This window comes from Pseudomonas sp. SWRI68, assembly GCF_014269165.1.
Taxonomy (GTDB): domain Bacteria; phylum Pseudomonadota; class Gammaproteobacteria; order Pseudomonadales; family Pseudomonadaceae; genus Aquipseudomonas; species Aquipseudomonas capeferrum.
This window is the reverse complement of the sequence record NZ_JABWRU010000011.1, coordinates 1-56895: the sequence shown is the minus strand read 5'-3', so window position 1 is coordinate 56895 and position 56895 is coordinate 1. Positions and strand designations below refer to the sequence as shown.

The window sequence follows — 56895 nt, the reverse complement described above, 5'->3', positions numbered from 1 at the left end:
TCTGGCTGCACGGCGAAGAAGGGGCGTTTGAGGAGCTGGAGTCTCGAGCGCTCGAACACGCCTCGGTGATTGCGGCGTTGCACCTTGCCTACCAGCGTCAGTTGTCCGACCAGGAAACCCGCTTAGGTTATGCATTCGTCGCGGGGTTGCTGGAGGGCAAGTTCTCTGCCACACCAAGTGCCATAGAGCGGGCGCAAGTGTCGGGATGGGGCGAAAACAGGGACTACCGGGTTTGTCTGGTGTTGTTGAATGAACCGATCCCGTTGTCGGTGGAAGGCTTCAACCGACGCTCGCGAATTGCCGAGCGTATTGCCCAGTCGATGCAGGGCATGGGCATCGCGCCGCTCATGTCCGTCTCGCTGAACCAGGTCAGCTTCTTGCTCCCGGCAGAAAACGCCCCAGACGCCATCTGGAGGTCGGTACGCACAGAAGGTAGTGCGATGGCCGTCAGCCGCGTGCACAAGGGGGTGACGGGCATGGCTCAAGGGGCAGAGGACGTGCTGGCGCTGCTGCCTCTGCTCAAGCCCGGAAAGCTGCATGACTTCGACGAGGTGCTATTCCCTCGCGCCTTGATGGGGGACTCGGACGCCCGTCGCTTGCTGATGGAAAAGCTGATCGAGCCGCTCGGCAACCCCAAGCGCGGCAATGCCCTGATAGACACCGTACTGACCTTGGCCAGAGAAGGCTTTCAACTACTCAATACGGCCAAGGCACTGGATATTCATATCAGTACGCTGCGGTACCGGGTCGAGCGGATCGAGTCGATGCTGAATATCTCGCTCGACAATCCAGACGATAAGTTCAAATTGCAGGTAGCGGCTCAGATGTACGTGTTGGCAACGGATGATAAGTAAAAGCGTTGAATTGGCTTTTCCTGCTTTAAGCAGGATTAGTTTGCGCGCGCTTCCTACTTCCTGGTTGTAGTTGGAGGGAAGGGCAGTGGTTAGCATTAAAACACTGACACATAAAGGTGAATGCTATGTCCTCTCAACAAAAATTGTCTGTATCGGCGCGTGCCCAGCATGTTTCCAACGGTGTTGCAGTTGCTCACCCCATTACGGTGAGCCGCGCTGCGGGTGCCTACCTATGGGATGATCAAGGTAAGAAATACCTGGATTTCGTGGGTGGCATAGGCGTGTTGAACGTGGGGCACAATCACCCGCGTGTGGTCGAAGCGGTACGCAAGCAGTTGGACACCTTCTCGCATATCTGCTTCCAGGTTGCGGCTTACGACCAATACACCGATCTGGCTGCCAAGCTGAATAACCTGGTTGGCGGCCCAGAGCACTACAAGTCGGTGTTCCTGACCACCGGTGCCGAAGCGGTCGAGAACGCCATCAAGATCGCGCGGGGCTACACCAACCGCCCAGGTGTGATCGCATTCCGCGGCGGTTTCCACGGCCGTACCTTGATGGGCATGACCCTGACCGGCATGAGCCAGCCGTACCGCCAGAACTTCGGCCCTTACGCGCCGGACATCTACCACACCCCGTACCCGAACGAATACCGAGGCATCACCACCGAGAAAGCGCTGGTGGCCCTGCAGGAGGTGTTCGACACGCAGATCGCTGCTGATCGTGTTGCGGCAATCATCATCGAGCCAGTACAGGGTGACGGTGGCTTTATCGCAGCGCCCGTCGAGTTCATGCGTGCACTGCGCAAGAAAACCGAAGAACTGGGCATCGTGCTGATCTGCGATGAAATCCAGACCGGCTTTGGCCGTACCGGCAAAATGTTCGGCTTCGAGCACGCCGGCATCCAGCCTGACCTGGTAACCGTTGCCAAGAGCCTGGCCGGCGGCTTGCCGATCTCGGGCGTTGTCGGCCGTGCCCGAATCATGGATGCCCCGCAGCCAGGCGGCCTGGGCGGCACCTACGGTGGCAACCCACTGGGCTGCGCCGCTGCACTGGAAGTGATCAAGATCTTCGAGTCCGAGAACCTGACCGAGCGTAGCCGCGCTATTGGTGCGCAACTGCTGGAAGGCTTCAAGCAACTTGAGGGCCGTTTCAACAGCATCGGCCACGTACGCGCCATTGGTGCCATGGCAGCGGTCGAGTTCGTTTCCAATCGCGACAGCAAAGAGCCGGATGCGGCGATGGCGCAGCGCGTGATTGACGCTGCCCGTGAAGAGGGCCTGCTGCTCATCAAATGTGGTGTGTACCGCAACGTGGTTCGCTTTATCTGCCCGTTGGTGATCACTGAGCAGGACGTTGCCAAGGCACTTGGCATGTTCGAGCGTGCATTGGTTGCCGCACAAGCCTGAGTCCGACTGCTTGCCGGTGCAGGGATTGAACGGATCATTCTGATCACGTTCACCGACTTGAACTTGCCCCCTCCCTGCAGGGGGCTATCACACCGCAAGTTAATCAAACAGCGTGCCGGGAAGGGGGTTGGCGGTTTCTCGCGCGTCAATGTTTCCCGTCAATTAATAGAGGTGCCTCGATGATGAATACAAGTATAAGTATCGATAAACCGAACACCCATGACAGCCAACTCAAGGCGGGCTTGAAGTCTCGGCATCTGACAATGATGTCGATCGCAGGGGTCATTGGTGGCTCCTTGTTCGTAGGGTCGGGGAGTATCATTCACAGCGCGGGGCCAGCCGCCGTTCTGGCCTTTCTGGTTGGCGGCATTCTGATGATGCTGATCATGCGAATGCTGGGGGAAATGGCAACGTCATCGCCAGACACTGGGTCATTCTCGACCTACGCCGACCGCGCCATTGGTCGCTGGGCCGGTTTTACCATTGGGTGGCTGTACTGGGGTTACTGGGTCAGCCTGATGGCGTGGGAAGCATACGTTGCCGGAAAAATCCTCAACGGCTGGTTTCCATCGATCAGCATCAATGTCTTTGTGCTGGCAACGACCCTGGTTTTGCTCAGTATCAACTTCTTCAATGTGAAGAACTACGGTGAATTCGAGTTCTGGTTCGCCTTGATCAAAGTGGTGGCGATCTTCTGCTTCCTGATTGTGTGCGGCCTGGCCGTGACCAACCTCTGGACGCTGGGGGAGGTGAGCGGCATCAGTAATCTGACCGCGCATGGCTTTATGCCAAACGGCATAGACCCCGTCGTCGGCGCAATGCTCGGGGTGATGTTTGCATTCCTGGGGGCCGAGATTGCGACGATTGCAGCGTCAGAGTCTGCAAACCCCTCGCAGCAGATCATCAAGACGACGAAGTCGGTTGTCTGGCGCGTAGGGCTGTTTTACGTGGGGTCGATTTTCCTGATTGTGTGCCTGGTGCCGTGGAATGACCCCATGCTGGGCGTGTCAGGCTATGGCTCGTACCGCCGGACACTGGAGCTGCTTGGGGTGCCTGGCGCAGAAGTGCTGATGAACTTCGTGGTGCTGACCTCGGTGAGCAGTTGCCTGATTTCTGCGCACTACACCGCCTCGCGCATGCTCTTCTCCTTGGCCACCCGCGGTGACGCACCTGCGTTCTTCAAGTTCACCAAGGCCGGAACGGGCATCCCGGTCTACGCGATTATTGGCTCGTGCCTGGTGGCTGTGATTCTGGCACTGATCAACTTTAGTGAGGCGCTGCGGCCCAAGGATGTACTGGATACGCTGATGAACATGACCGGCACTATTGCACTGCTGGTTTACCTGGTCATCGCCTGCTCTCAACTGAAGATGCGACGCAAACTGGAACTCAAAGGCAGTGACATCCCGTTGAAGATGTGGCTGTTCCCTTGGCTGACCTGGGCGGTGATCGTGTTCATCGTGGTTTGCCTGGGGGTGATGTCGTTCATGCCTGACTACCAGGTGCTGGTGGTGTCTACGGGCAGTGCAGGACTCGCGTTGGTGCTAATCGGAATCGTGCATCAGATTCGATGCAATCGCTTAAAGCGATAGTTACAGGGCACGCGCGGTGTCGCGGCCTGTCGGCTTAGTTGCCAAGACTGCTACTCAAATTGGGGGTTTTATGAGCTTTAAACTGCAGCGCGACGCGTTGATGGTTACCAAGAATTACATTGCGGGTGAGTGGCAGGATGCAGTATCGGGCGCCACCCTGCCGGTCAATAACCCGGCGACTGGGGAGCCTGTTGCCTGGGTTGCAAATAGCGATGAAAAAGATGCGGAAGCTGCCATTGACGCGGCAGCCGCCGCTTTTGAAGCTTGGCGCGCCACGCCCGCCAAACAACGCGCTGTCATTTTGAAACGCTGGAATGACCTGATCATGGCGAACGCCGAGGATCTGGGCAAAATCATTTCCTCTGAGCAAGGCAAACCCCTTGCTGAAGCCATTGGTGAAATCGCTTACGCCGCCAGTTATGTCGAGTGGTTTGCAGAAGAGGCGACCCGCGCGAACGGCGACATCATCCCTCAGGCGGTGCGGGGCCGTAAAATGACAGCCTACTGGGAGCCTGTGGGTATCGTTGCTGCCATCACGCCCTGGAACTTCCCCGCCGCGATGATTGCCCGGAAAATCGCGCCTGCACTGGCTGCCGGTTGTACCGTTGTGTGCAAGCCCGCAGCAGAAACCCCACTCACTGCGTTGGCCTTGGTCAAGCTTGCGCAAGAGGCGGGCGTGCCGGCAGGTGTTCTGAATATCGTCAACACCCTCTCGTCAAAGACAGTTGCCGATGTGTGGCTGGACGATGCCCGTGTTCGTAAAATCACCTTCACCGGCTCGACCCCCGTGGGTAAGCACCTTGCCCACGAATCCTCCCGTACCCTGAAAAAGCTGGCGTTGGAGTTGGGTGGTAACGCTCCGTTCATCGTGTTCGAAGATGCCGATGTCGATGCTGCGGTAGAAGGCTTGATGGTTGCCAAGTTCCGTAACGGCGGCCAAACCTGCGTGTGCCCCAACCGTGTCTACGTTCAGTCGAAGATCTACGGCAGGTTCCTGGAAAAACTGGCAGCCCGCGTAGCAGCCTTGGTCGTCGGCCCGGCGAGCGATCCGGCGTCCCAGATCGGCCCAATGATCAACGCCAAAGCCATCGCCAAAATCGAAGAGCATGTTAACGATGCCGTTGCCCGGGGCGCCCGAGTGCTGACCGGCGGCAAGCGCCTGCTCACCGAACAGCGCGCCGAGTCCACATACTACGCGCCAACCGTTCTGGCCGACGTAGACCGCGCTGCCAAGTGCTTCCATGAGGAAACCTTCGGGCCCGTCGCGCCGATCACTCAATTCGACACCGAGGAGGAAGTCATCAAGATGGCCAACGACTCGCCATTCGGGCTGGCAGCCTACTTCTATACCAACGACATGCGCCGTGTGCACCGCGTTACCGATGCGCTGGAGTGCGGCATTGTCGGAGTGAACGAAGGTGCGCTGGCTGCCGAAGCTGCGCCATTCGGCGGGGTGAAGGATTCGGGTTATGGCCGCGAAGGCTCCGTCCACGGCCTGGCGGAATACATGCACATCAAGTATGTGTGCCAGGGTGGCCTGGATTAATACCTCAAACGTGGCGCGTTAGTGTGTTCTGCATTGGGCCTTCATTGCGAAGGCCTTAACCAGCTTGGTAAGTTGCAGAACTTTCGGTTTAGTGCTTTCGTCAAGTAATTGACCCATGCCGGTTTTCATAACGATCAAATTGAAACCGGCAGGCCTTGCCCCAGCGCACGGGGTTTTCGCCAAGAGATCCACTCCATGGACGCACAAGCAGCGGTCGACGGCATTCGTTCCCTCGGCGAGAAGCGAGTGGTGACCTTTCTGGGTTTTTCCGACGCGGGCTATGAGGATGAAGCTCGAGCCCGGGAGGTATTGCTGGCAGAGCTCGCGACCTTCGACCCTCGGGATACCATCGTGTGCTCGGGTGCCACTGCGCAAGGCATTGGCATAGTCTATCCACTGGCACTGCGTAAAGGGTTTCGCACCGTAGTCTGGGTGACTATTAACGGTAAAGCCGAGCAGCCGATTGGCGATGGAAGTGACGCGATCTTGCGTTGGTGAAGGGTGGGTTCTGCGGAGCCTTACCTTTGTCATCGAACGCCCCTTCAAGCCCTTCTTCGGCGAACAAGGCATCGCCCTGTGACCCTCTGCGGTCCCTTTAGGAGCGGCCTTGCCGGGGCGCCGGACCGGTCGGAAAGGGGCGCGCAGCGGCCCCAGATTGGTGCGTCACCGCTGATAGTGCCGGGGCTGCTTTGCAGCCCTTTCGCGACGCAAGGCCGCTCCTACAACGGGCGTCGTTCGCCAAGGTGCAGAAGGCGCCCAGCTCGCCGGCTTCGAAACAGGACCTCCTGATTACAAGGAATCACTTGCTAGGTGGCTTGTGCCGGGCGTACATCGCGGTACCCCCAGCAGATGCACCACGAGCCTGCAGTTCGAACGTTTGCGGGTATGCCTTGATCAGGTCGCTCAGCTTCTTGAAACCATGGGTACGCGGGTCAAACTCCGGGCGAAGCTTCGAGATGTTCGTACCCAGCACACTTAAATGTGCCCAGCCATCCTCATCAGCAATGTCGTCCAGAATTTTGGTAATGAACCCGATGGGCGCCTTGGGCTTCTTGGGCTTTTCTGCCGCCACCGGTTTTGCATCAGGTGTCACGGAGGATTCGACAGACGCCTCGGCATTGGGCGACTGAGCGGCTTCGTCACGCAGCAATTCGATGTAGATGAACTTGTCGCAAGCGGCCACAAAGGGCTTGGGCGTTTTTTCCTCACCAAACCCGTAAACCGTCAAGCCTTCCTCCCGCAGCCGTGACGCGAGGCGTGTGAAGTCGCTGTCGCTGGACACCAGGCAAAAGCCATTGAAGCGCCGGGTGTAGAGCAAATCCATGGCGTCGATGATGAGCGAGCTGTCGGTGGCGTTCTTGCCCTTGGTATAGGCAAATTGCTGGATGGGTTGGATCGAATGGTCGAGCAGCACTTTTTTCCAGCCACCGAGTTGCGGGCCAGTCCAGTCACCGTAGATCCGCTTGACGCTGGCGACACCGTACTTGGCGATCTCTTCGAAAAGCCCCTCGACGATCGCGGCTGGCGCATTGTCGGCGTCAATCAGTACTGCGAGGTGTTTTTGCGTGGTGGTAGAACTGTGTGTGGCCATGGTCATCCTTGGGGCATGAAAAGAAGCTGTTCTCAGTCATTCTTGCTGCATTTGTCTGTCCCAACCGAAGGCCATGAGGCTGTGCAGGCAAGGCCACTGGATGAGCTTGCGGTAGCGCAATTGCTGGGACTCGACGCGCAGGTCGTCGTTCGGGCGCCATTGCATATTGAAAAGCTTGTCATGGCGCGACAGGTCAACGCACCAACTGCCGCAGCTTAATCGCTTTTCGCGACTCGGTCATACAAAGGCGCGCCGGGCCGTACAGGATGGTTTTTCGGCATTGAGTACCAGCTCCAGTCCCCAGCCATTTTGAATGTGGTTCGCGATCTCAAATTCGCGCCAGTGAGTCATTGCCTGGCCATCGATCATGCGTGGTTCACACTCGATTAGCCAAACCACGGTATTGAGGAACTGACCATGGGAAAACACCAGAATGTCTTCTGCTGGGTGCAAGGCCAGGCGATCCAAGAACGACCGCGCGCGCTCAATAAATGCGAGGAACGACTCTGCGCCTTCTCCGTCGACGTGGGACGGATCAGCTTTAGCCCAATACCGGTCGACCCAAGCTTTTCGTTGAGCAACCGTAGTGTTCACGCAATTCGCAGGCGCGAGGTAGGTGAATTCTTCGATGGGCCAAGTCTCGCAGGTAACGTTGGGGAACATTGAGCTCGTCGCGTCCGCGGTTGCTTGTGCGCGTAAGAAGGGTGACGCAACGATCAATCCAGGCGCCTTGCTGATTGACCTGGCTACGCGCGCTGCTTGATCGCGGCCCTTATCAGTCAGTGGGATGGTCGCGTGATCCAGGGTGGCCGCGCCGGCATTCGCCGCGCTTTCTCCATGACGTATGAGGCGGACGATCTTCATTTTACCAGTGGAGTACAAATGTTCTCCTCCTTGTAGGTGAGTGCTCAAGGTTCAGGGCAGGCTGGGTGTGGTGGCGCCTGATCGTTCCGCACCTAGGCGCAACCCTGCGATGTCGCGCTTTGGCGGCGTGCCGAACTGCCGCCCATACTCGCGGCTGAACTGCGAGGGGCTTTCGTAGCCGACTTTGAAGGCAGCGGTGGCGGCATCCAGATGCTCGTTGAGCATCAACCGTTTCGCCTCGTTCAACCTCAACCATTTCTGGTACTGCAGCGGGCTCATCGCGGTGAGCTGGCGGAAGTGATGATGGAAGGTCGAGAGCCCCATCTGCACCTGGGAGGCCAGCTCGTCTACCCGCAGCGGGGCGGCGTAGTTCAGCTTCATCCAGTCGATGGCCTTGGCGATTCGGTGCCCCTTGCTGCCCACGGAGGCGATGTAGCGCAGGAGAGGGGCCTGGTCGCTGAGTAATAGCCGGTAGTGGATTTCTCGCTGAATGAGCGGCCAGAGCGTAGGGATCGCATCGGGCTCTTCCAGCAACTCGATCAGGCGGGTGAAGCTCTGCAGCAGCTTCGGGCTGAGTTCACCCACTCCCGCGCTGGTATGAAAGGCCTGACCGCTCAAGGGAAGACGACCGTCTTGCGCGATTAATTCCGCCAGCGTGCGCAGGTCGAGCCTGAACACCAGGCCCAGACAGGGGGCTGCCTCGCTGGCCATCGTCACCGCCGAGTTGGCGGGGATATTCAGTGAGGTGACGAGGAAGCGGCTCGTGTCGTAGGGGAACACGTCGCTGCCAATGACCATTTCTTTGGCGCCCTGGGCGACCAGCACGATGCTCGGCTCAACGATGCACGTGATCGGCGGGGCCGGTGCATGACGTCGGTAGACGCCGAGCGCTGCAATGCGCGTCGCGAAATCGCCAGCGGTAGGCGCATGGGCGCCGATGACCCTGCACAGCGTGGCCATTGGGTTAGAGGGAGAGGGCGGTTGTGTGCTGGCGTGCATGGGAAGCATCCGATGATCTCGTGGGAAAACACTACGCGTGCGCTACCCGAGATGTCCATGCCCGGTCAGCACGGGTTGGAGATTTAGGCAAGAAAACTAGCCATTTGCTCTACTGGTAGGCCGGTTTACGCGAGGAAGATGGCAGTTCATTCACTGCGGGAGCCACGGACATGCCCCATGGAGCGAACAATTTGTACAAGCGTGAGCCGGTTTCGCTCGAACGGGACTCACTACCCCTTCAGCATTCAAGCCGCCAGGTCTGGGGTGCTGTGCTGGCGATGTCACTCTGTGCCTTCGCCCTGGTAGCGTCTGAGTTTCTGCCAGTGAGCTTGCTCACCCCCATTGCATCCGATTTGTCGCTGACTGAAGGCCAGGCCGGGCAGGCCATTTCGATCTCGGGCTTCTTTGCCGTGATCACTAGCCTGTTGCTGGCCACCCTGACCCAGGGGATCGATCGCAAGCCTGTGCTACTGGCCACAACCGCGCTGATGCTGATTTCCGGAGGGATGGTGGCATACGCCCCGAACTACCTGACGTTGATGGTGGGGCGAGCAGTGCTCGGGATTGCCATCGGTGGTTACTGGTCGATGTCCACAGCGGTGATGATGCGCATCGCACCCGAAGCGCTCGTTCCCAAGGCCATTGCCGTGATGCAGGGCGGTACCGCATTGGCCACGGCAGTCGCGGCTCCGATCGGGAGTTATTTGGGCGGCATTATTGGCTGGAGAGGGGCATTTTTGTGTGTGGTGCCGTTGGCCGCGTTGGCGTTGATCTGGCAAGCCTTCACGCTGCCGGCAATGCCGAGTGAGCGGAACAAGTTATCGGCCACCGGCTCGCTGCGCTTACTGGGAGACAGCAGGGTCGCGCTCGGCATGGCCGCCGTTGCCTTCCTCTTCATGGGGCAGTTCACACTGTTCACTTATCTGCGGCCCTTCCTGGAAACGGTCACGCAGGTGGATGTGCCTACGCTCTCGCTGCTCCTGCTGATCATTGGCGCCGCAGGATTGGTAGGCACTGTGTTGGTGGGCCCCCTCGTTGCACGTCATCTTAATCGGGTGCTGATGGGGATACCCTTGATCATGACCGCCATTGCATTCGCCGTGATTGCGGTGGGTAGCTGGGTCGTTCCAGTCGCCGTTCTGCTGGGTTTCTGGGGGCTGATCGCTACCTGTGCTCCCGTGGGATGGTTCACCTGGTTGGCCAGGGCACTGCCGCACGATGCAGAAACCGGGGGTGGCCTGATGGTCGCGGTGATTCAGTTGGCTATTACTGCAGGGGCAACGGTAGGCGGCGTGCTGTACGACGGGATGGGCTATCAAGCTACGTTCGTAGCCAGCGGAGTATTTTTGCTTGTTGCAGCTGTGCTGAGCGCTATGACCCGTCGCAAGTAAGCCAGTACTGGCTAAATGCCGGTGAGTTTTTGCGGGCAAAAGAAAGCCCGCTGCTAGGCGGGCAAGGTCTATCACACGTAGGGATAGCTTCAGGTTCTCTCAAACCACGTGAAAATTGAGTGAAAGAAACGTTCTCATGATGTGATGGCCGCATCGTCGAGAGGCCCACTGTGTGGCTGATAGCGGCTCCCCAAGCGTAAAAGCCATCAGGATCCACGTACTCGGTTAAAACGCATAAACCAAAGTAGCCGTGGCGCTGCGCGGGGAGCCATACCAGCCACGTGAGCCAATCGCGGTGTAATAAGTCTTGTCGAACACGTTGTTCAGGTTCAGCGAGACGCTGGTTTGTGGCGTGAACGCGTATTGCGCCATCAGATCGACCACGCTGTAGGGGTCTTGGGTGAACGTTTCGTCGTTTGGACCTGCGCCTTTGTAGTATTCGGTACCTTGCCAACGTACTCCACCGCCGACCTTCAACTGCGGTACGGACTGAAGACGATAGCTGGTGAAGAGTTTCAGGGTGTCTCGCGGCACTTCAGTGTTCAGGCGGTCGCCGTCCGAGTCTTTGCTGACGGCGTAGGTGTAGCTCGCCGAGACCTGCCAATCCGGCAGAATCTCGCCTGCCATTTCCATCTCGAAGCCCCGCGTTTTGGTACCAGACTCGGCACGGTATGCCTGGTTGCCATCCGGGGCCAGGTTGCTACCGTCGGCTACCGCCAGGTTGTCCTGATGCACCTCGAATACGCTAAACGCCGTAGTCAGGCGCTTGTCCCAGAATTCGCTCTTGAGACCGAGCTCGTAGTTCTCGCCCTCCAGCGGATCCAGGTAGGTACCTCCGACATCTTTGTTGCTTTGCGGCTTGAAGATGGAGGTATAGCTGGCATAGGCCGACCAGTTCTCGTTGAGGTCATAAACCAGCCCGATGTAAGGGGTGACGACCCCAGTTTCGCTCCGCGAGGTGCGGCTGGTGTCGCCGGATGACAGGGAGGTGGAAACCTCGTCTCGTCTCCAGTCGATGACCCGGGCCCCGGTGATCAGTGACAGGTCATCCGCCAAGCTCCAACGCACCGAAGCCACCAGTCCATCCTGGGTTTCATCTAGAGCATCTTCGGAGGACTTGGTGTGGATGGCGTCAGGTATCGCCAGCGACCCGTCCCAGGTATGGATATTGTCAATGTTCTGGAACGACCACAGAGGATAACCGTCGTTACGGTAGTAGGCCTTGTAGTGACTGGCGCCTAGGTAAGCTTGGTGCTCGCGGGAGAAAAGCTCAAATGGGCCCGACGCCGAGAGATCGAACGAGGTTTGACGAGGCTCGCCGGCCCAACGGCCAGTCCAAGTATTGATGCCGCTGCCATCAGGGTTGACGGTGCCACTGGCCGCAGTGGCAAAGGCGTCATCGTAGCTGCGGCGGTTGTGCTCGGCATTGAGTTTCAGATGCCAGCCGTTGGCGAGGTCGTGATCCAAGGTGGTGAATACGGTTCTAGTTCGACGCTTGTGATAGCTCCAGTCAGCAGCAGAGTTGAATGAGCGGGAAGGGCTGAAGTGACTACCATCTGAATTGAACATCGGGAAACCATGGTTACCTGCCCCGTCGCTGTCCATCTCTTGATATTCAGCGCCCACTGTCAGCATCGTGCTGTCGGTGACGTCCCATTCCAATACGCCATATGCTGCCTGCTTTTCCAGGGATTGGCGATCAATGTGGCTCTGGCTGTTGGTGTTCGATGCGACGAAGCGACCTCGCACATTGCCACTTTCCGTCAACGTGTCGGACACATCAAACTCCTGACGGTAGTTGTCCCAAGAGCCCGCTTTAAGGGTCAACTTACGTTGTGTTTCTAGCGTCGGCTTCTTGCGAATCAGGTTCACGGTCGCGCCGGGATCGCCGGTGCCGGACATTAGCCCCGTGGCGCCGCGCACTACTTCGACCCGGTCATAACTCACCATGTCGGAAAGGTCGTCCCGGAAGCCATAGGTATTCGGTCGGTTGATGCCGTCGACCTGAATGCTGCCGACCTCGAACCCCCGCACGTAAACGTGGTTGGCGTCGCTGCCAGCCGGCCCCATGCTGTCCACGACCACGCCAGGCGTCTGTTCAAGCACCTGGGCAACCTCGTTCAGGTTCTGATCTTCGATCTGCTGACGGGTCACTACGCTGATAGATTGCGGTGTCTCTCGTGCCGAGAGGCGCAGGCCTGTCGCGGTGCTGGCCGAGCCCGTGGTGTAGCTGCCAGTGCCTTCGGTGGTGGCGCCGAGCCCCACGCTGGAAACGGTGGTGGCTGCAAGCTCCATCGAACCGTCCTGGCGGGGACGAACCAGCGCGTAACGCTTTTCTCCAGCTTGCTGTAACTGCAGGCCTGTACCTTGCAGCAGTAGAGCCAAGCCCTGGTCTACCTCGTAGTTACCTCGCAGCCCTTCACTGTTAAGCCCCGCAACTGCTTCATTGCTGAAGTTGACAACTACTCCGCTGGCCTTCGCGAACTTATCTATGGTGCTAGCGAGGGAGCCCGCCGGGATACTGTAAGCAAAAGGTTCGGCCCAGACAGTGGCGGTGGTTAGCAGCGTGCCAGACAGGCTGACCGCGAGTGCGGCTTGGCGAAGGCTGGTGGCTGAAGCAAAACGAGTGGACATCCATTGACTCCTGTTCGATAGAACGCAGGCCCCCATTACGAAACGTATTGCTAATGGTAATGCTTCGCATAAAGGCGGCGCGCATAATCCTTCGGTTCTCTCGTGGTTGTCAATTGGTGTTCTACGGTTCTGTGACGGCCGAGTCGTCGTGATGTCGCTATGTAGACAGTGTCTATTACATGTTGTGATGGCCAGCTTGTCTGCGGGCAGATCACAGACGCTTGTACTCAAGCTTTTCGACCAATCGCGCGGCGGAGTCTGCAGACTCCGCCTGAACCTGATCGGCCTTGTGCTCCAAGGACGAGGGGCTCAGTCCAGGACAATGTGATGGCCGTGAGGGCAGGCCGGTGTAGCCCTCAGAAGGCTTCCAGGACAATCTTGCCGCGTGCCTTACCACTTTCGAGTACGGCGTGCGCGCGCTTGAGATTATCGGCGTTGATCGTGCCGAAGTGCTCACCCACGGTGGTTTTGAGTACACCGTCATCGATCAGCTTTGAAACACGTTCGAGCAATTGGTGCTGCTTGATCATGTCCTCGGTTTTGTACAACGAACGTGTGAACATCAGCTCCCAGTGCAGTGACAGCGATTTGCGTTTGAGTGGCACTACATCCAGCTGTGCGGGGTCGTCGATCAGCGCCAGTTTGCCTTGTGGACGAAGCACTTCCACCAACTGCGCAAGGTAGGTGTCGGTGTGCGTCAGGCTGATCACATAATCGACGGTATCGAGCCCGAGCGCTTGCAACTGAGGCGCAATCGGCTTGGAGTGGTCGATGACATGATGGGCACCCAGTTCCTTGACCCACGCCTGGGTCTCAGGCCTTGAGGCGGTGCCGATGACGGTCAGCTGCGTGAGCTTGCTGGCCAGCTGAACCAAAATCGAACCCACCCCGCCAGCCGCGCCGATAACTAGAAGGCTTTGGCCTTTACCTGCATTTTCGACAACGCCCAAGCGGTCAAACAGCAGCTCCCACGCGGTAATCGAGGTCAGGGGGAGGGCAGCGGCACTCGCATTATCCAAGCTGCGAGGCTTGTGCCCGACGATGCGTTCATCCACTGCGTGAAGCTCACTGTAGGTGCCCGGGCGGTCGATAGCACCGGCGTAGAAAACCTCATCGCCCGGTTGGAACAACGTCACTTCAGCACCTACCTCACGGACGACGCCGACGGCATCCCAGCCCAGCACCTGTGGTTGCTCACCGCCACGGCTTGCACGGATCTTCGTATCAACCGGGTTGACGGCGATAGCCTTGACCTCGACAAGGAGGTCCCGGGCACCGGGTGTTGGGGTGGGCAGTTGCGTGTCGTACAGCGATTGAGGGTCTTGGATTGGCAAACCGGGTTGGGTGTAGACGACGGCCTTCATTGGTTTGACTCTCTGATTGAATGTGGGTTAAGGCTAGACGTTTCGATTCAGTCAAGAAATAGCCTGAATGGAGTAAGACTTTGTCGCCTGCGGTGAAAATGGAAGGTAGCGCCGTGATGGCTTTTTACAGAGGTTGGGCGTAATTCGACGTGCATGTCGACAGCTCTCTGGCAGAATCTCGAGCAGTCTATTCTTAGTCAGTGGAGGAAGTTCGTGATGACAGTATCGGAACGAATGGTACTGGCGCTGGAAGCGCCTCGGGATCTGATGTGCTGGTCGAGCTTCGTGGCGCAGACCGCATTGTTGGCGCGAAGGGTACGAACAGGCTGCGCAGGCGTTAGTTTCGGAGCTGCTGCCACTGCTTGTTAGCCCTGAAGCAAAGGCGTGATCCGGCGCAATGATCTGCAGTTGCTCATGCTGACAACCTTGCTGGCCGATCTATGGCGTAGGCTGCCTAACCGTGAAATGCGACCCAAATCAATCCTGTAAACTCGCTGCAAGACTGCCGACTAGAGAGGTGCGATGAGTTTGTACGAGAAGCAAGCGCGTTATCGTCGTTTGCAGAGTGAACAGTCCGCCTGGCGCTTGCTGCGTGCAGATTCGGCACCGATCATCCTGGCGTTCATCGACAGCCTGTTTGTTGACGAACAGGAGGTGTTGTTCGCACGGGCTAAAGCCGCCCTTGAGGCGGAATTGCCGACCTGGCAGGAAGCGTATGGCATGCAAGACAACGCCAACTCGCACCTGCGCAACTGGATCCATGCCGGCTGGATGCGTGAGCATGATGACCACCTGACCCGCACTGACGCCTTTCAGCAGGCACTGCGATTTGTCGAGGGTCTTGAGAGCAGGGATACCACGACATCTGCCACCCACCTACGCCGAGTCCAAGACGCTGTAAGAGACCTGGCAGTCGCTCTCAACCCGAGTGCTGAAGAGCGTTTGCTCGTACTGCGTGAACGGTTGGCAGAACTGAATGAAGAAGTCTTGCGGCTGGAAGCAGGCATCGTGTGCGAGCTACCCAGTGCCGAACAGCGTGAGCGAGTACGCGGTGTCTACCAGATGGCCTCCGAGTTAACCGGTGATTTTCGCCGTGTTGAGGATGACATCCGTCAACTTGACCAGAGCATCCGTGTGCAGATGATCGAATCAGAAGGCGGTCGTGGCCTGGTCATCCAGAACCTTCTGGATAATGAAGAGGCACTTTTGCAGACAGACGCTGGTCAGGCGTTTGACGGCTTCTTCAGACTCCTCTGCGACGAGAACCGGAGCGTAGAATTCCGCGAGCAAATCCGATCGATTTTGAATCGTCCGATTGCCAGATCCCACCTGAATACACAAGAAATCCGTTTTCTCACACATCTGGTGCGTGAGCTGAGTCGCGAAAGTCAACGGGTAATTTCGGTACGTCGCCGCACCCAGGAAAGCCTCAGGTCGTTTGTCGAGGCTGGTGCTCAGAGTGAACGCAGGGCAGTCGAGCAGGTGTTACGCCAACTGGAAAAACTGGCCGTCACCTTTAAGGATCAAGACATTGGCCCACGCACCTCACTGAAGGTACATGTCGCCAGCGGGCCATTCTCGGTTAGCTCGCCATCGAGCATTCGACTGATGCAACCGCAAGCCAGCCTGGATACCAGCAAGGTGGTTCCGCAAAGTAACCAGACCACTGTGAGTGACACCATTCTTGAGTGTCTGGAGGCGGTGAATATTCAGGAGGTGGCCGAAGCCATGCGCGAACTGCTCAAAAGCCAAGGGCCGATGAGTCTGGCTCAGATCGCCGAGTTGCACCCTATTCAGGGCGGGCTTGAGGAGTTGGTCGCCCTTGTCCGCATCGCCAAAGCAATTGAAGCGGTTTCCCTTGAGGGCGTCGAGCATCTGGTGGTCGCTGACCGACAAGGCCAGACCATACGGGCCAAAATTCCGGTGCTACTCCTGAGCGCCGACCTGTTCCCGGAGAATTTAGAGAGCCTGCCCCTATGAACCGTGAAGCCCCAAACAACGATGCTTTGGCACCGTCGCTCTTCGACACTTACCGCCAGGTGGCAGTACCGACACTGGCCGCAACAGAACACCCGGAAGATGGACTGGCGGAGCAGGAGCAGCCCGGCGAACTTGACGAAGTGGCCGGCCAACCTGAATCAGAGGTTGTCCAAGGCATTATGCCGGCGGAGGCTCGCCGGGCCCTGAGGCTGCTGTTGAACACGGGTGTTGTGCGGGCGGAAAAGAAACGCCTGGCTTTTGAAGCGCTGTGCCAGCACCAAGCACTCATCACCGCTCATCTGGCCAACATGTTGCTGCGTATGACGTTAGACCAGAAAGCAGGCATTGCTATCCTGCTCGAGCAGGACTTGAGTGAATCCGAGTTCGGGGATCTGACAGACGAGGATGGCTCAAGCCTGGTTGGAAAACGCACCATGCCGCTTTACGACACCTTGGTGTTGCTGGTGTTGCGCAAGTACTACCAAGAGCGGGAAGTCATTGGTGAGAACAAGGTGATGATCGATATCGACACCATCGCCGAACTCATGACCCCTTTCTTGAAGCTGACCAACAGCAGCGCTCTTGAGCGCAAGACCCTCAATGGCTCTATAGCCAAGCTGCGCGATAAGCGCCTGCTGGCGAATGTGCGCGGCGACGGTGACCGATTGGAAATTACCCCGGTCATTCGGTACGTGGTCAATGCCGACTTCCTGAATACCCTCCTAAGCGAGTACCAGCGGCTGGCCGACCAGGGGAGTGTGATGGATCAACAAGAGGTAGAAGACGATGCCTGACATGACCAGTACCAGCTTCGGCGATCTATTCTCTACAGGACAAATCCGCCTAGCGGAGATCTCGGTTTACAACTGGGGTTCCTTCCACGGGTTGCACACGGCAGTGATCGACCCTGAAGGCACCCTGATCACCGGTGATAACGGTGCGGGTAAGTCGACGCTCATCGATGCGCACATGGCGCTGCTCAATCGACCTGGGCAAACGTCATTCAACATCGCAGCCTCGCAAGGTGATCGTTCAGATCGCAACCTAATGTCCTATATTCGCGGTAATTACGGGACAGCACACGACGGTTCCCAGACCCTCAACCTGATGAAGCGCGATGGCGCCACCATGACCGCGTTGCGTGCCCTGTACCGGGCCGACGACGGCTCCTTGATCACGTTGGTGTCCATGTTCTGGATTCGCCAGGCCGGCGCCTCCATGACTGACCTCAAGCGTTTCTACCTGGTGGGTAAGCGGAATGTCAGTTTGGAAGTGCTCCTGCAGCAGTTTGGTTCCAACAACGTGCGCCAGCTCAAGCAGTATGTCGATGACGACCCAATGCTTAAGCACTTTGACAACAGTTTTTCTGCCTACCAAGAGTATTTCACCCGGCTGCTACGCATGGAAAACTCCAATGCGCCGGCGCTGCTGCAGCGTGCATTGGGTCTGAAGAAGATTGATGACCTCACAGCGCTGATCCGTGAACTGGTGCTGGAGCCCAGCAAAGTTCGCGATCTGGCTACTGGGGTTGTCAAGGAATTCGACGATCTGATCGCCGTCCACAATGAGCTGGATACAGCCAAGCAGCAAAAGGAGGTGCTGAGCATCCTGCCAGACCATAACCGGAACTATGAGCGTTCGTTGGAGGAGCAAGGGCAGGTCAATTCAGAGGCCGCTGGGTTGACGGCATTCTTCGGTGAGCAGGGCAACCGACTCTGGGAACTGCGCTGTGAAGATCTGGATCGCTCGCTGGATGACCTGACGTCGGACGGTAAGCGTTTGGCTGTGTCGGCGTCGCAGACTGAGGAGCGTGTAACCTCACTTTTACACGCCTACCAACAGCAGGGCGGTGATCGCCTTGATAGCCTGCGGCGTGAGGTTGCGGATGCGGAGAAGGGCTACCAGACCACGATCAATAAGGCCCATGATTATCAGAAGGACACTCGTGATCTTGCGCTTGCTGAAACGCTTACGGCGAGCGCCGTGCGGGACAACATCGCTTCGGCCAAAGCTGTCCTGGTTGATTTACCCGCTCAGATTGACGACGCGAAAAATGCTTTCGGTGAGTCGCGTGGCATTCTCTCGGGCATTACCCAACAGATAAAGAGCCTGCAGGCCCAGATCAGTGAAATTGAGAAGCGGCCCAACTCCAACATTGACGCCGCCTTTCAGCGCCTGCGGGACGAGATGGTTGAGAGCCTGCAACTCAACAAGGATGGCGTCGTATTCATCGGTGAGCTCCTCGATGTGCGCAGTACCGAAGCCCCGTGGCGCGGGGCAATTGAGCGGGCGCTTGGGGGCCACCGGACAACGTTGCTGGTGCCCGAAGACAAGTTCCGCATGGTGACGGGCTGGGTAAACAGCCGGCACACCGGCCTGCATGTTCGCGTCCAGGTTGTCAGCAAAACCGAGCGTAACCCGGAGTTCCTCGGCGACGGATTCCTGCGCAAACTGGAATGGAAAGAACACCCGTATCGTGAATGGCTAAAGCGCCATCTGGCGCGTGTCGACCTGCACTGTGTGGATTCAGCAGAAGTGCTCAATGATACTCCTTACTCAATGACCCGCGAGGGCCTGGTACAGATGGAGAAGGGGCGTTTTGAGAAGAAGGACGGGACACGCGTCGACGATAAAAAGAACTGGTACCTCGGATTCAACAACCTCAGCCGGCTGGCAGCATTGCAGGAAGAGGGGGAGCGCCTGCGGAATGGGCTCGATTCCGCCCGATCCGACGAAGCTGTGAAACGTCAGGAAATGGACAACTTGGTGGCCTCTGAGGCCATCTGGAAGCGTGTGGCTCAAACCCTGTGGGATCAAATCGACGTTACTTTGGCCGAGCAACACCTGGACACCCTCAAGAACGACCTTGCGGCCCTCAATGCTCCAGACAGCGATCTGAGTAAGGCCAAAGCGCTGCTTGAACAGGCTAAAAAAGAGCTCCAGGAAATCCGCACTGCGCAAAACCAAAATGCCAGAGAGGTAGGCGGGCTCGAGTTGGAAATTCAGCAGGCCAACAAAAGTCGGCAAGTTGCAGCCCAGGCTGCCAGTGCAGGTTTGGTAGATACGGTGCGCAGCTCACTGGCCCTGCGTGTTGGCATTCTTACCCTGGAACATCTGGATAAACTCCATCAACTGGAGAAAACCCAGCGAGAGTTCCTGAGTGATGCATTGAACTCGATTGGCAAACGAGCGACTCACTACAACGGTCGCATGATCGCGATTATCAACAGCTTCAAGACAAAGTGGCCGTTGGTTGCCAATGACTGGTTGACGACTATCGAGGGTCGCCAGGATTACATCGACTACCTCGACAAGCTTAATAACGAGGGCCTGCCGGACCTGGTTGAACGCTTCCAGCAGCGGTTAAACAACAATACCACCCAGTCCCTGGGCCGCATGCAACGGGCCATTGATGACGAGCGTGAGGACATTCAAGATCGTATCGCCACCATTAACGAAGTGCTGGAGCGTACTGAGTTCAACCACGGCACGTTTCTGCTGCTGAAACATGAGGATGAGCATTACGCGCATGTCAAAGAATTCACAGCCCTGTTGGGCTCGGTGCTTAAACATGCCTCAAGCGTTGATCACGAGGCTCGGTTCCTAGAGCTTTGCAGTCTGATCAGCAAGCTAGAAAAGGCGACCAATTCAGCCACCGCCATTAATCTGGAAAGTCAACGCCTCCTCGATTCGCGCTACCGCATGACGTTCTATGCCAACGAAATCGTGAAGGAAACCGGCGCCGTGCGTGATGTACTTCGCTCATCGTCAGGCAAGTCCGGTGGGGAGAAGGAATCGTTTGCCGGCATCATCGTGGCGGCAAGCTTGGCCTATGTGTTGACCCCGGATGGTGCTCCGCACCCGATGTACTGTACCGTTTTCCTGGATGAAGCCTTCTCCAACACTGCCGATAAGGTGAGTCGCCGCGTGCTGCGGGTGTTCCGTGAGCTTAAAATTCACGTCAACTTGATTACACCCTACAAGAACCTGAACCTGGCTCGTGATTCAGCCCGATCTCTGATCATTGCCGAGCGTAAGATCGATGGCCATGAAAGTCGCCTGAGCCAGATCACTTGGGAGCAACTCGACCAGCAAAGCGCTGAACGCCGGGAAGCCAAGCAAACTCAATTGGCCGGGGTCGCTGAAGGCCTGGGCATTCAGATGGAGCAACGCTAATGCGCAGTTGGGGGCGTTTGCCAACCGAGGTCATGCGCGAGGTCGAGCGCCTTGAGTGGAATAACGCAACCAATCTACGGGGGCGCCTGCAGGGCATGCGGCGCTTTCCGATCAGCTTGCCGCTTAAGCCACCAGCGGCTGGCGATGCATTGATGGACATTGACCACTTCCACAACTGGGTCAATGCCTGGCGGCAATGGAGCAAGCCAAGTCAGGTTAAGTGGGTAACCCGCAGGTATCGAGTGGTGGGAGATGTCGAGGTACCGGAGCGGCTTGATCTTTCGAATGTTAAAGAGTTGATTGAAGCCATCGGGCCGGCAGCCGTCCAGCGTTCTCAAATCTGGGCGGCACTCATGGAGCCCCTTCTGGCAGTGGATCGAAATCTGTATGACACCCTCATTCGCCAGATTCTTGTAGTCGAGCAAATGAGTCATCGGGCTGCCCAGCAGATGGCGAATGTTCTGCCACAGTTGCGTCAGGGTATGGGGGATGGGTGTTACCTGCGGGGGGTGCCTGTACAAGGGGTTGATACCAAATTTCTGGAAACGCACACACCTCTGCTGACCACCTTGCTTGATGTCATACACAAAGGGGCACTGTGTGAAGCCGGTGGGCTGGAGGCCTGGCTCGGCTGCCTGCAAACCCCGAGCAACTGGCTCTATATTCGACCCTTGTGTCCAGAACTTAGGCAGCAAATGGGTGGCTTCTCAGTATTCCAGATTCCCCTCGAAGAGTTTTTGGCGCGACCATTACCTGGTCGCAGGGTGTTGGTCGTGGAGAACACCAAGCCTGGCTACGCCTTGCCCGAACTTCCAGACACTGTCGCCATCTTTGGCGGTGGCCGGAACACCCAATGGCGTATGGCTCCATGGCTCGCCGAGCGGGATGTAGCGTATTGGGGAGACATCGACAGCTGGGGGCTGACTATTCTTGCTCACGCCAGGCAGGCACTGCCAGGGATTACGGCCTTGATGATGGATCACGAGACCTTAATGGCGCACATGGATTTTTCCGTGGAGGAGCCGCGCTCAACGAGCCTTCCTGCTGTGGGTTTACTGTCGGAGGAGCGCCTGCTGTTTGAGTCGCTTATCAAATCTGCGCAAAGCATTATCCGTTTGGAGCAAGAGTACCTTGCCCAGGATTATGTTTTGTCCAAGCTATACAGCTGGGCGAAATAGGTGAGGAGGGTGGTCAACTCCGTAAATTCGTCGAGACCATCGGGGTGGGTCTGGTAGAAATGTGTGCCAATCACCCGGTAGCTATTTTGGCCCGAGGGTTCGGCCACGGCCAAGGCCCTGGATTACGGCCTTAAACGCTGGGTAGCGCTGACGCGCTACCTGGAAGATGGTGCTGTGCCCATCGACAATAACCAGATCGAGAATTTGATCCGGCCCTGGGCGCTTGGGCGCTCGAACTGGTTATTTGCCGGGTCGCTGCGAAGTGCAAAAAGGGCGGCGGCAATCATGAGCCTGATCCAGTCGGCGCGTATGAATGGGCACGATCCACAGCGGGCGAGCGAAATCACGCGATTACTCCCGCAGCATTGGATGCTTGCCTGAGACAGACTAAGTGGACTTCGCCAAATAGTCAGCTCAGAGGCTGATTGGCATCAACAATTCGGAAACGACTTTTCTCAGCATGTAGGTTTCGCGCAGAATTGATTGCCCCATCGAAGACTCGTGACGCTGCATAACGGCTTCATTGTGCGTGATGGCTTCATGAAGGTTGATCCAGACAGGCCGCATACCATTAGCGATTTCGTGGCTTTCCATTCTCACGGGCTCTAGCTGGGGCGCTACTTCGCATTGATAAAAATGCGAGGTCATGTGCATCAGATCGTACTGTGGCTTCCAGTAGGGCCGGTACTCCTCGATGTAACCGTAGTGCTGGAGCACCTGTATTTCACGAGCACCAGTCTCTTCCTCAAGCTCACGCTTCAGGCCTGTGACAATGTCCTCGTCACCATCAAGGCCGCCTCCAGGAAAGCTGAAGTCGTTATAGCGCTCGGTGAACAGCAACAGGATCTGTTCACCCCGCATCACGATGCCGCGTGCTGCATGTCGACGGAATACTCTGCCCTGCTTGGATTTCAGCTCGGGGTGAACAATTTCAGTTATGAGTCGCATGTGGTCTCGTTACGGCAAGATCAGTTAGTCATCGTCCAAGGTGGGCACGGCATTTCCGCAGTTCTGGAAATACTGTGGCCAGTGGAACTGGCTCAGCGAAGCAGCAATACGGGTACAGTGGATGTACGCAGCATCGTCGTGGTCGTGCTGCCTATCAGAAACTGCCTGATGCGTGAGTGCCCGTACGCCCCCATGACCAAGAGGTCAATGCCGTGCTCTGCCTGATATGCATGCAGTGTCGACTCTACTTCGCCTGGGCGGATCTCGGTATGCACCAGCGAGCCAGAAGAGGCAAGCGTGGTTCGTGCCTTCTCCAGCGCGTTCTGGTTGTCTTCAGAATCCGTTCCAACCATGACGACATGAATTGGCAGGCCTTCGCATAGCGGGCTTGAAGCAAGCATCTGTACGGTCTTGTGGCCTGTAGCGCTGCCGTCAAATGCCACCATGACCGTTTCAGGTTTCCTGAAATGGCTGGTTGTAATCAGGATGGGGCGCTGGATAGTTCGGACTACCGCTTCAATCTGGCTGCCAAGACTTTGGGCACTGCGCGTGCTGTCCTCACCGACTCGTCCAATTACCACTAACCGAATATCGTCTTGGAGATCGCTCAGGCTCTCGACGAGATGGCCATGGCGCTGCTTCATATCAGGTAACATGGTGCCAGAGTGGACTGTTCGCTCGCGAGCTTTTTCAAGCATGTGCTGCCCATGCTCCAAGGCCAGTTTTGCCCGCTGCGCATCCAGCATGGCCAACTCTTCCAGTAGATGTTCTCTGCTACCGAGGCCGATATTGCCGCTGAGGTCAGCGGATGCAGGATATTTCTCCTTATCCAGCACATGAAGCAAGGTCAGGGGAGCGCTGAGTCGTTGCGAGGCCCATGCTGCGTAATCGCAGACCGCCAATGAGGATTGTGAGTTATCAATGCATGCCATTACGCGGGTCATTGTCGTTCTCCTTAGTGGCTCATGAGCTTGTCGACGGCACCGGGTTTGTCATGCACGCCGAAGCGGTCAACAATTGTTGCGCTGGCTTCATTAAGACCGAGCACTTCAACCTCCGCGCCTTCACGGCGGAACTTGATCACGACCTTATCCAGCGCTGCGACGGCGGTGATATCCCAGAAATGCGCCTGTGTGAGATCGATGGTGACCTTGTTGAGCGCTTCCTTGAAGTCAAAAACCTCAGTGAACTTATCCGCAGAGCTAAAGAACACCTGGCCCACGACGTGGTAAGTCCGATGCGATTCCGTCTCTTCCAGTGTGCTCTTGATATCCAGGTAGTGCCCAACCTTATTGGCAAAGAACAGCGAAGCCAGCAGCACACCTACCAGTACGCCGTAGGCTAGGTTGTGAGTGGCCACGACGACCACGACGGTCGCCACCATGACGAGGTTGGTCGACAGCGGATGCTCTTTCAGATTACGCAAAGAATCCCAGCTAAAGGTGCCGATGGACACCATGATCATCACAGCCACGAGTGCCGCCATAGGGATTCTGGAGAGCCATTCGCCAAGAAATACCACCATCAGCAGCAGGAAAACGCCGGCACACAATGTCGAGAGACGGGTGCGGCCACCAGACTTCACGTTGATGATCGACTGGCCGATCATGGCGCAACCTGCCATGCCGCCAAGCATGCCGGCAGCGATGTTGGCCACACCCTGGCCTTTGCACTCGCGGTTTTTGTTGCTGGTGGTGTCGGTAAGGTCGTCGACGATGGTCGCGGTCATCATTGATTCGAGTAGACCCACTACTGCCAACGCAGCCGAGTACGGGAAAATGATGCGCAGGGTTTCAAAATTCAGCGGAACTTCAGGCCAGAGGAAGATCGGGAGCGTATCAGGCAGTTGGCCCATGTCACCGACGGTGCGGATATCCAAACCGAGGTAAATGGCGATGGCAGTCAGCGTCAGAATGCACACCAATGGAGAGGGGATCAGCTTGCCGATTTTCGGTACATACGGAAACAGGTAGATGATTCCCAGGCCCGCAGTGGTCATGGCATAGACATGCCAGGTGACATTGGTCAGCTCAGGCAATTGCGCCATAAAAATCAGGATCGCCAATGCGTTTACGAAGCCTGTGACTACCGAGCGTGAAACAAAGCGCATCAACGAGCCAAGCTTCAGGTAGCCGGCAAGGATTTGAAGTACGCCACATAGTAGAGTCGCCGCCAGCAGGTACTGGAGTCCATGCTCTTTTACCAGCGTAACCATCAACAGTGCCATGGCGCCTGTCGCCGCCGAGATCATTCCGGGGCGTCCGCCGACAAAGGCGATGACAGCACAGATACAGAAGGAGGCGTAGAGACCGACTTTGGGATCTACCCCGGCGATGATGGAAAAGGCGATGGCTTCCGGGATCAGCGCGAGTGCGACCACCAGCCCCGCGAGCACGTCCGCACGGACGTTGGAAAACCACGTTTTCCTAAGTTTTTGCAGCATAGAAATATCCAAGGCAAAGCATCGCGCACGCCAAGGGAATGGCGAGCGAATCGATACACATTCAAATTTTGAGGATTTTTTGCTGTGTGCTTAAGGTGTAAAACCAGGCGTACAGCAGTGCGCACCCGCGAGCGAGGCTAGCGGAAGCAGGTTGTTGCGAGGGGGCGTAGCGCTAAGGCGGCGTAGGCTGCCAGTAGATCGTTTGGAGTACAGTCATGCTGATTTTCCTGTAGCTCAAGGGGTATGCGGAGCAGAAGTATACAATGAAGCCATCGTCTATTGCGACCCGCTGCCAAGCTCCGCATGAGCTACGTCAGATACAGGCTTATTCAATGGGTATACCTGCGGGCAAGGCTTTGTTTTCCACTCGTTATTGTCTGAGCTGGTCTGTGTACTGAGAGGTGAGTTGGCCAGACGGTTACCAACATCGTGGTCACCATGGTCATCGGCCTTGTGGTCATGAAGACCATAGGCATGCACTCGAACCCAGTTTTCGCCGGGATGGCGACGCAAACACCAGTCGAGCACCTGCTCTTCTTTCTCAAGACGCTGCCGCAGCTATTGGGCGAGGAGGTGCTGACGATTTTGCCATTCCTCGCAATGATGACGTTCCTCATCACGCGGCTGCACTGGTCACGCAAGAGGGCGATCGTCGGTGCCTGGCTCTTGTCGGCCCTGCTCTTTGGCGCTGCGCACTTGCCGACCTATGATTGGAATGTGGTGCAGGCGTTCGTTGTCATCGGCAGCGCGCGGCTGATTCTGCTGCTTCCCTACATCATGACGAAGAACATCTGGGTATCCACGGGCACTCATATACTCAATGACTGTACGTTCTTCATTATCGCCCTGTTGGGTGCGATTCAGAGATTGCCTTCAGATCCGGTATAACTTGCACCTTGGACTTTGCCACTGGCATCGGACAGGCACGACCAAGGAGCGTCCGCGTCAGGTACGTTGATCGTCACGCCAATTCCCGCTTCGGCGGTCATGACGTCGGTCACCGAAAGTTTGCTGACGGCCACGCCGGTCATCTTCGCCACCTCGGCCAGGCAGGCTTTCTCCGCCTTTCTGGTGGTAGATGTGCCATTGGCGCTACTGGCACTCGCCGCACCCGGTGTCGCTGGCTTGCAAAACCCGTTGGCCCCGCCTTTACCGGTATAGGATAAGTCCCATGATTCATCTGGATTCCGCGTGAGGGAAATCACCACGCCAGAGCCCTTAGCTTCATAGGCGTTGTCATTAAATTTCTTCAGTTTGGCCTCCTTGCCATTGATGAACACCGGCCCGCCCTGATCCGCATGCACGGCGATATTAGTCGGGCAGTCGTAGTTGAGCTGCGGAATATCAGCACTGGCCACGGTGGCAAACAGTAACGTGATAGCTCCCAGCAAGAACTTGTTCATATTCATGCGACATTCTCCTTCCGTTTGAGAGTGGTTGCACGTACTGCACAAGCGCCATGGTCATACGACAGCGGGCGCAGGCCTGAGGCGGGGCGAAACGACTTGTCGCCACGTCGCCGACAGTGCTTCGGCAGTATAGGTGGTAGTGGCCAGTTTGAACGGCCAAACGCCCACGGTCGGATCTGATTGTCGGGTAGTCAGACGGTTGCTCTTTGCTACCCCGAGGCGGGGCACTGCTGATCAACTTGATGGGGGGCGCCGGCATGACGACTGCCAGTGGTCGCGTGGTTGCCGGGCTCGTTGGTCATCGCCTTTGCCGTCTTGTGGGTGTACACCCGGAAGCGGCGGATATCGACCGGACTTGCTCGAGGCGCCGCACTGAGGGGCGCTTCAGCAACTTCCATTTGATCAGTCGCGCTCGAGCCCGGCGAAGCGGCAAGACAACCAGGCATGCAACTGCCTCACCGCAGGCGACAACTGCTTGCGGTGCGGGCACACCAGGCTCAGCGGCATGGTCGGCCCGGGGTGATCCTGCAACAGTACGACGAGTCGTCCCGCCAGCACGTCGTCGCTCACATCCAGCCAGGATTTGTAGGTGATACCTTCGCCGGCTACCGCCCAGCGCCGGGCGATATCAGCGTCATCGCAGAGCAGGGCGCCACGCACTTGGACGGTTTGCGCTCCCAGCTGCCATTTGTCGTAGACCCGGCCCTGCTGCATGTACAGCAAGCACTGGTGTTCGGGCAGGTCTTCGGGGGCTTGCACGGTGCCTTGCTGCGCCAGGTATTCGGGCGAGGCCACCAGCACCTTACGGTTCCAAGGCGCCAGTGGTAGGGCTATATAGTTGGCGTCGGCGTTCAGGCCGTAGCGGATCGCGACATCCACCGGATCGCGGAACAGATCGGCGATCTGGTCGGAGAGAAAGAAGCGCAGGTTCAATTGTGGATGCTCTCGGCGAAACGCCGTGAGCCAGGGCAACAGCACGTTGCGCCCCAGATCGGAGGGGGCGGCCACCTGCAACGTTCCGCTGAGCTGTGCGCTTTCCTGACGCAGGTTGTCGCGCCCGTGCCTGAGGGCTTCCAGGGCGACCAGGGCCGAGGGCAGGTACTGCTCGCCTTCGGCTGTCAGGCGCAAACTGCGCGTGGTACGGGCAAACAACCGCACATCCAGCTCACGCTCCAGGCGCTTGACTGCCTCGGCCGCCTGGCCGGGCAGCAGGTCGGCCTCGTGGGCCGCCGCGGTAAAGCTGCCCAGCGCGGCGCTGCGAACGAAGATGCTCAGGTCGTCGAGACGGATCATTATCACTCCTGCAATGAAAGTGTTCACGAGTAGGGCCCGTTTCTCCCAAGGGCCGGACACGCCAGACTGGGTTCACGAATCAAACCATATCCAGTAGCGAGTGCCTATGAAAGCGATCAGTTTCATCCACAACGGCTTGCCTATTGAGCACCCAGCGTCTCTTCAAGACATCTTCATGCCCAAACCCAGCCCTGGGCCCAGGGACCTTCTGGTCGAGGTCAAAGCCGTGTCGGTAAACCCCGTTGACACCAAGGTGCGCGCCGGCACTTTCATGCGTGAGCCAAAAATACTTGGCTGGGACGCGGCCGGTATCGTCCGTGAGGTCGGGCGGCAGGTGACCCTGTTCAAGCCAGGTGACCAGGTTTACTACGCAGGTTCCATCGCCAGGCCCGGCAGCTATAGCGAATATCACCTGGTTGACGAACGTATCGTCGGGCATCAACCACGTAGCCTGGGTGCAGCACAGGCAGCCGCGCTTCCGCTGACGGCCATCACCGCCTGGGAACTGCTGTTCGATCGCTTGGGCATCATGGAAGGCGGCGGGGAGGGCGATGCCCTGCTGATCGTTGGCGCTGCCGGCGGCGTCGGTTCGATGCTGGTGCAGTTGGCCCGGCAACTGACCCGCCTGACAGTTATCGGCACGGCCTCCCGCGCCGAGACCGGCAACTGGGTGCGCGAACTGGGCGCCCATCACGTCATCGATCACCGTGCGCCGCTGCAAGGGCAACTGCAGGCCTTGGGGATCGAGTCAGTCAGCCATGTCGCCAGCCTCACCCATACTGATCAGCACTTTGCGCAACTGGTTGAAGTGCTGCGACCACAAGGTCGCCTGGGCGTGATCGACGACCCGCAGACCCTGGACGTCATGCCGCTCAAGCGCAAGTCGCTGTCGCTGCATTGGGAGTTGATGTTCACCCGCTCGCTTTACGAAACCGACGACATGGTGCGCCAGCACGAACTGCTCGAGCGCGTCGCCGGGCTGATCGACCAAGGCATCCTGCGCACCACCCTGGGCCAGCATTTCGGCGCCATCAATGCCGCCAACATGCGCCGTGCCCATGCGCTGATCGAGAGTGGCAAGGCGTGCGGCAAGATCGTTTTGGAAGGCTTCTGAGGCCTATTTGACAGACAACGGCGGACCGGCCGATCCGTTCCGCCAGGAGCAAGCATGCTTAAACAAACCGTGTTTCTCTGCGCAGCATTGACGGCAGGTATGTCCTCTGCGCAGGTTATCGATGCCGACGCGCTTTCTCCGCATGCGCCTGCAGAGCGGGCATTCGGTACGCTCGAACAGGTCCATGCATTCTATGACGCCATGCCGACAGGCGTTACCGTCACCGAGACCGGGCGCATCTTCGTCAACTATCCGCGATGGGGCGACAAGGTGCCATTCACCGTCGGCGAGCTTCGGGACGGCGAGATCCGGCCATTTCCGGACCTGTCGGTGAATCAAGAGGACCCGAAGGACCCCGGAAAGGGGCTGATAAGCGTGCAGAGCGTGGTGGCCGACGGCCGGGGCCGCGTCTGGCTGCTGGACACTGCGGCACCGGGGTTCAAGTCGCCGCGCCCAGGAGGCGCGAAGCTGATCGCCGTCGATCTGGCAAACAACCGGATCGTCAAGCGGTTGGTGTTCCCGGAAAACGTGATGCTGCCAAGTACCTACGTCAATGACATGCGCTTCGACTTTCGCCACGGTGCCGAAGGAACGGTCTATGTGACTGACTCTTCGCTCCGCGGTCCAGGTGCCATTATCGTGATGGACATCGCCAGCGGACGCGCCACGCGGCGCCTCAGTGGCGCCACCTCGACCTCCGTGGCACCGGACTTCATCCCAGTGGTCGAGGGAACGCCAGTGATGGCTGGCCAGCCAGATGGCACCTCGAAACCGTTGTCGGTGGCGTCCGATGGCATCGCCTTGTCGGCCGATGGCCAGACGCTCTACTTCACACCGCTGTCGAGCCGGCACTTGTATGCCATTTCCACCGCCTTGTTGCGCGATCCTGCCATCAGCGAGATACAACTCGCCGCAGCCGTGAAGGACCTCGGTGAAAAGGGCGCCTCCGACGGAATGGAGGCCGACGCCGAGGGCGCTGTCTATGCCGGCGATTACGAGCATAACGCCATCCGCAAGCGCTGGCCGGACGGGCGCTGGCAGACTTTGGTACATGATCCGCGACTGCTCTGGCCCGACACCCTGTCGATCGGGCCGGACGGCTACCTGTATTTCATTGCCAACCAACTTCACCGGCAGGCGTTATTCCAGGGTGGGCGGGACCTGCGGCAGAAACCCTATGCCTTGATGCGTCTGAAGATTGATGCGGCGCCGGCACCGACCCATTGAGCACTTGCAGGAGTACGATATGAACCGACAGGATCAACCCCTATTTTCCCTTGCCATCCTCAAGGCCAGGCAAGGCCAGGCACCGGCACTGAAAGCGGCCTTGCTGGCCTTGATTGAGCCAACCCGAGCGGAGCCCGGCAACCGCGACTACATGCTGTTCGAACGCAGCGACGAGCCCGGGACGTTCTACATGCGCGAAGCGTTCGACCACCAGCAGGCCCTGGACACGCACTTGGCCACCGCACACTTCCAGCGTTTTGCCGAGCAGGCCGACCAGCTGTTGGCGGAGCCCTTGCAATTGATCTTCCTTGACCCGGTTTCGTCTGCCGTTGCGCCCCATCCCTGAGGGGGACAGGCAATGCGACCGGTCAAGCGCAGACAATTCATCCAGGCCCGTGCCTCCAAGCTAGTTGAGGTGTGGGGCGCAAAGGCAGAGCTGCTGTTGTTAGCAAGGCAAGGCTGCCTGTAGCTCTTGATGCGTTACGGCACAGAGGTGCTCTTGAGTACGGCTGACGGTGTCCTGAATGACGTCGGTCTCGACTGATCCCATACAGAGCCGTTCATGAGGTGTAGCGGCTTTTGCGGTGCGCGGACTGGCTACCTGAGTTGTGGTGACGCGGGATAGTCTAACCGGAGTCGGTCAGAGAACAGGTGCGTTTGTTATGCTGTTCTGGGCGTCGTCAGCGTCGCCCTCTAGCGAAGATTGAGCTGTGAATAGCTGGGTGGCACGACTACTTAGCAACGATCCTGCCTGTAAGTAGCCCATCACCGTACTGACACTGCGATGTTCGGTCATGGCCATGATTTCACCGAGTGGCACACCCTGACGGCCGGCTTCGGTGACGAAACCCGAGCGCAGAGTGTGCGCGGCCCAACTCGAGCACGAGGGCAGAAAAATCTGACCTCGTTCAACAACGATCGATCAGGATTATTGAGACGACAGAAGGTTCGCCTCAGTTCGCGAGACCTGCTTTTTCCAGGACTTTGTCGAGCCACGACTGGTCCAGCGCACCGGTGGCGATCTCTGCCTTGACCGCTTCTTCGTGAGCCTCGTGCTCGCGTGCTTTGCCCAGCACCTGTTCGGCGAGTTCCTGAGGGAACGCAACGATGCCGTCTTCATCCGCCACGATGATATCACCGGGCGAAACGATCATGCCGCCAACCGAAACCGGCACGTTGATTTCGCCCGGACCGCTCTTGTACGGGCCGCAGTGAACCACCGCCCGGGCATAGCAAGGGGTGGACTTGAAGCTGTCGACATCGCGAATCGCCCCGTCGACGATGAAACCCACGCAGCCGCGCTGCTCTGCATAGAGCTTGATCAATTCGCCGATGACAGCGTTGTTGGTGTCACCCTGGGCGTCGATGACCAGTACGTGACCCGGCTCAATCAGCGTCAGCGCCTTGTAGATGAACAGGTTGTCGCCCGGGCGGGTCTTCACGGTCAGTGCGGTACCAACAATTTTGCCCGATGTGTTGTAACGGGTAAGCCCACGCGCGCCAATGTGTCGCCCGAGGTTGTCGCTGATGTGCGGGGTTACGACCGATTGGAACGATTCGACCATGTGCGCAGGGGCGAGGGTTGGCGACGGCAGGATACGAGACCCGGGTAACAGCATGACAATCTCCTGAATGACTTGAACCAGCGTGGTAGACGCCGATGGTAGGAGAGAACTGCGGTTACTTTTAGCGATATTTATTGATAAAAAACAATCGCCTTAAGTAATGATAAGGCGAGTGAAATCGCAGGCGCCTTGCGCCAGACGCGCGACTTCACCGCTGAGGCCCTGGTAGCGGTCAGCCCGATGCACGCAGACATAGCTGATTGGCGGCAGCGGCAAATCTGTTTGAATGACCTTCAAGCGGCCCTGCTCGATCAACGTACTCATGCAGTGCCTGGGCAGGTAGCTGAGCCCTACGCCGGAAATCGCCAACCCAACCTGGGCGACCAGGTAGTTGCTGGTGAGGGTCTTGGTCAACCGAACATCGTGTTCGGCCAGCCAACGCTCGTAGGTTTGTCCGGTGCCTGAACTGCCACCTTGGGTGAGGACGGTAAACGACGACAGCGACTGCAGGCTCATTGGCGCGTTACCTGGGTAAAGGGAGGGTGAGCACATCCATGAGTTTTCGACAGCGCCCAGTGGGGTGCTGATGAAACGGGGGTCGCGGACAATGTCGGGCACGATGATCAGGTCGAGTTCGTCGGCCTCCAGCCGGCGCAACAGGTGGGTGCTCAACTCGATCGAGGGCTCCAGATCGACCTTGGGATAGGTCTGGTGGATCTGCTCGACCAGGGTAGGTAGCCAGGTGAGCGCCGTGAGCTCGGTGACGCCGAGCCTGAAACGTCGGACCAGCGTTTCCTTCGAGCTGACGCGCTCCAGCAGGGTATCCCGCTGGCGCAACATCTCGACTGCGCAGCCATGCAGCTCCAGGCCTTTCTGGGTGAGGCGGGCGCTGCGCTTGGAGCGATCGAAAATCGAGACGCCAAAGGCGTCCTCCAGCTCTTGCACGCGCTTGGAGATCGCCGATTGGGACATGTTCAGTTTGGCCGCCGCCGCTTCAAAGCTGCCCAACTCGACAATCCAGTAGATAGCCTCGATTTGCTTCAAAGTGATCATAGCTTGCCTTTTGGTCAAGAAGCCCCCCATTAGAGCGGCTTGGCCAGACTCACAAGGCGCTAGGGGTGAGGCGATTGTCCACTAAAAGCGATGATAAGTGGTGAGTATTTGTCGCTTTTTTTCTACCTTTGCCGCGCCTAGATTACCGCCGAAATACAAAAACAAAGGTATGAAGTATGTCGACCGTTGAAGTTGCACAGGCCAAAGGGCGCAGCACTTACCGGTGGATAGTGGCTGGCATGATCTTTTCGATCTATACCATCGCTGCCGCCGACCGGGCCAATCTCGGCGTTGCACTGCCGTTCATCCGTAAAGAGTTCGAGATGAGCAACGCAGAAGCGGGTGGGCTGATGAGCCTGTTCCTGCTCGCCTATGCGTTGGCGCAAATCCCGGCGGGCTTGGCCTTCAGCCGACTGGGCGTGAGCCGGATCCTGCCGACCGCCATGGTCATGACGTCGGTACTCACCGGTTTGGTGGGTACTGCAGGCTCACTGCTTGCGTTGAAAGTCTATCGGTTTGGCCTGGGCCTGGCCGAAGGGCCGCTGCCGATCAGCATGACTACCACTATCAACAACTGGTTCCCGCCGAGGGAAAAGGGCATTGCTTCAGGCATCTTCCTGTCTGCGGTAAAGTTCGGCCCGGTCATCGTGCCGCCGCTGTGCGCCGTGATCATCGCGGTCTGGGGCTGGCGCGAGGTGTTCTACTTCTTTGCGATACCCGGCATCCTGTTGTCGATCGCCTGGTATTTCATGATTGCCGATCACCCGTCGAAAAGCCGCTTCGTGAATCAAGCCGAGCTTGACTACATTACCGACGAAACGCCGCTCGACAAGGTCGCCAGCTCTAAACCCGCCGAGCACAAGACTTCAGGACTGGGCCTCAAGCGCCTGGACTTCATTATCCGTCGGCGCGAAGTGTCTGCGTTGGAGACCAAGCGCCAGGTGTTCGGCTCTTGGCTGATCTGGGGAAGCGCGCTGGCGTACTGCTTCCAGTTGGGCGTCTCGAGCGTGCTGTTATCCTGGATTCCCACCTACCTGATCAGCGTCAAAGGCTTCTCGCTGATGAACATGGGCCTGGTCTCGGCAGCGCCTTGGGTAGGGGCGGTGCTGGGCAATCTGTTGGGCGGCTACTGTTCGGACCGTTGGTTGGGCGGCCGGCGCAAGCCGGGGATGCTGCTTTCGGCGCTGGGTACGTCGGTGATGATGTACCTGTTGATCCATTCGCCTGCGGACCCGCTCTCTTACGGTCTGTTGCTGATGGCGACGGGCGTAGTGCTGAGCTTCGGGTTCTCGTCATACATGGTCTACCCAATGGCATTGGCGACCAAGAAAACCTTCCCTGTGGCCAACGCGATCGTCAACATGGTCGGCCAGCTAGGGGCCGCCGCGACGCCGTTCCTGACCGGTCTATTGCTTGACAGCTACGGCTGGAACTATGTGTTCACCTACCTTGCAATTGGTTCGTTCGCCAGCTTCGTGCTGTTGCTGACGATTCTGGAGCCGGTGCCGAAGGCCAACAAGGCGTGACCGCAGGGTGTATGGCGTCACCCGTTGTGATCAATCAGTCTGTTTGAAAGGAGTTAACGATGCACGCAGAAGATAAAGCGCTGGTCGCACTGTTCGAAGGCCTGGACACCCCCGGCGTTTCGGATGCCCTGGACAAGCTCGGCCTGCCTGGCCACTGTTTTGGCGTCATGCCGCTGGACAACTACAAACAGGTCGTCGTGGGGCCTGCTTTCACCGTGAAGTACGTGTCGGCCAGCGTGCCGCCGGGCACGGTTGGCGATTTCATCGAAGACGTCGCCGAGGGCGATATCGTGGTCATCGATAACGATGGCCGCACCGATTGCACCGTGTGGGGCGACATCATGACCCAGTACGCGAGCACTCGGAACATCGCCGGCACGGTAATCGACGGTGTCTGCCGCGATGTCAACAAGGCCCTGGGCGATGCGTATCCGCTGTTCACCCAAGGGCGTTTCATGCGCACCGGCAAGGACCGCGTCCAGGTCGAATCGGTCAACCAGCCGGTGTCCATCGGCCAGGCCCGCGTGTGCCCGCGTGACATCATCGTCGCCGACGCCAATGGGGTCGTCGTGGTGCCGCGTGCTCGGGCGCAGGAAGTTGCCCAGGTGGCGCGTCAGATCGAAGCGATCGAAGCGGATATCCGAGCATTGATCAGCCAGGGCCGCACCCTCAAGCAAGCGCGTGAAGAGCTGGGTTATCACACCTTGCAACGCAAGTCCTGAGCGTCGGTCTACTGACCCACGGTAAGCAAAAAGCGGCAAGTGAAGCGTTCAGCGAAATGAACGCAGTACTTGCCGCTTTTTTGCGTCCACACCAGCGTCAATGTGCTAAGCCTCCCTGCGCAGGAGGTATAGCTGTTATGCCCACATTGTTTAGCAGCCATGCACAAGCCCCTTTATTATAGGCGCGCGCGTCCTACGCGCCTTTCCCTCCACACACCCTGTCGGCGGTCAATGCGGCTAAGGTTTCCCTCGCTGGCCATTCCTGCGAATCGATCTATATCTTGAAGGTTTACCGTGCACGCTGAAGTTCGTCTTCCCGGGGCCCGCAGCATTTTTTGCCTGGGCATGCTACAGATTCTGGTCTGGGGCGGTTCGTTCTTTCTCCTGGCGGTCATGGGCGAGCCGATCATGCGCGACACGGGCTGGGGCAGCCAGTGGGTCTATGGCGCATTGTCGTTGAGCCTGATGATCTCGGCGCTGCTGGCCCCCATCTCGAGCCGTATGGTGGCTCGTTATGGCGGCCGCGTGCAATTGGCCTGCAGTGGCCTGATCGTCGCGCTGGGGTTGTTGATCGTTGCCGCCAGCGAAACCCTGCCGGTGTTCCTGCTGGCCTGGGCCGTGATAGGTATCGGCATGGCGGCGGGGCTCTATGAAGCTCTGTTTTCCACACTTGGCGCGTTGTACGCGGAGCGCGCTGGCAAAGCCATCACCGGCATTACCTTGATCTCAGGCTTCGCCACGACCCTGGCCTGGCCGCTGGTTGCATTCGCCATCGAGCACGTGGGCTGGCGTGCCACCTGCGTGGGTTATGCGCTGCTGCTGGTGCTGGCGACCCCGCTCTATCTGAAGGTCTTGCCAAGCGGTGGCAAACTGCGCCAGGTCAAAGGCAGCACCGAGCAAAGCAGCCCGCCGGTTGACCGGCGTCTGTACCTGCTGTTGATCTGGATCTTCGCGCTAGGCGCGATCATCATGACGGCAATCTCGGTACAACTGGTGGCAGTGCTCCAGGGTCTGGGTTACTCGCTGGCGGCGGCGATCGCGCTGTCGTCGCTGCTCGGCCCTAGCCAGGTGGCCTCACGGGTTCTGCAAATGATCGCGGGCAAGCGTCATCCGATCTGGACGGCGCTGGTGTCGGCGGTGCTGGTCTCCGTCGGGGTGCTGCTGGTGGCCTTCGCGCCAGGCGCCACGGCAGTCGGCTTGCTGCTGTACGGCCTTGGCAACGGTTTACGGGCGATCGTCCGTGGGTTGCTGCCGCTGGTGTTGATGCCGGCCTCGCAGTATGTGGCGCTGATGGGCAGGATGTCGCGCCCATCGCTGATCGGCCAGGCCCTGACACCCCTGGCCAGTGGCTATTTGATGCAGCACTTCGGGGCACTCGGCGTACTCATCACGTTGTGCAGCCTGGCCGTGATCAACGTGGTGCTGGTTGGCCTGGTATTAACGTCGTTGCAACGGTCTCCCGCTCAGCCGGCCTGAGCAGCAGTAGAGGAACATCAGCATGAGCGATGAAAAACGAAGCGAGCGTCTGATAGAGGGGCCAGCAGGCCAGATTGAACTGATCATCGATGAACCGAGCGGCCCACCTAGAGGCGTGGTGGTCGTGAGCCACCCTCAGCCACTACTGGGCGGTAGCCCGCATCACCTGGTGCCACTGACGCTGGCACGCAAGCTTTGCGCAGAAGGCTGGCGGGTGGTCCGCCCGAGCTTTCGTGGCGTGGGTAAATCGACCGGTGTGCATGACGGAGGCATCGGTGAAAGCGAAGACAGCATCATCGTCCTCAAGCACCTTCAGCGCTCGTACCCGGACCTGCCGATCGCCCTGGTCGGGTTCTCCTTTGGCGCACATGTGTTTGGTCGGGTCGTGTGCGCGCTCGAGGACACCCTGCACGCGGTGGCACTCCTGGGGCTGCCGGTGGGCTTAGTGCCCGGAGGACGCTTGTACGAGCCACTGGCATTGCCTGTCGAGTGCCTGCTGCTGCATGGCGAGCACGACGAAATGGCGCCCTTGGCAAACCTGCTCGACTGGGCGCGGCCAGAGCGTCGGCCGGTGGTGGTGTACCCTGCTAGTAATCACTTCTTCAAGGGCTGCCTGGCGCAGGTCGCGCAGCACGTGGCACGGCACTTGAACCACGCTAGCTGATCAACCCATGCGCCGCTTCGACGGCGCACCAGCCATACCCAGCGAGCATATCTGTTAGGCCGTAAGGCTGCCTGCCGCCGCCTCTGATGTTATGCAACGCTAGTACCGCAACTGTTAAAAAAATAACAACAAAAGGTACTGACATGCATGCACAAAGCCCTACGGCTCAGCCGTTGACTCGCAAAGAGCGCACTACCGCCATCGTCGGTGTCTGTTCAGGCAACCTGGTGGAATGGTTCGACTTCTTCATCTACGCCTACACCTCCATCTACTTCGCATCGCTGTTCTTCCCCAAGGGCGATCAGACCAGCCAGCTGCTGGCCACCGCCGGTATCTTCGCCGTCGGCTTCTTCATGCGCCCCTTGGGCGGCTGGATCTTTGGCTACATTGCCGACACGCGCGGTCGCAAGATCTCGATGATCATCTCGGTGTTCATGATGTGCGGCGGCTCGCTGATGATCGCTGTCATGCCGACCTATGAAATGGTCGGCGTCGCGGCACCGATCCTGCTGGTGATCGCACGCTTGATGCAGGGCTTGTCGGTAGGGGCCGAATATGGCACCGGCGCTACCTACATCAGTGAAGTCTCACGCGCTGGGCGCCGCTCTTTCTACGGCTCGTTCCAGTACCTGACGATCATCGCCGGGCAACTGCTGGCGCTGCTCACCGTTGCGGTTCTGCAGCAAGTACTCTCCGAACAGGATTTGAAGGCCTGGGGCTGGAGGATTCCGTTCTTCATCGGTGCGCTGGCATCGGTGGTAGTGGTTTACCTGCGCCGCACCATGCGTGAAACCGCAACCGAGCAAGACATGAAACGCAAGGAATCCGGGTCGATCAAGGCGCTGATGCAGCACAAGCGCGCGGTGCTCCTGACCTTCACGCTGACCATCGGCTGCTCGCTGTATTTCTACACGTTCACCGCTTACATGCAGAAGTTTCTGGTGGTCAGTGTCGGTATCCCCGCGCCAACCGTGAGCCTACTGATGGCTGCCGCGCTGGTGATCTTCATGATCGCGCAGCCGCTGTTCGGCTTGCTCGCCGACCGCATCGGCGTGCGCACCAACATGATCATTTTCGGCACGCTGGCGACCTTCCTGGTCATCCCCTTGCTCACGGCCATCAAGTCGACGCAGGACCCTTATGTGGCGTTCTCACTGGTAGTCGCCGGGTTGCTGATCGCCGCGTTCTACACACCGGTGACCGGCGTGCTCAAGGCCGACCTGTATCCAGGTACGGTGCGCGCACTCGGGGTAGGGCTGCCCTATGCGGTAGGCGCGGCCATGTTTGGTGGTTCAGCAGAGTATGTCGCCTTGACGTTCCGCGCGTCGGGCATTGAAGAGTATTTCTACGTCTACGTTTCTGTGATCGGGGCGATAACCCTGATTTCAGCCCTGTTGATGCCTGACCTGGGCAAGCATGGCTACCTGGACGGTGACGGCAAGGTCGAGGAAAACACCGGCCTGCGCAAAATGCTCAATCGCCGGGCACAGTCCCTCAATTCCAATTCCTGAAGGCCAGAGAGCGATGACGTCTGTGCAAATCAAAAGGGTATTTCGCTTCGACGTGTGGTACCACCCGGTCATGGCCCAAGTGTTCACCGAGACGCCTGGATTCGAGCTGAACACGATAGCTCGCGCTGCTCCCAGAGCGCACATCCTGCAGGCGCTACGGGCCAGCCATGTCTATCAGATTCCGTCAGCTCGAGACGAATTGCCCGCGGGCTGGCGGGCGGATGCCGAGTTGCTGGCGCAGTTGCCGCAGCTGTTGTGCATCTCCACCAATGGCGCTGGATATGACACGGTCGACCTCGAAGCCTGCAACAGGGCAGGGGTGCTGGTACTCAACCAGTCCGGCGCCAATGCTCAATCTGTGGCAGAGGCGGCGATCGGCCTGATGATCGACTGTTCGCGGCGTATCAGTGAGTCCGACCGCCGGCTGCGCCAGTCGCGAGGGTATTCGCGCGAAGACCTGATGGGCTCAGAGCTCTACGAAAAGACCTTGGGGCTGGTCGGTATTGGCGAGATTGGTGGCCGGGTGGCGCGAGTGGCTCAGGCGCTGGGTATGCGGGTAGTGGCATTTGACCCCGGGCTTACGGGTGAGCAGGTACGTGACAAAGGGGCTGTGGCGGTTGACCTGACTACGCTGCTGGCCGAGAGCGATGTGGTTTCGCTGCACTGCCCGCGCTTGGCAGAAACGCTGAATCTGATGAACACCACCACCTTCGCGCAGATGCGCCAAGGCGCTATTTTCATCAACACCGCGCGCGGAGGCTTGCACGATGAAATGGCCTTGCACCAGGCGTTGGCCAGCGGGCATCTGGGCGGCGCGGGTATCGATGTATGGGATCAGGAACCGCCACCGCTTGAGCATCCCTTGCTAGCCTTGGAAACGGTGGTTGCGCTCTACCACACGGCGGGTGTCACCCGTGAAGCCAGGCAGCGCATGGGGCAGTGGGCGGCGCAGCAGATCATCGAGGTGATGGCCGGCCACCCGGGGCAACGGATGGTCAATCCGCAGGTGTTTCCGCGCTTCCTTGAGCGACTGCAGGCTGGGGATCATAGCGTCTATTGAAGTAGATCCCTAAAGGCCTCGAACCGGCGTCCATGTTGCCATAAGGCAATTGGGGCGCCGGCTCGAGGCCTTTTTTACAGCTCGTGCCGGTCAGCAGAAGTGGGGCATGACAACAGCGCGGTACTCATCCGCGTAATCCAGGCCTCTATCCAGGCTTCATCGACCGGGATTGGCCGGTTGCGCATGCCATCGGCAGTCTCAATCAGGGCAAAGATTGCCGCGATTGCGCTGGGTATGTCCTGCACGATGAACTGCCCGCAGCGCTGCCCGTGTTCTATTGCCTGAAGCAACGGCGCCTGCAGCCTGTCGAGCGCCTGCGCTAGCCAGACTCGCTGGCTTGCTTTGACATGCCGCGACTCGTGGCGCAGCAGCAGCTCTTCACAGGGGTGCGAGCGCTGGCGGGCCAGGAGAAAGCCCAGGTAACCCTGCAGATCGCGGGTGTACGGGCCACGTTGCCAAGCTTCCAGCCGCTGCGCGAGGATGTTCAACAGGACATCGAGGAGCAAGTCCTGTTTACTCGCGATATGGTGGTAAAGGCTGCCGGGTTGCAGCCCAACGCGGGCGGCCAGCTGGCGCATGCTCATGGCGCCATAGCCGTGCTCGGCGATCAGTTCACGCGCCGCAGTCAACAGAAAATCCGGGCAGTCGTGCGTGTTCGCGGCGTCAGGCATAGGCTGGCAATCTGGAAAGGGCACGCAGGAGCCGACAGACAGCGCGGCGGCAGCGGTTACGTGAAGGGCTGTTGTTCATTTGTTTTACCTCCAGGCAAAAAAACCAGGCAGGCAACCGAGTCCGTCAGAACCGCGGAAGTAGCCTGCCTGGGGTAAACAGCTTTGCTCAGTCGTCTTGGGCGATGCGCTCGAGCGTGGCACGCGCACGCAGTATTACTGGCGCATCTACCATTTGCCCGTCGAGGGTGAACACCCCGGCGCCGCTTTCGGCGCCCGCCACCACTCGGCGCGCCCAGTCCACCTCGGCCTCTGATGGTTGCAACGCCTGATGAATGACCTTGACCTGGCTGGGATGAATACACAACGCGCCGCCAAAGCCCATGTCACGCACGAACTCGGTATGCCGGCGCAGGCCCTCGGTGTCCTGGATGGACGGGTACACACCGTCCAACGGTGCGGCAAGATTCGCCACTCGGCTGTGCAGCAAGATGGCGTAACGCGCGTGCGCCAGGACTTGCTCGGCGGCCTCGCTGCCGCTGCGCAGGTTCAGGTCCAGCCCAAGGTCAAGGCTGCCGAAAGACAGCCGTTCGACGCCGACGCTCGCCGCCAGTTGAGGCAATGCGACCAGCCCGCGTGCGCTTTCGATGATCGGCCAGACGGGCTTGCCGGTCGCGTGTGCCAAACGGATTTGTTCGACGGTCTCGGCCTTGGGCAAGAGCATGCCGCGCACCCCCGCATGACGTTGGCACAGGGCCAGGTCTGCCTCATGCGACCAGTGCTCGGGGGCGTTGACCCGGACCAGTACCTGGGCCTGAGGATGCGCTAGCAAAAACGCCTCGAGGTTGTCCCGGGCCTGCTCCTTGGCGGCCTCTTCGACGGCGTCCTCGAGGTCGACGATCACCCGATCGGCACCACTGGCCAACGCTTTGAGGATGCGTTCCGGCCGGCTCGCCGGGACGAACAGGGCACTGCGTACGACTGCCTGGCTCATTGTGCGGCTCCTGTGCTGAACGCCACTTCGCCGGATTGCGCCATACCGGCCGCGGCGGTCGCCCACACCTGCGCCTTGCCGGTTTCCAGCAGACGTCCACCGACTTCGAACGCGTCAGGCGAAATCAGTGGGCGCAAGCCGCGGAAGTTGAAGCGATGTACGCGTGCATCCGGGTTGGCCTGCTGGAAGGCCCGCAGGCTGAGGGTAGCGATCAGCGGGCCATGCACCACCAACCCCGGATAACCTTCTGTCTCGGTGACATAAGGCCAGTCGTAATGGATGCGGTGGCCATTGAAGGTGACCGCCGAATAGCGGAACAGCAACGTCGCATTGGGCTCGACAGTCTCCTGCCAGGCGCCTTCAGGGGCTGCCTCGGTGCCGCCGAGTTTGGGCGGGGAGGGCTCGCGGTAAACGATATCCTGCTCTTCCACCAACACATTACGGCCGTCCTGAACAAACTCGTGCTTGACCGTGACGAACAGCAACGAACCGGTCCTGCCGTGTTTCTCTTGTACGTTGAGAATGGTCGAGCGGCGCGACACTTCGGCCTCCACGAGCAACGGCGAAATGAACTCCAGCCGGCTGCCCGCCCACATGCGGTTGCGGTTGTCTGCGGGTGGCAGGAAGCCGCCGCGGGCAGGGTGGCCATCACTGCCCAGGCCCACAGCGTCGACGGTGTCCTGGAAGAACGCCCAGTGCCAGAGCAAGGGCAGGGCGTCGCCTGGCCCAGGTGCCGGCTCGCTCAGGGTCGCGGCGATGCGCTTGACCAGGTTGTGGGTTATACGGTCGTGGCTGGTTTCGGTGCGGCCGATCCAGGCGCTGAGGTCTTGTGTGGTCATTGTGCGTGTCCTCGTCTGATCAAAGATGGCTGGCAAGTTCCGGCACGGCGCCGAACAGATCCGCCACCAGGCCGTAATCGGCCACCTGGAAGATCGGCGCCTCTTCATCCTTGTTGATCGCAACGATCACTTTGGAGTCTTTCATGCCGGCCAGGTGCTGGATCGCACCGGAGATGCCGACCGCGATGTACAGCTGCGGTGCGACGATCTTGCCGGTCTGGCCAACCTGCATGTCGTTCGGCACGAAGCCTGCGTCGACCGCGGCGCGCGAGGCACCGACAGCGGCGCCGAGCTTGTCGGCCAGGGCGTACAGGTGCTTGAAGTTGTCACCGTTGCCCATGCCGCGGCCGCCGGAAACGACAATCTTGGCAGCGGTCAGCTCAGGACGATCGGACTTGGCCAGTTCTTCGCCGACGAACTTCGATTTACCTGCGTCGTGGGCCGCGCCAACGGCTTCAACCGAGGCCGAACCGCCTTCAGCAGCAACCGGGTCGAAACCGGTGGTACGCACGGTGATGACCTTGACCGCAGCGCTCGATTGCACGGTGGCAATGGCGTTACCGGCGTAGATCGGGCGCTTGAAGGTGTCGGCCGACTCGACCGCGATGATCTCGGAGATCTGGTCGACATCGAGCAGCGCGGCAACGCGCGGCAGGATGTTCTTGCCATTGGTGGAGGCCGGGGCCAGCACGTGGCTATAACCCGCAGCCAGCTCGACGATCAGCGGCGCGACGTTTTCCGGTAGAGCGTTTGCATAGGCTGCGTTATCGGCAACCAGCACCTTGGCAACGCCAGCGATCTTGGCAGCGGATTCGGCAACGCCACTGACGTTCTGGCCAGCGACCAGCACGTGTACATCACCACCGATCTTGGCGGCAGCGGCGACAGTGTTCAGGGTGGACGGGGCTACGGCACCGTTCTCAGGACCTTGTAGGAGGTCAGCGACAACCAGGATAGTCATTTAGATTACCTTCGCTTCGTTCTTCAGCTTCTCGACCAGTTCGGCCACCGACTTGACCTTGATACCCGCGCTGCGGGCAGCCGGCGCTTCGACCTTGAGGGTCTTGTTGGTGGAGGCCAGGGAAACGCCCAGCGCGTCTGGCGTGACGGTTTCCAGCGGCTTTTTCTTGGCCTTCATGATGTTCGGCAGCGACGCGTAGCGCGGCTCGTTCAGGCGCAGGTCGGTGGTGACGATCGCCGGCAGGTTGAGCGCAACGGTCTGCAGGCCACCATCGATTTCGCGGGTGACGTTGAGCGTATCGCCAGCCACTTCAACCTTGGAAGCGAAGGTGCCTTGGGCGAAGCCAGTCAGCGCGGCCAGCATCTGGCCGGTCTGGTTGTTGTCACTGTCGATGGCCTGCTTGCCGAGGATGACCAGCTGCGGCTGCTCCTTGTCGACAACGGCCTTCAGCGCCTTGGCCACGGCCAGGGAGTTCAGTTCGTCAGCAGCTTCGACCAGGATCGCACGATCGGCGCCCAGGGCCAGGGCAGTACGCAACTGCTCCTGGGCAGTGGTCGGGCCGACGGAAACGACGACGATCTCGGTCGCAACACCTTTTTCCTTCAGGCGTACGGCTTCTTCCACGGCGATTTCGCAGAAGGGGTTCATGGACATCTTGACGTTTGCAAGGTCGACGCCGGAGTTGTCCGCCTTGACGCGAACCTTGACGTTGTAGTCGACCACACGCTTGATTGCGACGAGCACTTTCATGGGCAGTATGACTCTCTGATTATTGTTCTAAGACTGCAAAAAAGAGGGGTCAGATGACCCCACAAGTGCGCAGTTCCTCAATACGTTCAGCAGACAGGCCGAGCTGGGCGAGAATGCTCGCGCTGTGCTCGCCCAGGCCAGGCACCGCATCCATGCGCGGGCTGAAGGCGTTGCTGCTGGCGGGGGGGAGCAGGCTTGGAATGCTGCCATTAGGCGTCGCTACTTGTCGCCAGCGCTCGCGGGCCTGAAGTTGTGGATGCTGCCAGACCCCCTGCATGTCGTTGACACGGGCATTGGCGATGCTGGCGGCGTCCAGGCGGTTGATGACGGTGTTGAAGTCGAGCGCGGCGAAGGCCTGAATAATCAGTTCGCGCAAAGCGTCGCGGTTTTCCACGCGCTTGAAATTGGCCGAAAACCGCTCATCGTCGGCAAGCGCAGGCTGCAGCAGGACCTGCTCGCAGAACAGCCGCCATTCACGCTCGTTCTGTAGCCCGAGCATGATGGTATTGCCATCTCCGGTAGGGAACGGCCCATACGGATAGATGGTGGCATGTGCAGCGCCGGCACGCGGTGGCGGGGTCGCACCCTGGTAGGCGTAGTACAGCGGGTAGTTCATCCATTCCACCAGGCTCTCGAGCATCGAGACGTCGACATGGCTGCCTTCGCCAGTCTTGTCACGCAAGAGCAGAGCCGATAGCACACCGGTGTAGGCGTACATGCCGGCGGCGATGTCGGCAATTGAATTGCCCGCTTTGGCCATCTGATCGTCACCAGGGCCGCCGGTCACCGAGAGAAACCCGCCTTCGCTCTGGATCAGCAGGTCATACGCTTTCTTTTGCTCGTAGGGACCACCTGCGCCGTACCCGGAGATATCGCAGACGACCAGTTTCGGAAAGCGTGCATGCAGGGCTTCAAAGGACAGGCCGAGCCGCGCTGCCGCGCCTGGCGCCAGGTTCTGCACCAGCACGTCAGCCTGTTCCAGGAGCTGATCGAGGATGTCGCCGGCGATATCCTGCTTGAGGTCCAGCGCCAGGCTTTCTTTGGAGCGGTTGGTCCAGACGAAGTGCGAAGCCAGGCCATTAACCCGCTGATCGTAACCGCGCGCGAAATCGCCCACGCCCGGTCGCTCGACCTTGATTACCCGGGCGCCAAGATCGGCCAGTTGACGGGTACAGAAGGGCGCGGCAATGGCGTGTTCGAGGCTGATGACGGTGATCCCGTCGAGTGGGCGAATACCTGTAGGCTGGCTCATGATTGTTATCTCTCTTGTCATGGCAGGCCCCCGCCGCCTTGGCGGCCAGGGGGCGACTTCGGTCAGAACGAGCGGGGCAACTCCAGCAGGTGCTCGGCGACATACGACAGGATCAGGTTGGTCGAGATGGGGGCCACCTGGTATAGACGGGTCTCGCGGAACTTGCGCTCGACGTCGTATTCGTTGGCAAAGCCAAAGCCACCGTGAGTCTGCAGGCAGGCGTTGGCGGCTTCCCAACTGGCCTTGGCTGCCAGGTACTTGGCCATGTTGGCGGCGGCACCGGCATTCTTGCCGCTGTCATACTCTTCACAGGCGCGCCAGCGCATCAGGTCGGCGGCTTCTATTTCGATATGCGCCTCGGCAATCGGGAACTGCACCCCCTGGTTCTGACCGATCGGGCGGCCAAATACCACGCGGTCACGCGCATATTGGCTGGACTTCTCGATGAACCAGCGGCCATCGCCGATGCACTCGGCGGCGATCAGGGTACGTTCGGCATTGAGGCCGTCGAGGATATAGCGGAAACCTTTGCCTTCCTCACCAATCAGGCTGCTGGCGGGGATCTCCAGATTGTCGAAGAATAGTTCATTGGTCTCATGATTGACCATGTTGGCGATCGGCTGCACGGTCAGGCCATTGCCGATGGCTTCGCGCAGGTCGACCAGGAAAATCGACATGCCTTCGGATTTTTTCTTCACCTCGGCCAGCGGGGTGGTGCGCGCCAGGAGGATCATCAGGTCGGAGTGCTGGATCCGCGAGATCCACACCTTCTGCCCGTTGATCACGTACTTGTCGCCCTTGCGCACGGCGGTGGTCTTGATTTTGGTGGTGTCGGTGCCGGTGGTAGGCTCGGTCACCCCCATCGACTGCAAGCGCAGTTCGCCACTGGCGAGTTTGGGCAGGTAGTAGCTTTTCTGTTCGTCGCTGCCATTACGCAGCAGGGTGAACATGTTGTACATCTGGCCATGAATGGTCCCGGAGTTACCGCCGCAACGGTTGACCTCTTCAAGGATCACCGACGCTTCGGCCAGGCCCAGACCTGATCCGCCGTATTCTTCGGGGATCATCGCTGAAAGCCAGCCGGCTTCGGTCATGGCTTTGACGAAGGCCTCCGGGAAGCCCTTTTCTTCATCGAGCTTGCGCCAGTACTCGGCAGGGAAGTCACCACACAGGGCGCGTACGCCCTCACGGATGGCATTGAGTTCTTCGTTGTCGTAGTCGCTCATTATTGTTCTCCAGGCGAGGCAGGCTTGCAGCGTCGTCGTGGTTCGGCTGCAAACCTGCCTCTAACGCGGTCAGAGAGGCTGGAAGCCGAGGGCAGCGCGGAAACGGTTCTTGATGTAGTGACCGTCACGCGGCGGCAAGACCCGCGGCGGGTTCTCAGCCTTGATCTTGACGGTGGCGAGCTTCACGCCTTCACGGCTGGCAAAGCGTTCGCGCAGGTCATGCACGCCCTCCATTTCGCGAATTTCGCGGGTCCAACTAAAGCCGCAAGTCTGCGCGACCTGATCGAGCTTGATGCCGAAACCGGCATGGCTGACCTGCATCCCCGTCTCTCCGAAGTGGCCGTTGTCCAGCACGACGATGGTCAGGTTGGCCGGTTTTTGCAGAGACACCGTAGCCAGTGCGCCGAAGCCCATCAGCAGCTCGCCGTCGCCGGTAATGACCACGACCGATTTGTCCGGTTGGGCATTGGCCAGGCCAAGGCCAACGGTGATGGCGCTGCCCATCGCGGCCCAGAGGTAGTAGTTGCCGTCGTGGTCACCTGCAGCCATCACATCGTAGGACGCAGAGCCCAGGCCGGTAACGACCAGCACGTCCTTGCGATCGGCGAGCAGGGTGCGTACCACTTCACGGCGGCACAGGGTGTGGTTAGCGCTTACTTGACCCATTTCTTTTCTCCGATCAGGCGCTGACCGAGCAGCAGGGCGGTGGCAGAATCACCGTTGAAGGCCATGGTAGCGGCGCCATGCAGCAGCGGCGCGACGTCCTCGGGCACATCGGCGCGCCAGGTCATCACCTTCATCAGCTGCAGAGAGGCCTCGGTGGCTTGCCCCATCGGGTTCTGCCAGGCGTTGAACTCGGCCCAGTCGCCGCGCATGGTGACCACCATCAGCAGTGGGAAGCCGGCGCAGTTCTGCAGGGCCAGGGTGTTGATGCAGTTACCCACACCACTCGACTGCATCAATAGCGCACCACGCTCGCCGCCGAGCCAGGCGCCGGCCAGGTAGCCAATGCCTTCTTCTTCGGTGGTGAGGACGACTGCCTTGATATCAGGATCCTGATAGGACATGCGGATGGCGGCTGAGTGGCCGGCGTCCGGGACGAAGACGACATGCTTGACGTCGTGAGCCTTGAGGACGCGGAAAACGTCTTCTTGCCAGCTTTGTTCAGCTTCTTGCGATGACATGGTTGTCTCCAGTGCTGCTCTTGTTTTGCCTCATCATGAAGTGAAAGCAAGCCACCGACGACTACCATTTTTCTCTTTGAGATATGCCCGTTCGGCATACCTTTCTCACCCCGGAAGCGGCACCTTGTTATCGCACGAAGGCATAGCTGATAGGCCGAAACTGACCTTATCCAACGCCGTGGATTTGGTTACGGTTTGAGGTCGGCGTCCCTGCGGGCGCCGTGCTTGACCCACAAAAATAAAATCCGAGGGTACTTCCATGTTCGAACGCTTCCTGCGCTGGCTCACCCCTGCACAACTGTCCGCGATATCGCAGTCTTCCTCGGCATGTCCTACGAGGCATCTTGCTACTGCCTACCTCATTCCGTAATGCACCGCACCTGCGGTGAAACGTTCATTACTTGATAACAGGTGGTCCATGAAATACCGTCTCCCGCTCGCAGGCTGGATCCTGCTGGCCATGCTCACCGGTGTGCTGATCGGCTACACCATCTTCCTTAATGCCGCTGATAAAGCCAGCGCAACCGAGATTGCCGGGTACATCTCGATTATCTCGGATGTGTTCTTGCGCCTGATCAAGATGCTGATTGGGCCGCTGGTGTTCTCTACGCTTGTGGTCGGCATCGCTCACATGGGCGATGCAGGTGCTGTTGGCCGTGTGTTCAGCAAGGCCATGCTGTGGTTCCTGACGGCTTCGCTGCTGTCGCTGGCAGTGGGCTTGATGATGGCCAACATCCTCCAGCCGGGTCAGCACCTGGCGTTGCCGCTGCCTGATGTCAATGCAACGACGTCATTGCAGACTTCGGCGTTCACGCTGAAAGGCTTCGTGACTCATCTGGTGCCTAGGTCGTTCGCGGAAGCGCTGGCCACCAACGAAATCCTGCAGATCGTGGTGTTTTCGTTGTTCTTCGGCGTGGCGCTGGCCGCGCTGGGCGAGAAGGCCAAGGGGCTGGTTCGCCTCACCGACGAACTCGCGCAGGCCATGCTGACAATTACCGGTTATGTGATGAAGCTTGCACCCTTGGCGGTCATGGCGGCGATGGCGTCCACCGTAGCAATCAACGGGTTGTCGATTCTCGCAACCTTTGCGGTGTTCATGCGTGACTTCTACATTGGCTTATCGCTGCTATGGGGCTTGTTGATCCTGGCGGGGGCGATGTTCCTTGGGCGGAGGGTGTTCAGCCTGCTGCGGCTGATCAAGGAGGCGTTCCTGCTGGCGTTCGCGACAGCGAGTTCCGAGTCGGCGTATCCGAAGCTGTTGGCCGCGCTCGACCGTTTCGGCGTTTCGCGCAAGATTTCCAGCTTCGTGATGCCCATGGGATACTCGTTCAACCTCGACGGCTCGATGATGTACTGCACCTTCGCCGTGTTGTTCATCGCCCAGGCTTACGGCATCGAGATGACGCTGGGCACGCAGATTCTCATGCTGCTGACCTTGATGTTGACGTCCAAGGGGTTAGCCGGTGTGCCGCGCGCCTCCTTGGTGGTGATTGCGGCGACCCTTGTGCAGTTCGACATTCCAGAAGCGGGGCTGCTGCTGATACTGGGTATCGACACCTTCCTCGACATGGGCCGCTCGGCGACCAACGCGGTCGGCAATTCGATCGCCACGGCGGTGGTGGCGAAGTGGGAAGGGGAGTTGCTGGACGAGCCTGAGGCTGAGGTAGTGGCGCAAGCTCGCCAGGCCGATAACTCCGTGGCTGGCTGATAGGGAGGGTGCTGCGCGGGGAGCTGAACTCAGCCAAACCTGAGTACGCCCGCTACGATGAAGCTGCGCACTTTTGCAGTGCGTAGCCGATCGCGGGTTAGAGCAGGCTCAATGGCTTGGGGCTACGAAATCCTTCAGGACGGGGGCCCAGCGCTCCACACGACAGCGCGGGTTGCACCAGTCCTTCTGCGGCCAACATTATGCCAAACCCGCACAAGGCGGCGCTGAGCTGCCTTGACGCGTCGTTCACACGCAGCCGGCTGCCGACGTGTACCGGATAGACCACACCGTCGCGTGTGAAGCTCCACTGCTTACTCATCTCCCGTCCCAGAAACCATAGCCCAGACAGGCTTGCAACTGATGTTCGGCATATTCTTCGGTTACGCCGATCCGCAGTCACCGGCCAACTTCGTCGAGGTAGGCAGAGCAGCGCTCGATGAAAGTGTGGTCAGGCACTTCTGATAAAAAGCGGGGGCTGAAAAGGGCTCAGGCTCGCACCCGTGTTTGGCGCGAACCTGAGCCTTTGAGACGCTACAGACCAGTCTAGTGCGAGGGCAGGCGCTCAAGGCTGCGCCGTTTCCATCCGACTCACTGGCATGCCGGTATTCTCCTCCACCTTGCCATCCCCACTGATGTAGCCATGACGGGTCAGGTTAGGCATCAGCATCGAGGCAATGAGGGTCACACAGAGCACCGCGGCGACGTAGAAGAAGAAATAGTCCTCGGCGCCTTCTGCCCGGAATGACAGCGCCACATACTCTGCCGTGCCGCCAAACGCCGCATTGCCGACGGCGTACGGAAAGCCTACGCCCAAGGCCCTCACCGCCGGTGGGAACAACTCGGCTTTGACGATGCCCGCGATTGGCGTGTACAGCGAGGCGATAACCAACCCGCCAAACACCAGCGCAAACGCCACGAAAGGACTTTGCGTGCCCTTGATCGCCAACAGCACCGGGATCACCAGCAGCACCCCCAGCCCCGAAAACATGAGCATGTGAATCTTGATCCCGAGGCGGTCAGCCATCAGCCCGAACAGTGGCTGGCACAACATGAAGCCGATCAGTGCCGAGGTCATGATGAAACTCACAGTTTCTGCGTCGAAGCCGGCTGAGATCACCAGGAACTTCTGCATGTAAGTGGTGAAGGTGTAGAAGTACAGCGAGCCGCCAATGGTGAAGGCAAACACCAATGCCACGGCGCGTTTGTGTTTGAACATGCCGCGCAACGAGCCGGCACCCTCACGGTTCATGTCTTTTCTCGACGCGGTTTCGTGCATCGAACGACGCAGGTAGACCACCACTACGGCGCTGACGGCACCGATGAAGAACGGGATCCGCCAGCCCCATTCGCGCAGCTGTTCGTCCGTCAGGGTCTGCTGCAGGATCACCACGGTGAACAGCGCGAGCAGTTGCCCGGCGATGATCGTGAAGTATTGGAACGAGCCGTAGAAACAGCGGCGTCCCGGTGTGGCGATTTCACTGATGTAGGTGGCGCCGGTACCGTATTCTGCGCCTACCGATAGGCCCTGGATCAGCCGTGCGACCACCAGCATGATCGGTGCCGCGATGCCCACCGTTTCATAGGTCGGCATGACCGCGATGAGCAATGAGCCGCCGCACATCATGAACACCGAGATGATCATCGAGACCTTGCGACCTCGTGTATCAGCGATCCAGCCGAAGATCCACCCGCCCAGTGGACGCATGAAGAAACCGACGGCAAATACGCCAGCAGTGGCCAGCAGCTGGGTGGTGGTATCGCCTTTGGGAAAGAACGACGCCGCAAAATACATAGCGGTGTAGGCGTAGATGAAAAAATCATACCACTCGACGAGATTGCCCGAGCAGGCACCCATGATCGCGCGGACACGATTGGGTTGGCGGGCAGGCGCATCATCGAGATCGGTATTGATCGGCAGGGGAATGGACATGGTAGGGAACCTCTGGCAAAGCACGAGACATCACAAAGCGACAGCAAGCGCTTCATGCATGGCTTGGGGGCATTTCTGCGGGTCAGTGCGGGCGGTGCGTTCGCAAACAGAACGGCTGCAGTGCACGCGGTTCTGCCAGAGGAGGGGAGGTGATGAAAAGCATGATCAAGTCCTCTAGTCTTATTCTTGTGAGGCATCGCGTATCGAGGCGCGACTTGCTTGCAAGCTACTCCACAGCGCTCAGCTGAATAAGGGGACCAGGTGACTATCTGATATGCTGAAATTCTATAGCTGGTAGCAGGCGGGCTGTTTAGACTGCGACCCCACCCCATTTTCCCGCGTTGGTCAGCCCATGGACGTCGTTCAGCTCAAAACACTTATTCATGTCGCCGAGCTAGGCAGTCTCAGCAAGGCTTCTGATCGACTGCATATAGCTCAACCGGCGCTGAGTCGGCAAATACGTCAGCTGGAAAAAGAACTGGGGGTCTATCTTTTTGAGCGCCACGGTCGCGGCATGATCATCACCGAGGCCGGTAGTGAGGTGCTGCAGCATGCCACGCGCATCATGGATGAACTGGAGGCAATTCGCAGTTCGGTCGCGGGGGGGCAGGGGGCCTTCCGTGGCGCCGTGGCAATAGGCACCACACCGACCATCGCTGAAATCATGACGGTGCGCCTGGTTAAGCGCATTCGTGAAGAAAACCCGGATTTATCGATCCGTTTCTCCTCCGCCTTCAGCGGTTACTTGCTGGACTGGATCCAACGCGGCGAATTGGAACTGGCAATCTCCTATGACCTGGAGCCTTTGCACACGCTGCGCATCGTACCGGTGATGATGGAGAATCTGGTTCTGGTAGGACCACCCAGTGCCGGCCTGACATTGGATCGGGCCGTCAACTTTGCAAGCCTGGCCCACGAACAGTTGGTCCTGCCCAGCCCGCGACATGGCCTGCGCAAGATCATGGACCGTTGCGCTGCAGATGTCGGTTTCAAGATCGTAGCCAGTGTCGAGGCGGATTCATTTGGCGCCATGATCGATCTGGTCCGCAATGGTTTCGGTCTGACCGCTTTGCCACTGGCGTCGATCTATGCACATCTGCAAAACGGCACGCTTTGCGCAGCGCCACTGGTAGAGCCGACGCCGATGCGCAAACTGGTCATAGTGTCACCTGCCGACAGGCGAGTAAGCCCAGCGACTCGCTACGTCGGCGAGACGTTCGTAGCATTGGCGTCGGAATTGGTGGAACAAGGGATCTGGGCCGGTCACATGCTCTGAGCGCATTCAAAAAGATCATTGAAGTCAGCGGGTTGCCTGAGTGGGCGCCATTCCATTCATTAAGTGACGGTCACAATTACCGACGCTGGTGACACCTGTAAAGCGCACCTCCAGACACACCATTTAACATAATATGCATTATGCGCACCTTCGTATGGAGCTGCCGGGGCGTGTGTTGGCCAGATTGGAAGCCAGATCGCAGTACAATTTTCGCGGACGCGAAAAAATCCGACCTGTTCGGCCGGCACCAGGTATTGCTAGTAGCAACACCCGCCGTACCTGTTAACGGCTATGTCATGTCCCGTTTAGCCTAAGCGGCTTTCTCGGCCAGATGCTACTCGTACTGGTACTCCAGCTCGTGCTCCCGATCAAGGTCGCTGTCGGTGATGCTGTCAACGACCTCAAACGGAGTCTCTTCATCGAAAGACCAACTGTCGAAACGACGGATGATGTTGAACCTGGCCCAGCTTTCCTAGAGCCTGAATCGTAATTAGCGCTGGTGATTTTCAAGGAGGTCACTCGAAAGTCGGACGCATTCATGTCGGCCCGGGCTTCTGAGGTAGCGTCCTCCAACAAATCGTCAAGCTGAGACGTTAGATCATCTTCCCGAATGGCGTCCTTGAGGTCGTTGACGCCAAAGGCGGCACGACCAAGCCGAGGATCGTCAGGATCACGCGTGGCTACAGTGGTAAGGTCATGAAAATTGTAGAATTTCGCTCTCTGAGCGAATAGCTCTTGAGCTGAGGACAGCGAAATTCCTTCCGATTTGGAAAGAACTTTGGCCTGCTGCTTGATAAGACTGAAGATAGCGTAGGACATGGCACTTCTCCTTCTGACGACGCGCGCTCAGGGAAAACTGCTTGCGCATCTACCCGGTGGAACCAAGGAAAAATGCGATAGATAAAGGGTGTGGGTTGGAGCAATGCGTAGGCCCAGTGACGCGACCTCGGCATGGACTACCCTGCCCCTTTATATGCCTGAAATGAATAACTATGCTAAATATTCATTTAGTTTAGTTATATATGGCTGCGGCAAATGATCCCGACGCTGCCCCTCAAACACAGCTATAGCCACCCCTTCGCTCTCCGAGAGCAAATCACGCAAAGGCGGCACCTAGCGGGCCTTACCCTCCACTTCCGCCATCAGAACAACATCGCGGGCGGGCCCAGGCGCATCGTTCAGGCTACCACTGGCTGGTGAGCGTTACCGGTACGCGCAGCGGCGCAATGGGGCCGTCACGTTGCCCGCACATCTCATCATGCACCACCTGCTGTACCAGCATGCAGGGCACGGGTGGCAGGTCGGCCAACAGCTGCCGCAGCTCGGTAGTGGAGCGCACGCGAACGGGCTGCCCATGGGCATCGCTCAATGTCACGGGGCCGGCGTCGGTCAAGGCGCGCAGGAGGTAGAAACCACCCTCCAGCGACAGCAGTTCAAGTTCCTTTGCTTCGCCGGTCGAGACCAGCTGGGTAAGCGCGATCAGGTTCATGGTGTGCCCTCTGGCAGGCGGCGGAAGAACAGGGTGATCTGGGCGATCTCAACGCCCAGCTTGCTCATGCTTGAACGGTTGATCAGGGTGTCGTCATCCATGAGGTACATCCAGTCGTCCAGGTCTACCTGCCAGTGCCGCCCGTCAACTGGCAGGTCCAGCTGGTAACGCCTAGGAAACCAGCAACAGCACTTTGTACATGTTCCTCAGTCGTTGCCAGCCAGCCCAAGCAGGCGCTGGCGCAGTTGTGTATCCCGGGCTCCGGGGTCGAGCCAGATGGCAAAGAACGCCCTGGCAAAGACCGGGTCGGCGATATCGCGGCTGAATTTACCGTCGACGTAAAAGCGGCACCCCTGCCCCGGCAGGTACAAGCCAGTAATGCGCATGCCGGGGCGCACATCCACGAATGCCTCTTCAATCCCATGGGTCCACGCCGTGCGTTGTTGCGGCGTTATGCTGCCACCGTTGAGGCGGCGCATTTCCTCAAGGCTGGCCTGTACCAAGGTGTCCCTGGACAACGAACGGTGGTAGAGGAGCTCAAGGGCGAAAGGCTGGCTCCAGTCATGAACTGGCCCTGCTGTCCATAATTGTGCTGTGTAAAGACGCAGTCCAAACCAGGTGAACTCACCACTCCCCAGCCGTTGCGCCCCAGGCAGCTCCGCTCGCCAGCCCGCCACCGCCGAAAAGGCCGCCAGTAGCAGACAAAGGCAAGTCCAACGAGCACGGTGCGCCATACTGACCTCAAGCACGCGTAAATACTGTACAACAATAGCATCTTGTACAGATATTGTGCTCACAATGCATAGATTTTAATGCACAGCGCAAGACCTCGGTCACGCCACTAGCGATATGATCAGGTCCGCAATATTAAGAGGTACGAATGCCACGGTCAGCAGCGTATAGGCCTTGCGCGAGCTGGCTGCAAACACACACAGCGGGATCATGATCATGACCACGTCAAAGGCGCCCCAAAGCGCCATGGGCGAAACGCCGAACAACAGAATGTTGACGATGAACCCAAGCAGGTAATAGCCCGACAGGAACAGCAGCGCGTAGCGGCCATCCTGCTCGAAGTACACACGAAGCCCTTCACGCTCGTCCTCGCTGCGGCTAGGCAACATCAGCGCCGAGGAAACGAACAGCGCAAGAGCCAGCAGCACTAACAGCAAGAACTCCTGGAACGAGAAGGTCGCCCTGACTTGCGGCAGCGAATTGACCGCCCACCAGAAATCCATCTGGGTGGTGAAGAGCATGACCGCCCAGACCAGAGCCACCCAGTCTGGAGCAGCGGTGCGACGGATACGGAAGACGGTCAGCGCCCCCAGAAGCAGGCGCGTGACAGAAAGGCCCAAGACCATAGACAGGACGGTAGCAACGATAGGGAAATTGCTCATGGTGCCTCCTGCTGACCAAGACTCTGGACAGCGTAGGCGGCGAACAGCAAACTTTGCACAAATGAGTACGGATTATGGGGCTTGTCGCAGGATTTTAGTGCCGGTGAAACCGAGCGCCGCGGGGCGGCGCTGGGGCTACGCGCCAAAGCAACCTTCAAGGCTGGCTGTTCCCCACCAAAAACTGCAGCGTCACTTACCCAAGGAGCCTGTCTTGTCAGAACGCACTCACTGCGGCGTGAAGCCCAGCGACTCTGCCTGGTCGGTGTTTCTGGTGTTCTTGCGCCTGGGGCTGACGTCTTTCGGTGGCCCCATTGCGCACCTGGGTTACTTTCGTGAAGCATTTGTAGCGCGCCGCCAATGGCTCAGTGAACGCAGTTATGCCGAGCTGGTCGCCCTGTGCCAACTGCTTCCCGGCCCCGCCAGCAGCCAGGTGGGCATCGCGCTGGGCCTTTCACGGGCGGGGTACCCGGGCGCTGTCGCTGCGTGGGCTGGGTTCACATTGCCATCGGCCCTCCTGCTGACGCTGTGTGCTCAGGGCCTGGGGGCATGGGGAGGTGGCGCCCCAAGTGGCCTGTTGCACGGCCTGAAAATCGTCGCAGTCGCCGTGGTGGCCCAGGCCGTATGGGGCATGGCACGTAGCCTCTGCACCGATTTCGCGCGGGTAGCCATCGCCCTGTTCGCTGCCTGTACCGCGCTGCTGTGGCCCAACGCAGTCGGGCAGATAGCCGTGATCACAGGCTCGGCCATCACAGGCTTGATCCTGCTCAAGCCTCCGGGCTCCCCGGCAGGGGAAGAGCTGCCGTTTTCACTCAGCCGAAAGGCCGGGCTGGCTGCGCTGGTAATGTTCTTTGCCTTGTTGGTGGGCTTGCCGCTATTGACCCGCATCTGGCCCTCGCAAGCACTGGCAATGATCAACGCCTTTTATAGCGCAGGCTCGCTGGTATTCGGCGGTGGGCATGTCGTTCTACCGTTGCTGGAGTCGGCCACAGTGGCCAATGGCTGGGTCGCGAATGACACCTTTCTCGCAGGTTATGGCCTGACGCAGGCCATACCGGGCCCACTGTTCACGTTTGCAGCCTTCCTGGGTGCATCCATGAGCGTGCAGCCGTCCGGCTGGGTGGGCGCGACCGTTGGCATTCTCGCCATTTTTACCCCCTCCTTCCTATTGGTGGTCGGTGTAGTTCCCTTCTGGGAAACACTGCGGCGCAGCGCCCGCAGCCAGTCAGCGCTTGCCGGTGTAAACGCCGGCGTGGTCGGGCTTCTGCTGGCAGCCTTGTACCAACCGGTGTGGACGAGCGCCATAGCCAAGCCAGCAGACTTGGCATGGGCGCTGATCGCCTTGATGGCCCTGATGCTCTGGAAGTGGCCTGCGTGGTTGGTTGTCCTGGGCTGCGGCGTATTCGGTTGGCTGCTGAGCAGCACCTTTTAGGCTCTGTACGAAAAGTGCAGATCGCGGGGCAAGTCGGATCGCCGCACCGCCGCTCCCACAACGATGAATGACCCTACTTTTCGTACAGAACCTAATGTGGTGTTTCAGAAATACCACTGAAAATCATTTGCCCAGCGCTCGCGCCGCGCGAGCGACTGAGGCAAGGATGTCCTCGGCCTTCTTGTGCCAACGAAATGGCTTCGGGT

50 protein-coding genes and 3 pseudogenes (1 of these 53 only partly in view) are annotated in these 56895 nt (G+C 59.0%); 24 read left to right on the top strand and 29 right to left on the bottom strand.

From position 1 onward, the window contains the following. From HU770_RS17190 to HU770_RS17170, 5 genes are all read left to right on the top strand, one after another. On the top strand, window positions 1-854 hold the 3' portion of the coding sequence (locus HU770_RS17190; RefSeq protein WP_186664512.1) for a PucR family transcriptional regulator. Its footprint begins 709 nt before the window's first position; the window shows 854 of its 1563 coding nt (coding positions 710-1563); its start codon lies beyond the left edge, outside the window; it ends in the stop codon at window positions 852-854. Between the two features lie 125 nt (window positions 855-979). Further along, on the top strand, window positions 980-2263 hold the full coding sequence (gene gabT, locus HU770_RS17185) for a 4-aminobutyrate--2-oxoglutarate transaminase (protein ID WP_033697808.1): 1284 nt from the start codon (window positions 980-982) through the stop codon (window positions 2261-2263). 179 nt (window positions 2264-2442) lie between these two features. Next, window positions 2443-3855, top strand: coding sequence for an amino acid permease (locus HU770_RS17180; RefSeq protein ID WP_033697810.1), 1413 nt, complete (start codon window positions 2443-2445; stop codon window positions 3853-3855). A 70-nt stretch (window positions 3856-3925) separates the two neighbouring features. Further along, entirely contained in the window at window positions 3926-5401 is a 1476-nt protein-coding gene (locus HU770_RS17175) for an NAD-dependent succinate-semialdehyde dehydrogenase (RefSeq protein WP_186664510.1), read from the top strand. A 195-nt stretch (window positions 5402-5596) separates the two neighbouring features. Next, complete coding sequence (locus HU770_RS17170) at window positions 5597-5899, top strand: hypothetical protein (RefSeq protein WP_186653113.1); 303 nt, start codon at window positions 5597-5599, stop codon at window positions 5897-5899. 301 nt (window positions 5900-6200) lie between these two features. On the opposite strand, the gene HU770_RS17165 is transcribed toward HU770_RS17170, so the two are convergent. The 4 genes from HU770_RS17165 to HU770_RS17155 all read right to left on the bottom strand — a co-directional run bounded on the left by HU770_RS17165 (window position 6201) and on the right by HU770_RS17155 (window position 8855). Then, the gene (locus HU770_RS17165; RefSeq protein WP_033697820.1) at window positions 6201-6992 is read right to left on the bottom strand and encodes an NYN domain-containing protein; all 792 of its coding nucleotides are present in this window, start codon (window positions 6990-6992) and stop codon (window positions 6201-6203) included. 36 nt (window positions 6993-7028) lie between these two features. After that, window positions 7029-7157 (bottom strand): hypothetical protein, encoded by a 129-nt coding sequence (locus HU770_RS27290; RefSeq protein WP_258714849.1) that lies wholly within the window; start codon window positions 7155-7157, stop codon window positions 7029-7031. A 72-nt stretch (window positions 7158-7229) separates the two neighbouring features. Further along, entirely contained in the window at window positions 7230-7856 is a 627-nt protein-coding gene (locus tag HU770_RS17160; protein WP_186664641.1) for a histidine phosphatase family protein, read from the bottom strand. Between the two features lie 51 nt (window positions 7857-7907). Further along, window positions 7908-8855, bottom strand: coding sequence for an AraC family transcriptional regulator (locus tag HU770_RS17155; protein WP_186664508.1), 948 nt, complete (start codon window positions 8853-8855; stop codon window positions 7908-7910). 278 nt (window positions 8856-9133) lie between these two features. On the opposite strand from HU770_RS17155, the gene HU770_RS17150 reads away from it, so the two are divergent. Further along, window positions 9134-10246, top strand: a complete 1113-nt coding sequence (locus tag HU770_RS17150) for an MFS transporter (protein WP_238347500.1) — start codon at window positions 9134-9136, stop codon at window positions 10244-10246. A gap of 225 nt (window positions 10247-10471) precedes the next feature. Here the strand turns inward: HU770_RS17150 and HU770_RS17145 are convergent, their stop codons facing one another. Together HU770_RS17145 and HU770_RS17140 are read right to left on the bottom strand one after the other, a co-directional pair. Continuing rightward, window positions 10472-12880, bottom strand: coding sequence for a TonB-dependent siderophore receptor (locus tag HU770_RS17145; protein WP_186664504.1), 2409 nt, complete (start codon window positions 12878-12880; stop codon window positions 10472-10474). Window positions 12881-13236: 356 nt separating this feature from the next. Then, a complete protein-coding gene (locus tag HU770_RS17140) occupies window positions 13237-14244 on the bottom strand; it encodes a zinc-binding alcohol dehydrogenase family protein (RefSeq protein ID WP_186664502.1) in 1008 nt (335 codons plus the stop codon). A 522-nt stretch (window positions 14245-14766) separates the two neighbouring features. On the opposite strand from HU770_RS17140, the gene HU770_RS17135 reads away from it, so the two are divergent. From HU770_RS17135 to HU770_RS17115, 5 genes and pseudogenes are all read left to right on the top strand, one after another. Further along, window positions 14767-16224 carry a DUF3375 domain-containing protein gene (locus HU770_RS17135; RefSeq protein ID WP_186664500.1) on the top strand — a complete coding sequence of 486 codons (1458 nt, stop codon included), beginning with the start codon at window positions 14767-14769 and terminating at the stop codon, window positions 16222-16224. Beyond that, entirely contained in the window at window positions 16221-17018 is a 798-nt protein-coding gene (locus tag HU770_RS17130) for a DUF4194 domain-containing protein (protein WP_186664497.1), read from the top strand. The genes HU770_RS17135 and HU770_RS17130 overlap by 4 nt, the downstream gene beginning before the upstream one ends. Window position 17019: 1 nt before the next feature. Continuing rightward, on the top strand, window positions 17020-20400 hold the full coding sequence (locus tag HU770_RS17125) for an ATP-binding protein (protein WP_238347497.1): 3381 nt from the start codon (window positions 17020-17022) through the stop codon (window positions 20398-20400). After that, on the top strand, window positions 20400-21578 hold the full coding sequence (locus HU770_RS17120) for a DUF3322 and DUF2220 domain-containing protein (protein ID WP_186664493.1): 1179 nt from the start codon (window positions 20400-20402) through the stop codon (window positions 21576-21578). Before HU770_RS17125 ends, HU770_RS17120 begins: the two co-directional genes overlap by 1 nt. Before the next feature lie 96 nt (window positions 21579-21674). Beyond that, window positions 21675-21959: pseudogene (locus HU770_RS17115) on the top strand (transposase); the annotation flags it as partial. 33 nt (window positions 21960-21992) lie between these two features. Here the strand turns inward: HU770_RS17115 and HU770_RS17110 are convergent. The 3 genes from HU770_RS17110 to HU770_RS17100 form a co-directional block, all read right to left on the bottom strand. Next, a complete protein-coding gene (locus tag HU770_RS17110; RefSeq protein WP_186664491.1) occupies window positions 21993-22526 on the bottom strand; it encodes an NUDIX domain-containing protein in 534 nt (177 codons plus the stop codon). 92 nt (window positions 22527-22618) lie between these two features. Then, window positions 22619-23470: a universal stress protein gene (locus HU770_RS17105; RefSeq protein ID WP_186664489.1), complete on the bottom strand. Its 852-nt coding sequence runs from the start codon at window positions 23468-23470 to the stop codon at window positions 22619-22621. Between the two features lie 11 nt (window positions 23471-23481). Further along, a complete protein-coding gene (locus HU770_RS17100) occupies window positions 23482-24969 on the bottom strand; it encodes a SulP family inorganic anion transporter (RefSeq protein ID WP_186664487.1) in 1488 nt (495 codons plus the stop codon). 438 nt (window positions 24970-25407) lie between these two features. Here HU770_RS17100 and HU770_RS17095 point away from each other — a divergent pair, with 438 nt between their 5' ends. Continuing rightward, the gene (locus HU770_RS17095) at window positions 25408-25857 is read left to right on the top strand and encodes a CPBP family intramembrane glutamic endopeptidase (RefSeq protein ID WP_238347501.1); all 450 of its coding nucleotides are present in this window, start codon (window positions 25408-25410) and stop codon (window positions 25855-25857) included. On the opposite strand, the gene HU770_RS27360 is transcribed toward HU770_RS17095, so the two are convergent. Together HU770_RS27360 and HU770_RS17085 are read right to left on the bottom strand one after the other, a co-directional pair. Further along, window positions 25830-26378, bottom strand: coding sequence for a hypothetical protein (locus tag HU770_RS27360; protein ID WP_346014123.1), 549 nt, complete (start codon window positions 26376-26378; stop codon window positions 25830-25832). The genes HU770_RS17095 and HU770_RS27360 overlap by 28 nt on opposite strands. A gap of 402 nt (window positions 26379-26780) precedes the next feature. Next, complete coding sequence (locus HU770_RS17085; protein ID WP_186653151.1) at window positions 26781-27671, bottom strand: LysR family transcriptional regulator; 891 nt, start codon at window positions 27669-27671, stop codon at window positions 26781-26783. Between the two features lie 106 nt (window positions 27672-27777). Between HU770_RS17085 and HU770_RS17080 the strand changes: the two genes are divergently transcribed. Genes HU770_RS17080 through HU770_RS17070 form a run of 3 tightly spaced genes read left to right on the top strand, consistent with a single transcriptional unit; the run spans window position 27778 to window position 30358 of the window. Then, window positions 27778-28785 carry a zinc-binding alcohol dehydrogenase family protein gene (locus HU770_RS17080; RefSeq protein WP_186664483.1) on the top strand — a complete coding sequence of 336 codons (1008 nt, stop codon included), beginning with the start codon at window positions 27778-27780 and terminating at the stop codon, window positions 28783-28785. A gap of 54 nt (window positions 28786-28839) precedes the next feature. After that, the gene (locus HU770_RS17075) at window positions 28840-30012 is read left to right on the top strand and encodes an L-dopachrome tautomerase-related protein (protein ID WP_186653157.1); all 1173 of its coding nucleotides are present in this window, start codon (window positions 28840-28842) and stop codon (window positions 30010-30012) included. Between the two features lie 19 nt (window positions 30013-30031). After that, entirely contained in the window at window positions 30032-30358 is a 327-nt protein-coding gene (locus HU770_RS17070; protein ID WP_186653159.1) for a putative quinol monooxygenase, read from the top strand. A 294-nt stretch (window positions 30359-30652) separates the two neighbouring features. Here HU770_RS17070 and HU770_RS27120 read toward each other — a convergent pair. The 3 genes and pseudogenes from HU770_RS27120 to HU770_RS17060 all read right to left on the bottom strand — a co-directional run. Next, window positions 30653-30886: pseudogene (locus tag HU770_RS27120) on the bottom strand (integrase); the annotation flags it as partial. A gap of 79 nt (window positions 30887-30965) precedes the next feature. Further along, window positions 30966-31631 carry an RraA family protein gene (locus HU770_RS17065; RefSeq protein WP_186653161.1) on the bottom strand — a complete coding sequence of 222 codons (666 nt, stop codon included), beginning with the start codon at window positions 31629-31631 and terminating at the stop codon, window positions 30966-30968. A gap of 99 nt (window positions 31632-31730) precedes the next feature. Beyond that, window positions 31731-32630: a LysR family transcriptional regulator gene (locus tag HU770_RS17060; protein ID WP_186653163.1), complete on the bottom strand. Its 900-nt coding sequence runs from the start codon at window positions 32628-32630 to the stop codon at window positions 31731-31733. Window positions 32631-32806: 176 nt separating this feature from the next. Between HU770_RS17060 and HU770_RS17055 the strand changes: the two genes are divergently transcribed. The 6 genes from HU770_RS17055 to HU770_RS17030 all read left to right on the top strand — a co-directional run bounded on the left by HU770_RS17055 (window position 32807) and on the right by HU770_RS17030 (window position 39589). After that, complete coding sequence (locus HU770_RS17055) at window positions 32807-34156, top strand: MFS transporter (protein WP_186653165.1); 1350 nt, start codon at window positions 32807-32809, stop codon at window positions 34154-34156. A 59-nt stretch (window positions 34157-34215) separates the two neighbouring features. After that, window positions 34216-34878: an RraA family protein gene (locus HU770_RS17050; protein ID WP_186664481.1), complete on the top strand. Its 663-nt coding sequence runs from the start codon at window positions 34216-34218 to the stop codon at window positions 34876-34878. Between the two features lie 345 nt (window positions 34879-35223). After that, window positions 35224-36354, top strand: a complete 1131-nt coding sequence (locus HU770_RS17045) for an MFS transporter (protein WP_186653664.1) — start codon at window positions 35224-35226, stop codon at window positions 36352-36354. Window positions 36355-36376: 22 nt separating this feature from the next. Continuing rightward, a complete protein-coding gene (locus HU770_RS17040; RefSeq protein ID WP_186653170.1) occupies window positions 36377-37018 on the top strand; it encodes an alpha/beta hydrolase in 642 nt (213 codons plus the stop codon). A gap of 143 nt (window positions 37019-37161) precedes the next feature. Next, window positions 37162-38529: an MFS family transporter gene (locus HU770_RS17035; protein WP_186664479.1), complete on the top strand. Its 1368-nt coding sequence runs from the start codon at window positions 37162-37164 to the stop codon at window positions 38527-38529. Window positions 38530-38542: 13 nt separating this feature from the next. Next, window positions 38543-39589, top strand: a complete 1047-nt coding sequence (locus HU770_RS17030) for a hydroxyacid dehydrogenase (RefSeq protein WP_186664477.1) — start codon at window positions 38543-38545, stop codon at window positions 39587-39589. A gap of 74 nt (window positions 39590-39663) precedes the next feature. On the opposite strand, the gene HU770_RS17025 is transcribed toward HU770_RS17030, so the two are convergent. The 9 genes from HU770_RS17025 to HU770_RS16985 all read right to left on the bottom strand — a co-directional run bounded on the left by HU770_RS17025 (window position 39664) and on the right by HU770_RS16985 (window position 47463). Next, window positions 39664-40260 (bottom strand): TetR/AcrR family transcriptional regulator, encoded by a 597-nt coding sequence (locus HU770_RS17025; RefSeq protein ID WP_186664475.1) that lies wholly within the window; start codon window positions 40258-40260, stop codon window positions 39664-39666. Between the two features lie 166 nt (window positions 40261-40426). Next, window positions 40427-41251, bottom strand: coding sequence for a CoA ester lyase (locus tag HU770_RS17020; protein WP_186653181.1), 825 nt, complete (start codon window positions 41249-41251; stop codon window positions 40427-40429). Next, window positions 41248-42090 (bottom strand): MaoC family dehydratase N-terminal domain-containing protein, encoded by an 843-nt coding sequence (locus tag HU770_RS17015; protein WP_186664473.1) that lies wholly within the window; start codon window positions 42088-42090, stop codon window positions 41248-41250. Before HU770_RS17015 ends, HU770_RS17020 begins: the two co-directional genes overlap by 4 nt. Before the next feature lie 19 nt (window positions 42091-42109). Beyond that, window positions 42110-43051 (bottom strand): FAD-binding protein, encoded by a 942-nt coding sequence (locus HU770_RS17010; protein WP_186664471.1) that lies wholly within the window; start codon window positions 43049-43051, stop codon window positions 42110-42112. Next, window positions 43052-43801 (bottom strand): electron transfer flavoprotein subunit beta/FixA family protein, encoded by a 750-nt coding sequence (locus tag HU770_RS17005; protein WP_186664469.1) that lies wholly within the window; start codon window positions 43799-43801, stop codon window positions 43052-43054. Window positions 43802-43850: 49 nt separating this feature from the next. Continuing rightward, window positions 43851-45053, bottom strand: a complete 1203-nt coding sequence (locus HU770_RS17000) for a CaiB/BaiF CoA-transferase family protein (protein ID WP_186653192.1) — start codon at window positions 45051-45053, stop codon at window positions 43851-43853. A 62-nt stretch (window positions 45054-45115) separates the two neighbouring features. Then, on the bottom strand, window positions 45116-46279 hold the full coding sequence (locus HU770_RS16995) for an acyl-CoA dehydrogenase family protein (protein ID WP_186653195.1): 1164 nt from the start codon (window positions 46277-46279) through the stop codon (window positions 45116-45118). Between the two features lie 69 nt (window positions 46280-46348). After that, window positions 46349-46945 carry a thiamine pyrophosphate-dependent enzyme gene (locus HU770_RS16990; RefSeq protein WP_186653197.1) on the bottom strand — a complete coding sequence of 199 codons (597 nt, stop codon included), beginning with the start codon at window positions 46943-46945 and terminating at the stop codon, window positions 46349-46351. Then, window positions 46933-47463, bottom strand: a complete 531-nt coding sequence (locus HU770_RS16985; protein WP_027593331.1) for a thiamine pyrophosphate-binding protein — start codon at window positions 47461-47463, stop codon at window positions 46933-46935. Before HU770_RS16985 ends, HU770_RS16990 begins: the two co-directional genes overlap by 13 nt. Before the next feature lie 418 nt (window positions 47464-47881). Between HU770_RS16985 and HU770_RS16980 the strand changes: the two genes are divergently transcribed. Continuing rightward, on the top strand, window positions 47882-49171 hold the full coding sequence (locus HU770_RS16980; protein WP_186664467.1) for a dicarboxylate/amino acid:cation symporter: 1290 nt from the start codon (window positions 47882-47884) through the stop codon (window positions 49169-49171). Between the two features lie 562 nt (window positions 49172-49733). On the opposite strand, the gene HU770_RS16975 is transcribed toward HU770_RS16980, so the two are convergent. Further along, window positions 49734-51101 (bottom strand): MFS family transporter, encoded by a 1368-nt coding sequence (locus tag HU770_RS16975; protein ID WP_186664465.1) that lies wholly within the window; start codon window positions 51099-51101, stop codon window positions 49734-49736. A gap of 352 nt (window positions 51102-51453) precedes the next feature. Between HU770_RS16975 and HU770_RS16970 the strand changes: the two genes are divergently transcribed. Further along, window positions 51454-52377, top strand: coding sequence for a LysR family transcriptional regulator (locus HU770_RS16970; RefSeq protein WP_186664463.1), 924 nt, complete (start codon window positions 51454-51456; stop codon window positions 52375-52377). A 294-nt stretch (window positions 52378-52671) separates the two neighbouring features. Here the strand turns inward: HU770_RS16970 and HU770_RS16965 are convergent, their stop codons facing one another. The 5 genes and pseudogenes from HU770_RS16965 to HU770_RS16945 all read right to left on the bottom strand — a co-directional run bounded on the left by HU770_RS16965 (window position 52672) and on the right by HU770_RS16945 (window position 55260). After that, window positions 52672-53196: a hypothetical protein gene (locus HU770_RS16965; protein ID WP_238347498.1), complete on the bottom strand. Its 525-nt coding sequence runs from the start codon at window positions 53194-53196 to the stop codon at window positions 52672-52674. 364 nt (window positions 53197-53560) lie between these two features. Continuing rightward, a complete protein-coding gene (locus tag HU770_RS16960) occupies window positions 53561-53866 on the bottom strand; it encodes a DUF6482 family protein (RefSeq protein WP_016486281.1) in 306 nt (101 codons plus the stop codon). After that, window positions 53863-54036 (bottom strand): annotated as a pseudogene (locus HU770_RS16955) (DUF3833 family protein); the annotation flags it as partial. The gene HU770_RS16960 and the pseudogene HU770_RS16955, both read right to left, overlap by 4 nt. Window positions 54037-54072: 36 nt before the next feature. Then, complete coding sequence (locus HU770_RS16950) at window positions 54073-54600, bottom strand: chalcone isomerase family protein (RefSeq protein WP_186653209.1); 528 nt, start codon at window positions 54598-54600, stop codon at window positions 54073-54075. Between the two features lie 99 nt (window positions 54601-54699). Beyond that, window positions 54700-55260 (bottom strand): hypothetical protein, encoded by a 561-nt coding sequence (locus HU770_RS16945; protein ID WP_186653213.1) that lies wholly within the window; start codon window positions 55258-55260, stop codon window positions 54700-54702. A gap of 211 nt (window positions 55261-55471) precedes the next feature. On the opposite strand from HU770_RS16945, the gene chrA reads away from it, so the two are divergent. Further along, window positions 55472-56689, top strand: coding sequence for a chromate efflux transporter (gene chrA / locus HU770_RS16940; protein ID WP_186664461.1), 1218 nt, complete (start codon window positions 55472-55474; stop codon window positions 56687-56689). The last annotated feature ends 206 nt before the right edge of the window (window positions 56690-56895 follow it).

Bases quoted from the DNA above. Each gene is read 5' to 3' on its own strand.
- HU770_RS27360 (WP_346014123.1), bottom strand. From the start codon at position 26,378: ATGAATATGAACAAGTTCTTGCTGGGAGCTATCACGTTACTGTTTGCC.
- HU770_RS17095 (WP_238347501.1), top strand. From the start codon at position 25,408: ATGGTCATCGGCCTTGTGGTCATGAAGACCATAGGCATGCACTCGAAC.
- HU770_RS17035 (WP_186664479.1), top strand. From the start codon at position 37,162: ATGCATGCACAAAGCCCTACGGCTCAGCCGTTGACTCGCAAAGAGCGC.
- HU770_RS17075 (WP_186653157.1), top strand. From the start codon at position 28,840: ATGCTTAAACAAACCGTGTTTCTCTGCGCAGCATTGACGGCAGGTATG.
- HU770_RS16945 (WP_186653213.1), bottom strand. From the start codon at position 55,260: ATGAGCAATTTCCCTATCGTTGCTACCGTCCTGTCTATGGTCTTGGGC.
- HU770_RS17165 (WP_033697820.1), bottom strand. From the start codon at position 6,992: ATGGCCACACACAGTTCTACCACCACGCAAAAACACCTCGCAGTACTG.
- HU770_RS16950 (WP_186653209.1), bottom strand. From the start codon at position 54,600: ATGGCGCACCGTGCTCGTTGGACTTGCCTTTGTCTGCTACTGGCGGCC.
- HU770_RS16975 (WP_186664465.1), bottom strand. From the start codon at position 51,101: ATGTCCATTCCCCTGCCGATCAATACCGATCTCGATGATGCGCCTGCC.
- HU770_RS16995 (WP_186653195.1), bottom strand. From the start codon at position 46,279: ATGAGCGACTACGACAACGAAGAACTCAATGCCATCCGTGAGGGCGTA.
- HU770_RS17045 (WP_186653664.1), top strand. From the start codon at position 35,224: ATGCTACAGATTCTGGTCTGGGGCGGTTCGTTCTTTCTCCTGGCGGTC.
- HU770_RS17050 (WP_186664481.1), top strand. From the start codon at position 34,216: ATGCACGCAGAAGATAAAGCGCTGGTCGCACTGTTCGAAGGCCTGGAC.
- HU770_RS17150 (WP_238347500.1), top strand. From the start codon at position 9,134: ATGTCACTCTGTGCCTTCGCCCTGGTAGCGTCTGAGTTTCTGCCAGTG.
- HU770_RS17100 (WP_186664487.1), bottom strand. From the start codon at position 24,969: ATGCTGCAAAAACTTAGGAAAACGTGGTTTTCCAACGTCCGTGCGGAC.
- HU770_RS17080 (WP_186664483.1), top strand. From the start codon at position 27,778: ATGAAAGCGATCAGTTTCATCCACAACGGCTTGCCTATTGAGCACCCA.
- HU770_RS17005 (WP_186664469.1), bottom strand. From the start codon at position 43,801: ATGAAAGTGCTCGTCGCAATCAAGCGTGTGGTCGACTACAACGTCAAG.
- HU770_RS17015 (WP_186664473.1), bottom strand. From the start codon at position 42,090: ATGACCACACAAGACCTCAGCGCCTGGATCGGCCGCACCGAAACCAGC.
- HU770_RS17180 (WP_033697810.1), top strand. From the start codon at position 2,443: ATGATGAATACAAGTATAAGTATCGATAAACCGAACACCCATGACAGC.
- HU770_RS17160 (WP_186664641.1), bottom strand. From the start codon at position 7,856: ATGAAGATCGTCCGCCTCATACGTCATGGAGAAAGCGCGGCGAATGCC.
- HU770_RS17065 (WP_186653161.1), bottom strand. From the start codon at position 31,631: ATGCTGTTACCCGGGTCTCGTATCCTGCCGTCGCCAACCCTCGCCCCT.
- HU770_RS17010 (WP_186664471.1), bottom strand. From the start codon at position 43,051: ATGACTATCCTGGTTGTCGCTGACCTCCTACAAGGTCCTGAGAACGGT.
- HU770_RS17130 (WP_186664497.1), top strand. From the start codon at position 16,221: ATGAACCGTGAAGCCCCAAACAACGATGCTTTGGCACCGTCGCTCTTC.
- HU770_RS17170 (WP_186653113.1), top strand. From the start codon at position 5,597: ATGGACGCACAAGCAGCGGTCGACGGCATTCGTTCCCTCGGCGAGAAG.
- HU770_RS17125 (WP_238347497.1), top strand. From the start codon at position 17,020: ATGACCAGTACCAGCTTCGGCGATCTATTCTCTACAGGACAAATCCGC.
- HU770_RS17110 (WP_186664491.1), bottom strand. From the start codon at position 22,526: ATGCGACTCATAACTGAAATTGTTCACCCCGAGCTGAAATCCAAGCAG.
- HU770_RS16970 (WP_186664463.1), top strand. From the start codon at position 51,454: ATGGACGTCGTTCAGCTCAAAACACTTATTCATGTCGCCGAGCTAGGC.
- HU770_RS17105 (WP_186664489.1), bottom strand. From the start codon at position 23,470: ATGACCCGCGTAATGGCATGCATTGATAACTCACAATCCTCATTGGCG.
- HU770_RS17070 (WP_186653159.1), top strand. From the start codon at position 30,032: ATGAACCGACAGGATCAACCCCTATTTTCCCTTGCCATCCTCAAGGCC.
- HU770_RS17055 (WP_186653165.1), top strand. From the start codon at position 32,807: ATGTCGACCGTTGAAGTTGCACAGGCCAAAGGGCGCAGCACTTACCGG.
- HU770_RS16980 (WP_186664467.1), top strand. From the start codon at position 47,882: ATGAAATACCGTCTCCCGCTCGCAGGCTGGATCCTGCTGGCCATGCTC.
- gabT (WP_033697808.1), top strand. From the start codon at position 980: ATGTCCTCTCAACAAAAATTGTCTGTATCGGCGCGTGCCCAGCATGTT.
- HU770_RS17085 (WP_186653151.1), bottom strand. From the start codon at position 27,671: ATGATCCGTCTCGACGACCTGAGCATCTTCGTTCGCAGCGCCGCGCTG.
- HU770_RS16960 (WP_016486281.1), bottom strand. From the start codon at position 53,866: ATGAACCTGATCGCGCTTACCCAGCTGGTCTCGACCGGCGAAGCAAAG.
- HU770_RS17140 (WP_186664502.1), bottom strand. From the start codon at position 14,244: ATGAAGGCCGTCGTCTACACCCAACCCGGTTTGCCAATCCAAGACCCT.
- HU770_RS17025 (WP_186664475.1), bottom strand. From the start codon at position 40,260: ATGCCTGACGCCGCGAACACGCACGACTGCCCGGATTTTCTGTTGACT.
- HU770_RS16965 (WP_238347498.1), bottom strand. From the start codon at position 53,196: ATGTCCTACGCTATCTTCAGTCTTATCAAGCAGCAGGCCAAAGTTCTT.
- HU770_RS17135 (WP_186664500.1), top strand. From the start codon at position 14,767: ATGAGTTTGTACGAGAAGCAAGCGCGTTATCGTCGTTTGCAGAGTGAA.
- HU770_RS17060 (WP_186653163.1), bottom strand. From the start codon at position 32,630: ATGATCACTTTGAAGCAAATCGAGGCTATCTACTGGATTGTCGAGTTG.
- HU770_RS17145 (WP_186664504.1), bottom strand. From the start codon at position 12,880: ATGTCCACTCGTTTTGCTTCAGCCACCAGCCTTCGCCAAGCCGCACTC.
- HU770_RS17120 (WP_186664493.1), top strand. From the start codon at position 20,400: ATGCGCAGTTGGGGGCGTTTGCCAACCGAGGTCATGCGCGAGGTCGAG.
- HU770_RS17175 (WP_186664510.1), top strand. From the start codon at position 3,926: ATGAGCTTTAAACTGCAGCGCGACGCGTTGATGGTTACCAAGAATTAC.
- HU770_RS16985 (WP_027593331.1), bottom strand. From the start codon at position 47,463: ATGTCATCGCAAGAAGCTGAACAAAGCTGGCAAGAAGACGTTTTCCGC.
- HU770_RS27290 (WP_258714849.1), bottom strand. From the start codon at position 7,157: ATGCAATGGCGCCCGAACGACGACCTGCGCGTCGAGTCCCAGCAATTG.
- HU770_RS17000 (WP_186653192.1), bottom strand. From the start codon at position 45,053: ATGAGCCAGCCTACAGGTATTCGCCCACTCGACGGGATCACCGTCATC.
- HU770_RS17155 (WP_186664508.1), bottom strand. From the start codon at position 8,855: ATGCACGCCAGCACACAACCGCCCTCTCCCTCTAACCCAATGGCCACG.
- HU770_RS17040 (WP_186653170.1), top strand. From the start codon at position 36,377: ATGAGCGATGAAAAACGAAGCGAGCGTCTGATAGAGGGGCCAGCAGGC.
- HU770_RS17020 (WP_186653181.1), bottom strand. From the start codon at position 41,251: ATGAGCCAGGCAGTCGTACGCAGTGCCCTGTTCGTCCCGGCGAGCCGG.
- HU770_RS17030 (WP_186664477.1), top strand. From the start codon at position 38,543: ATGACGTCTGTGCAAATCAAAAGGGTATTTCGCTTCGACGTGTGGTAC.
- HU770_RS16990 (WP_186653197.1), bottom strand. From the start codon at position 46,945: ATGGGTCAAGTAAGCGCTAACCACACCCTGTGCCGCCGTGAAGTGGTA.